Origin of the sequence: Pseudophaeobacter arcticus DSM 23566 (assembly GCF_000473205.1) — a bacterium.
Classification (GTDB): Bacteria; Pseudomonadota; Alphaproteobacteria; order Rhodobacterales; family Rhodobacteraceae; genus Pseudophaeobacter; species Pseudophaeobacter arcticus.
Genome location: NZ_KI421507.1, coordinates 633,837 through 691,507 on the forward strand (window position 1 = coordinate 633,837; position 57,671 = coordinate 691,507).

General features: G+C 59.9%; 44 protein-coding genes (2 of these 44 cut by a window edge). 25 read left to right on the forward strand and 19 right to left on the reverse strand.

Features of this window, described 5'->3' with window-relative positions; translation table 11 throughout:
- The 4 genes in view from ARCT_RS0107015 to lanM are tightly spaced (each overlapping or abutting the next) and all read left to right on the forward strand, a layout consistent with a single transcriptional unit that may run on beyond the window.
- Positions 1 to 454: the end of a GNAT family N-acetyltransferase gene (locus ARCT_RS0107015; protein WP_161631300.1), read on the forward strand. It extends 527 nt beyond the left edge of the window; 454 of the gene's 981 nt are visible here — the last part of the coding sequence; its start codon lies off the left edge, out of view; it ends in the stop codon at positions 452 to 454.
- Complete coding sequence (locus tag ARCT_RS0107020; RefSeq protein WP_027239425.1) at positions 448 to 1,419, forward strand: peptide arginase family protein; 972 nt, start codon at positions 448 to 450, stop codon at positions 1,417 to 1,419. Before ARCT_RS0107015 ends, ARCT_RS0107020 begins: the two co-directional genes overlap by 7 nt.
- Positions 1,416 to 2,273, forward strand: coding sequence for a cupin-like domain-containing protein (locus ARCT_RS0107025; protein WP_161631301.1), 858 nt, complete (start codon positions 1,416 to 1,418; stop codon positions 2,271 to 2,273). The genes ARCT_RS0107020 and ARCT_RS0107025 overlap by 4 nt, the downstream gene beginning before the upstream one ends.
- A complete protein-coding gene (lanM, locus tag ARCT_RS0107030) occupies positions 2,270 to 5,497 on the forward strand; it encodes a type 2 lanthipeptide synthetase LanM (protein ID WP_027239427.1) in 3,228 nt (1,075 codons plus the stop codon). Before ARCT_RS0107025 ends, lanM begins: the two co-directional genes overlap by 4 nt.
- A gap of 54 nt (positions 5,498 to 5,551) precedes the next feature.
- Here lanM and ARCT_RS0107035 read toward each other — a convergent pair whose 3' ends face one another.
- Positions 5,552 to 7,111: a long-chain-fatty-acid--CoA ligase gene (locus ARCT_RS0107035; protein WP_027239428.1), complete on the reverse strand. Its 1,560-nt coding sequence runs from the start codon at positions 7,109 to 7,111 to the stop codon at positions 5,552 to 5,554.
- 258 nt (positions 7,112 to 7,369) lie between these two features.
- Between ARCT_RS0107035 and ARCT_RS0107040 the strand changes: the two genes are divergently transcribed.
- Positions 7,370 to 9,145: a carboxyl transferase domain-containing protein gene (locus ARCT_RS0107040; RefSeq protein ID WP_027239429.1), complete on the forward strand. Its 1,776-nt coding sequence runs from the start codon at positions 7,370 to 7,372 to the stop codon at positions 9,143 to 9,145.
- Positions 9,146 to 9,163: 18 nt separating this feature from the next.
- Here ARCT_RS0107040 and ARCT_RS0107045 read toward each other — a convergent pair whose 3' ends face one another.
- Entirely contained in the window at positions 9,164 to 9,586 is a 423-nt protein-coding gene (locus ARCT_RS0107045; protein WP_027239430.1) for a MarR family winged helix-turn-helix transcriptional regulator, read from the reverse strand.
- 112 nt (positions 9,587 to 9,698) lie between these two features.
- On the opposite strand from ARCT_RS0107045, the gene ARCT_RS0107050 reads away from it, so the two are divergent.
- The 12 genes from ARCT_RS0107050 to ARCT_RS25600 all read left to right on the forward strand — a co-directional run bounded on the left by ARCT_RS0107050 (position 9,699) and on the right by ARCT_RS25600 (position 25,194).
- Positions 9,699 to 10,832 carry a substrate-binding domain-containing protein gene (locus tag ARCT_RS0107050; protein ID WP_051360586.1) on the forward strand — a complete coding sequence of 378 codons (1,134 nt, stop codon included), beginning with the start codon at positions 9,699 to 9,701 and terminating at the stop codon, positions 10,830 to 10,832.
- 124 nt (positions 10,833 to 10,956) lie between these two features.
- Positions 10,957 to 12,546: a flotillin family protein gene (locus tag ARCT_RS0107055; RefSeq protein ID WP_027239432.1), complete on the forward strand. Its 1,590-nt coding sequence runs from the start codon at positions 10,957 to 10,959 to the stop codon at positions 12,544 to 12,546.
- A gap of 94 nt (positions 12,547 to 12,640) precedes the next feature.
- A complete protein-coding gene (locus ARCT_RS0107060; RefSeq protein WP_240476274.1) occupies positions 12,641 to 13,819 on the forward strand; it encodes an urea ABC transporter substrate-binding protein in 1,179 nt (392 codons plus the stop codon).
- A 103-nt stretch (positions 13,820 to 13,922) separates the two neighbouring features.
- Entirely contained in the window at positions 13,923 to 14,789 is an 867-nt protein-coding gene (locus ARCT_RS0107065) for an ABC transporter permease subunit (RefSeq protein WP_027239434.1), read from the forward strand.
- The gene (locus ARCT_RS25595) at positions 14,789 to 15,823 is read left to right on the forward strand and encodes a branched-chain amino acid ABC transporter permease (RefSeq protein ID WP_036784552.1); all 1,035 of its coding nucleotides are present in this window, start codon (positions 14,789 to 14,791) and stop codon (positions 15,821 to 15,823) included. Before ARCT_RS0107065 ends, ARCT_RS25595 begins: the two co-directional genes overlap by 1 nt.
- Positions 15,823 to 16,539, forward strand: coding sequence for an ABC transporter ATP-binding protein (locus ARCT_RS0107075; protein ID WP_027239435.1), 717 nt, complete (start codon positions 15,823 to 15,825; stop codon positions 16,537 to 16,539). Before ARCT_RS25595 ends, ARCT_RS0107075 begins: the two co-directional genes overlap by 1 nt.
- 1 nt (position 16,540) lies before the next feature.
- Positions 16,541 to 18,898: an amidase gene (locus ARCT_RS27485; protein WP_084300773.1), complete on the forward strand. Its 2,358-nt coding sequence runs from the start codon at positions 16,541 to 16,543 to the stop codon at positions 18,896 to 18,898.
- Between the two features lie 14 nt (positions 18,899 to 18,912).
- Positions 18,913 to 20,673: an AMP-binding protein gene (locus ARCT_RS0107085; RefSeq protein WP_027239437.1), complete on the forward strand. Its 1,761-nt coding sequence runs from the start codon at positions 18,913 to 18,915 to the stop codon at positions 20,671 to 20,673.
- A gap of 261 nt (positions 20,674 to 20,934) precedes the next feature.
- Positions 20,935 to 22,719, forward strand: coding sequence for a ferritin-like domain-containing protein (locus ARCT_RS0107090; protein ID WP_027239438.1), 1,785 nt, complete (start codon positions 20,935 to 20,937; stop codon positions 22,717 to 22,719).
- A 98-nt stretch (positions 22,720 to 22,817) separates the two neighbouring features.
- Positions 22,818 to 23,429 (forward strand): hypothetical protein, encoded by a 612-nt coding sequence (locus ARCT_RS0107095; protein WP_051360588.1) that lies wholly within the window; start codon positions 22,818 to 22,820, stop codon positions 23,427 to 23,429.
- Positions 23,426 to 24,382 carry an MNIO family bufferin maturase gene (gene bufB, locus ARCT_RS0107100; RefSeq protein WP_240476275.1) on the forward strand — a complete coding sequence of 319 codons (957 nt, stop codon included), beginning with the start codon at positions 23,426 to 23,428 and terminating at the stop codon, positions 24,380 to 24,382. Before ARCT_RS0107095 ends, bufB begins: the two co-directional genes overlap by 4 nt.
- Positions 24,379 to 25,194, forward strand: a complete 816-nt coding sequence (locus ARCT_RS25600; RefSeq protein WP_051360590.1) for an HvfC/BufC N-terminal domain-containing protein — start codon at positions 24,379 to 24,381, stop codon at positions 25,192 to 25,194. Before bufB ends, ARCT_RS25600 begins: the two co-directional genes overlap by 4 nt.
- 38 nt (positions 25,195 to 25,232) lie before the next feature.
- Here ARCT_RS25600 and ARCT_RS0107110 read toward each other — a convergent pair whose 3' ends face one another.
- The 8 genes from ARCT_RS0107110 to mntR form a co-directional block, all read right to left on the reverse strand.
- On the reverse strand, positions 25,233 to 26,210 hold the full coding sequence (locus ARCT_RS0107110; RefSeq protein WP_027239441.1) for a C1 family peptidase: 978 nt from the start codon (positions 26,208 to 26,210) through the stop codon (positions 25,233 to 25,235).
- A 66-nt stretch (positions 26,211 to 26,276) separates the two neighbouring features.
- A complete protein-coding gene (locus ARCT_RS27015; protein WP_051360592.1) occupies positions 26,277 to 27,353 on the reverse strand; it encodes a phosphatase PAP2 family protein in 1,077 nt (358 codons plus the stop codon).
- Positions 27,354 to 27,453: 100 nt separating this feature from the next.
- A complete protein-coding gene (locus ARCT_RS0107120) occupies positions 27,454 to 29,463 on the reverse strand; it encodes a BTAD domain-containing putative transcriptional regulator (protein ID WP_027239442.1) in 2,010 nt (669 codons plus the stop codon).
- Positions 29,464 to 29,586: 123 nt separating this feature from the next.
- Positions 29,587 to 29,925 (reverse strand): carboxymuconolactone decarboxylase family protein, encoded by a 339-nt coding sequence (locus ARCT_RS0107125; RefSeq protein ID WP_027239443.1) that lies wholly within the window; start codon positions 29,923 to 29,925, stop codon positions 29,587 to 29,589.
- A gap of 115 nt (positions 29,926 to 30,040) precedes the next feature.
- Positions 30,041 to 30,700 carry a DUF938 domain-containing protein gene (locus tag ARCT_RS0107130; protein ID WP_027239444.1) on the reverse strand — a complete coding sequence of 220 codons (660 nt, stop codon included), beginning with the start codon at positions 30,698 to 30,700 and terminating at the stop codon, positions 30,041 to 30,043.
- Positions 30,700 to 31,779, reverse strand: coding sequence for an NAD(P)/FAD-dependent oxidoreductase (locus ARCT_RS0107135; protein WP_027239445.1), 1,080 nt, complete (start codon positions 31,777 to 31,779; stop codon positions 30,700 to 30,702). The genes ARCT_RS0107130 and ARCT_RS0107135 overlap by 1 nt, the downstream gene beginning before the upstream one ends.
- A complete protein-coding gene (locus ARCT_RS0107140) occupies positions 31,776 to 32,723 on the reverse strand; it encodes an aldo/keto reductase (protein ID WP_027239446.1) in 948 nt (315 codons plus the stop codon). Before ARCT_RS0107140 ends, ARCT_RS0107135 begins: the two co-directional genes overlap by 4 nt.
- Positions 32,724 to 33,055: 332 nt before the next feature.
- Positions 33,056 to 33,490, reverse strand: coding sequence for a manganese-binding transcriptional regulator MntR (gene mntR, locus ARCT_RS0107150; protein ID WP_027239447.1), 435 nt, complete (start codon positions 33,488 to 33,490; stop codon positions 33,056 to 33,058).
- 156 nt (positions 33,491 to 33,646) lie between these two features.
- On the opposite strand from mntR, the gene ARCT_RS0107155 reads away from it, so the two are divergent.
- Complete coding sequence (locus ARCT_RS0107155; RefSeq protein ID WP_027239448.1) at positions 33,647 to 34,933, forward strand: Nramp family divalent metal transporter; 1,287 nt, start codon at positions 33,647 to 33,649, stop codon at positions 34,931 to 34,933.
- 185 nt (positions 34,934 to 35,118) lie between these two features.
- Here ARCT_RS0107155 and ARCT_RS0107160 read toward each other — a convergent pair whose 3' ends face one another.
- The 7 genes from ARCT_RS0107160 to ARCT_RS0107190 all read right to left on the reverse strand — a co-directional run bounded on the left by ARCT_RS0107160 (position 35,119) and on the right by ARCT_RS0107190 (position 44,501).
- Positions 35,119 to 36,192, reverse strand: coding sequence for a BMP family ABC transporter substrate-binding protein (locus tag ARCT_RS0107160; protein WP_027239449.1), 1,074 nt, complete (start codon positions 36,190 to 36,192; stop codon positions 35,119 to 35,121).
- A 76-nt stretch (positions 36,193 to 36,268) separates the two neighbouring features.
- Complete coding sequence (locus ARCT_RS0107165; RefSeq protein WP_027239450.1) at positions 36,269 to 37,189, reverse strand: ABC transporter permease; 921 nt, start codon at positions 37,187 to 37,189, stop codon at positions 36,269 to 36,271.
- Positions 37,189 to 38,271, reverse strand: a complete 1,083-nt coding sequence (locus ARCT_RS0107170; RefSeq protein WP_027239451.1) for an ABC transporter permease — start codon at positions 38,269 to 38,271, stop codon at positions 37,189 to 37,191. The genes ARCT_RS0107165 and ARCT_RS0107170 overlap by 1 nt, the downstream gene beginning before the upstream one ends.
- 66 nt (positions 38,272 to 38,337) lie before the next feature.
- Complete coding sequence (locus ARCT_RS0107175) at positions 38,338 to 39,855, reverse strand: ABC transporter ATP-binding protein (protein ID WP_027239452.1); 1,518 nt, start codon at positions 39,853 to 39,855, stop codon at positions 38,338 to 38,340.
- Positions 39,852 to 40,796, reverse strand: a complete 945-nt coding sequence (xdhC, locus tag ARCT_RS0107180) for a xanthine dehydrogenase accessory protein XdhC (RefSeq protein WP_027239453.1) — start codon at positions 40,794 to 40,796, stop codon at positions 39,852 to 39,854. Before xdhC ends, ARCT_RS0107175 begins: the two co-directional genes overlap by 4 nt.
- Positions 40,786 to 43,143, reverse strand: coding sequence for a xanthine dehydrogenase molybdopterin binding subunit (xdhB, locus tag ARCT_RS0107185; protein WP_027239454.1), 2,358 nt, complete (start codon positions 43,141 to 43,143; stop codon positions 40,786 to 40,788). Before xdhB ends, xdhC begins: the two co-directional genes overlap by 11 nt.
- A complete protein-coding gene (locus ARCT_RS0107190; RefSeq protein ID WP_027239455.1) occupies positions 43,140 to 44,501 on the reverse strand; it encodes a xanthine dehydrogenase small subunit in 1,362 nt (453 codons plus the stop codon). The genes xdhB and ARCT_RS0107190 overlap by 4 nt, the downstream gene beginning before the upstream one ends.
- Before the next feature lie 437 nt (positions 44,502 to 44,938).
- On the opposite strand from ARCT_RS0107190, the gene dnaE reads away from it, so the two are divergent.
- On the forward strand, positions 44,939 to 48,451 hold the full coding sequence (dnaE, locus tag ARCT_RS0107195) for a DNA polymerase III subunit alpha (protein WP_027239456.1): 3,513 nt from the start codon (positions 44,939 to 44,941) through the stop codon (positions 48,449 to 48,451).
- A gap of 154 nt (positions 48,452 to 48,605) precedes the next feature.
- Here the strand turns inward: dnaE and ARCT_RS0107200 are convergent, their stop codons facing one another.
- Positions 48,606 to 48,800, reverse strand: a complete 195-nt coding sequence (locus ARCT_RS0107200) for a SlyX family protein (RefSeq protein ID WP_027239457.1) — start codon at positions 48,798 to 48,800, stop codon at positions 48,606 to 48,608.
- 113 nt (positions 48,801 to 48,913) lie between these two features.
- On the opposite strand from ARCT_RS0107200, the gene ARCT_RS0107205 reads away from it, so the two are divergent.
- The 4 genes from ARCT_RS0107205 (at position 48,914) to hisG (ending at position 53,210) form a co-directional block, all read left to right on the forward strand.
- Complete coding sequence (locus ARCT_RS0107205; protein WP_084300777.1) at positions 48,914 to 49,741, forward strand: crotonase/enoyl-CoA hydratase family protein; 828 nt, start codon at positions 48,914 to 48,916, stop codon at positions 49,739 to 49,741.
- Between the two features lie 188 nt (positions 49,742 to 49,929).
- Positions 49,930 to 51,429: a histidine--tRNA ligase gene (gene hisS / locus ARCT_RS0107210; protein ID WP_027239459.1), complete on the forward strand. Its 1,500-nt coding sequence runs from the start codon at positions 49,930 to 49,932 to the stop codon at positions 51,427 to 51,429.
- A gap of 3 nt (positions 51,430 to 51,432) precedes the next feature.
- Complete coding sequence (locus ARCT_RS0107215) at positions 51,433 to 52,521, forward strand: ATP phosphoribosyltransferase regulatory subunit (protein ID WP_027239460.1); 1,089 nt, start codon at positions 51,433 to 51,435, stop codon at positions 52,519 to 52,521.
- The gene (hisG, locus tag ARCT_RS0107220) at positions 52,518 to 53,210 is read left to right on the forward strand and encodes an ATP phosphoribosyltransferase (RefSeq protein ID WP_027239461.1); all 693 of its coding nucleotides are present in this window, start codon (positions 52,518 to 52,520) and stop codon (positions 53,208 to 53,210) included. Before ARCT_RS0107215 ends, hisG begins: the two co-directional genes overlap by 4 nt.
- 249 nt (positions 53,211 to 53,459) lie before the next feature.
- Here hisG and ARCT_RS0107225 read toward each other — a convergent pair whose 3' ends face one another.
- Positions 53,460 to 53,891, reverse strand: a complete 432-nt coding sequence (locus tag ARCT_RS0107225; RefSeq protein WP_027239462.1) for a DUF1489 family protein — start codon at positions 53,889 to 53,891, stop codon at positions 53,460 to 53,462.
- Positions 53,892 to 54,082: 191 nt separating this feature from the next.
- Here ARCT_RS0107225 and ARCT_RS0107230 point away from each other — a divergent pair, with 191 nt between their 5' ends.
- Both ARCT_RS0107230 and ARCT_RS0107235 read left to right on the forward strand, forming a co-directional pair.
- Complete coding sequence (locus ARCT_RS0107230; RefSeq protein ID WP_027239463.1) at positions 54,083 to 56,380, forward strand: adenosylcobalamin-dependent ribonucleoside-diphosphate reductase; 2,298 nt, start codon at positions 54,083 to 54,085, stop codon at positions 56,378 to 56,380.
- A 528-nt stretch (positions 56,381 to 56,908) separates the two neighbouring features.
- On the forward strand, positions 56,909 to 57,671 hold the 5' portion of the coding sequence (locus ARCT_RS0107235; protein WP_027239464.1) for a hypothetical protein. Its footprint extends 59 nt past the window's final position; the window shows 763 of its 822 coding nt (coding positions 1-763); it begins with the start codon at positions 56,909 to 56,911; its stop codon lies off the right edge, out of view.

Genomic DNA, 57,671 nt, shown 5'->3' on the forward strand with positions numbered 1-57,671 from the left:
GGGACCGCGCAATGCCACCGCCTTTGACTGGAGCGACCTGACGCCAGAAGACCGCAGCTATATTGAGGTTGAAACAGCAGCCGGGCGCTACCCGCAGGATGTGTCCCCTTTCTGGGATGAGGGCAATATCGCCCCGATCAGCCTGGGCCTGCGGGCTGCGGATGGGCGCGTGGTGGGCTGGCTGGCCTGCCATTTTGTACCGCAGCGGTCCGGCACCATCCGGTTTAGCCGCAGCTTTTGCCATGCGGATCCCGCCTTTCGCGGCAACGGCGCCTGGGTCATGGCAGCGGCGCTGGAGCGTCACGTAAACAGCAGCCTGCACCAAAGCCACCCGACTGTTCTTTTTGATGTGGATGCGCGCAACAAGGCGATGATGACTGTCTATAGACGCCGGATAGAGCCCTACATCGACACCTCATATCAAAGTTTTGTTGTGGCAAAGGATTTATGCTGACCATGGTGCACCAGCCCCCCCTTTCGCAGCAGACAGACAGGCCAAACCCCATCCCGGTGATCGGGTTTGAAGAGCACAACGAGGCCCTGATTGCGCTTGCCTGGGCGCGCGAGAATGCCCTGCTGGGCAAGCTGCCTGCGCGCCTTTTGCATGTAGATCAACATCAGGATCTGGTGGTGCCGCAGCTTAGCCGGACGATTGCCGATACGCCGCTGACGGTTGCGGCTATCAAGAACCTGGTGGAGACCGAGATCTCTATCGCGAGCTTCGTCTGGGCCGGGGTCTATCTGGGACTTCTGGATGAGATGTTCTGGCTTGCGCCCAAACCCGCCATTGCCGGCGCGCGGCCGCGCTCGGTCCTGCCCAGCAAGTACCTGTGGATTGCCACCACGGATACGCAGCGACGTGAGATGATTACGATGGTGCAGCGCCCCGAAGCCCGTGGCGTGGGCAATGACGACCGCAAATCTATGGCGTTGCATTTTGTCGATACCGAGACCCAGATCCCCGAACAGCCCGGCCCGGAGGCCGCTCCTTGGGTGCTGGGGATTGATCTGGATTATTTCTCCTGCAACAGCATGCCGGACAACGGGTTTCGCATCAGTGTCACCCAGGAAACCTACGAGCAGGTCTCAACCAACCGCCACCACCCGCTGCGCCTGTCGCCGTCGCACCGGATTGAGGCCCGTCACGATGAACAGGGCTACTGGCTGGAATATGACATGTTGCCCCCCCGCAGCGCTGATCCGCTTGTGCGCAGCACCACAGAGATCGAGGCCGAGGTCGACAGGCTGGCGGCGATGTTGTCGCGGCAAGCGCAGGCCCCCGCGTTGATCCTGATCGCCCGCTCACAGATCAGCGGATTTACCCCCCGCCACCAATGTGAATTCATCGAGGCGCGGGTCAAGGACATGCTGGCCTCGGTCTATCCCTGCACAATTCTGGAAGGATCCGACCTATGGTGAGTGCTACTTCACCCAACCCGCAGGCGTCAGAGGCCAGCGCGCAGGGGCAAAGCATCGCGCGTCGCAATCGCCTTTCGGCCTCTGATTTGAACCGCGCCTTCCTCAGCCGTGGCAGCTCTCAGCCTGTGGTACTGACGGGATTAACCGATGGCTGGCCCGCGATGGAGCGCTGGAGCTTTGACCATTTTGCCAAAACCTATGGGGATGAGCGGGTCATCGTGACCGATTTTCTGGGCTCAAAGAACCTCCACAAGGTCGGCTTTGGCCGCTATCTGGACTATGTGCGGGATCCTTCGCTGGATCTTCTGCCGGGCAAGCAGGCCAAGACCCCCTGGTATTCCCCCTATTGGTCACCTTTTGTGGATCACCCGGAGCTAGCAGCCGATTTTGATGTCTCTGAGGTGGTAGAGAACTGGATGCCGGATGCCAGCGCGATTGAGGCCTCTGACGGGTCCAGCGAGGCGCTGATGGCGCAGTGGGTGCTGCGCGGGTTTTCCTGGCTGTTCATCGGTCCGGCCGGGACCTATACGCCCCGGCATCTGGACACGCTGAACACCCATGCCTGGAACACCCAGATTTGCGGGCGCAAACGGTTTGATCTCTGGGCCCCAGGTCGCCCGGCACAGGACGAAACACCGGATCTTCAGGTGGTGCTTGAACCGGGCGAGACACTCATTATTCCAATGGGGTGGGCCCATGCCGTGGGGGCGCTTGAGGCGTCGATCAGTCTCACCGGGAATTTCTTCAACGCCACCAATAGCGCTGCGTTTTTCCGCACCATCTACACCCAGCCAGAGGTCTGGCAGGCCAAGGCGCGTCTTGTTCCGGCGCTAAAGGCGCAGCTGGCACCATGACTGCGGCCCAGCCTGCAGGGATCTGCGACGGGGCTGTGGGCCTTGTGCAGCAGGTGGCGGAAATAGTCGCCCGCGCCCAGACCCTGGAAGAGCGGCTGGCCAGATCTGGGCTGTCGGATCAACCCTGGCCACAGCATCAGCAGGCCGAAATGGTCCAAAGCTGGCGGCAGATCTGCGGCCAGGGAGATCCGGGGGATTTCCGTAAACGCCTGGCGTGGTCCGGTCTCACCCCAGCGCGGCTGGAGGCCTATCTGGGTGATCCACCAGCCATCCCGCGCAGCCAGTGGCCGGATTGGGCAGAGGTGCTGCTCGATGTGTTATCGACGCCCCGCGCTGATGCACGTGCCAGCGCAAATCCTGCCACCCATTCAGCCCATCCCTTTGCCGCGATTCTGGCAGGATTTTCCGGCTATGCCGCGCAGCATTTGCAAACCGTCTATGATGATATCTCCAAGGCGCTGGGCTGCGACAGCCGTGCCCGCCTGCAAGATGGGCTGCTCCGCCGCCTATGCGATGTGGCCGTGCAGGCATTGATGGCCGAGTTTCAGATCTTTCGCAGGGCGCGGCTTGCCGGGACCATGGTGCTGCCGGGCGCGCATCAGGCCTATGATGCCTTTGTTACATCCCTGCAGGATCGGGCGGGTTTGCTGGGGCTTTTTCAGAAATATCCTGTGCTTGCGCGGCTTCTGGCCACGGTCCTGCAACAATGGGTTGGATTTGTTCGCACATTCCGTGACCGACTGTTGGCCGATCTGCCGCTGCTGGAGCAGGCATTTGGCTTTGGCGGGTCTGCCCTGCTGGAACTGGCGGGCTCTGATCCGCATCAGGGGGGCCAAGTCTGTGTGAAACTGGTGCCGCAGGCCGGGCCTGCTGTGTTCTACAAACCAAAACCGCTGCAGCCGGAGCTGGTGTTTGAAGCGTTCCAAGCACATCTGGCCGCGCTGCTTGGCCGTCCTATGCGCTGCCGTGGGGAGACCCTGGATCGCGGTCTGTACGGCTGGAGCAAGCAGGTCGTGCCCGCCGCCTGTCGCGATGCGGCAGAAGTAGCCTCTTTCTTTCGCGCCAGCGGGCATCTTTTGTTTGGCCAGTACCTGTTGGGTGGCGCGGATATTCACTGTGACAACCTGATTGCGGCGGGGGCGGTGCCGGTCATCATTGATCAGGAATGTCTGATGACCAATTGGCCAGCACCCAGTGGTGATCAGGTCCCGGCAGGTGTTGCCGCTGTGCGTGCGATGGTTTTTGAAACCGTGGTGCGGACCTCTATGTTGCCGGAGTGGAATGACGCCATTGACGGGTGGCCGCTCGACATCAGCGCATTTGGCGGCACAGGTGGTCCCGAAAAACGAACGCCAGAGCTGATGGTTCTGCACATGAACTCGGACCTGATGCGGCTGGTGCGCAGGGTCACACCTGCTGAGCGGGGCATGGCCCATCTGCCCCGCTATGGCGGCAATATGATAGATCCGGCTGATCACGTTGATGATATTTTGCAAGGGTTTTCAGAAGCCTACCAAGCACTGCGCCGCGCGCCGGAATTGCCTGCCGGGCTGGTCAAAACCCTGCAGTCTGTGCGCGCCCGGGTGGTGTTGCGGCAGAGCCGCGCCTATGGCGAGCGGCTGACACGCCTGTGCGCGCCTGCCAATCTGCGCAATGGCTTTGCTGCGCAACTCTCCATGGAGAGCCTGTTTCAATCCCTTTTGCAGGACCCGGCCACGGCGGACAGCCTGGTGCCCGTTGTCAAAAGCGAGTTTGCCCAACTGATGAAGATGGACGTGCCGGTGCTGCACGCCCAGGCCAATGGCCGCGCCATCCAGCTGCCATGCAAAAGTGAGGTTCGGGAGGTATTTCCAGCCTCCGCCATGGAGACCCTCAAAGCGCGGATTGCCCGGTTGGGCGACAAGGACCTGGCGCTGCAAAGGCAAAAAATCCTCACCAGTTTTGCCTGTCACCAACGGTTGGGGGCGGATTGCTCGGCTTGGGTGCAACACAAAGGGCAACGCCCCCTGGCAAATGACATGCTGCCCGCCGCGGATCAGCCTTCAGCTGCAGTGCTTGAACGCATGGGGGATGATCTGCTGGCACAGGCCATTCGTGGCACGGAGGGCTCTCTTGCCTGGCATGCGCCAGTGTATAAGGAAAACATCGGCGCCTGGCGTATGTCCCCGCTGCGCGAGCGGGTGTTTGATGGCGCGCTTGGCATTGCCTTGTTCCTGGCGGCTCTGACGCGGCACAGCGGCAAGAAACACTATCTGCAAGCGGGGCTGAATGGGATTTCAAACCTGCTTGAGAGTGCAGATCGGGCCGCTACGGTGCGTATGCTGATGGCCCCGGGGCTGGGCTGTGGCACCGGAGTGGGGTCGGCGATCTACGGTCTGGTGCAGCTTGCGCGGATCAGCGGCCAAGATCACCTGGCCGATGTGGCACGGGATGTTTTCTACCGGGTTGAGGATCTCCGCAGCGACGACACTCCCCGCACCGCAAAACAGGACTACGGCCTGTCTACCGGCCTGTCCGGCTATCTGAATGCCTGTTTGGTGTTGGACCAGCATCAACCCGGCGATGCCCGGGTGCTGCGGGCACTGCAGGACTGTGTGGCGCAGATTGCCGGGGCGGCGGTCCCTGATCAGGCGGGAGGCACCCATTGGCCCTCGCCTCATAGCCTGTCGCCTCATGGCCCTGGGCCGCATGGTTTTGCCCATGGCAGCGCAGGGGTCGCAACGGTGCTGCTGCGCGCGGCACGACACCTGCAGGACGAGCGGCTTCTGGACCTTGGCCGCCGTGGCCTCCGCTTTGCTCTGCGTCAGGAGCAGGAGGGGGATCTCAGCTGGAAAACCGGTGGCATGGGGCTTTGTATCGCGGTGCAGGAGGCCCTGACTGTATCGGATGCACAGGATTTGGATTTGCAGAACTGGCATGAGCGGCAGATGGGGGCTCTCAGCCATCACTCTGGGCTCGTGCTGGATGATCTGAGTTTTGGGGAGGCCGCCCGGGCTTCGGTCCTGCAGCGCAGCGTCGATATGTGCGCCCGCCCTGATTTGGCTGCGGATGTCAGGCGGGCCTATCGTCGGCTATGGGGTCGTGCGGACAAAGGGGGCTTTGAGTTCGGCTGGCCCGCGGGGGTAGCACTCCCCGGCTTTTTCCAAGGCACCGCCGGGATCGGATATCAGTTGTTGCGTCGTGACTTTGATGTGACGCTGCCGGATGTCTTTGCCTTCTCATAAGGGGGGTGACGCCCTGAAATGATATGGCCTTCGGGATCTGTGCCAGAGTGCAGATCACGAGATCTGACGCTGCTTTCCTTGCCAGAAGGGTTTGCGCAACTCTGTTTTCAGCACTTTGTTTGCACCGGACAGGGGGAAGGGCTCGGTTCGGTATTCGATGCTGCGCGGGCATTTGTATCCGGCAATCAGCGTGTGACAGTGGGCTTGCAACTCTTCTGTGGTGACCTGTGCATCCGGGTGCAGGATGACAAGAGCATGCACGCTTTCCCCCCATTGATCGCTGGGAATGCCGATCACGGCACTGGTGGCGACGGCAGGATGCTGGCCCAAAGCATTCTCAACTTCGGCAGAATAGACGTTTTCGCCGCCTGAGACGATCATATCCTTCACCCGGTCCACCAAGAAGACAAATCCGTCGTCATCCATATAGCCGGCATCCCCTGTCATGACCCAGCCATCAATGATGGTCTCTGCGGTCACTTCTGGTTTGTTCCAGTAGCCAAGCATGGTGATCGGGCCTTTGACCGCAATTTGACCGACATCGCCGCGGGCGACCTCTTGGTTGTGGTCATCAACAATGCGGATCTCGCAAACCCGCGTGGCGCGGCCCGCAGAGCGCAGCTTGCCCGCTTTGGGGCCTTCCAGCACATGGTATTCGGCGGGCAAAATGGTCGCAACCGGGCTGAGTTCGGTTTGGCCAAAGGCCTGTAGAAACGAGACATTGGGGAACTTTACAAAGGCGTCTTTCAGAACCGCCTCGGTGATGGGAGAGGCACCATAGGCGATCTGGCGCAAAGAGGAGATATCCGTCTGCGCCAGCTTGTCGCTTTGCAACACCATCTGCAACATCACCGGCACCAGCAGGACCTGGTCGGGGCGGTACTGTTCAATCGCTGCAAGAGTGCCCTCGGGGGTGAACATGGGGATGATGACATGGGTGCCCGCCATCAGGGTGATGGCACTGAACCACAGCAGATCGGCAATGTGGAACATCGGGGCAGCATGCAGATAGACCGTCCTGTCGTGCATGTTGATGTCATGGGCGTTTGCAACTGCCGCCACATAGAAATTTGTATGGGACAGCATCACGCCTTTGGGGAAACCGGTTGTGCCGCCGGTGTAAAAAACACCGGCCAGATCATCACCGCTGCGTTCTGTATCAGCAGCAGGCGCGGCGGCTGCGATCAGGTCTTCGTAGTTTTCCATGCCCTCTGGCGTCGTGTCGTCTCCGGCATAGATCAGCGTCTTTAGCCCGGCCACTTGCGGTTTCACCTCGGCGGCGAGATCCTTGAAAGTTGCGTCGCAGATCAGGATTTCGGCCCCGGCGTCGTTCAGGGCATAGGCACATTCGGCGGCGCTCCAGCGAATGTTCATCGGCATCATGGCGCCGCCACCCCAGACCACGGCAAAATAATATTCGATGAACCGGTCCGAGTTCAGCGAGACCAAAGCCACCCGATCACCGGGCTTCATGCCAAGGCCCTGCAGGGCGCCAGCCAGGCGGGCAACGCGGTCCAGCATTTGGCTCCAGCTTTGCTGGCGGTCCTGGAATATTGTGGCAATCCCGTTGGGATTGATCTGGGCAGCGCGTTTGATCATCGAGGTGATCTGCATGTTGCGACCTCTCAGGTTGCTGTGAATTGAAAGGGCGGAACCCGGGGTTTCAGCCAGAGTTGATCATCAGATCCTCGCAAGTCAACGCTTTTGGCTGATTGGATAATCCTGATTTTGATGTGACGGAACGTCCTTTGCACAGGGCGTCGGAACTGGCGCATGCTGAGGCGGAACCCTGGCAAGGAGCAGTGAGGGGCAAAGCCGAAGCGGCCAATCTGAAGCGGCCAATTTAAAGAGGCCAATCTAAAGAGGACAGACGTGAAAACCATCAAAGCTGAAAACCCGGCCATCGTCTCTGAAATTCGCGTAGGGCTTGGGGATGAGATTGCCGCAGGCACTGTTTTGCTTGTGACGGAGCTGATGAAAATGCAGCACGAGATCCGCGCGGATGAAAGTGGCGTGGTCACGGCCCTGCATGTGTCACCGGGGGATGAGCTGCGCGGCGGGGAGCCGCTGGTGAGCCTTGAGCCGGGAGAGGTCTCTTTGCGGGTCGAGCAGGAGGAGCAGGGGCAGCGGCTGGAGTTTTCCGAATTTGAGGCGCGCATGGGGATGCTGACGGACAGCAGCAGACCACAGGCGGTTGCAAAGCGCCACCAAAGTGGAAGCCGGACCGCGCGCGAAAACATCGAGGATCTGTTCGATCCCGGCTCCTTTAGCGAATATGGTGCCCTGGCAGTGGCGGCTCAGCGCACAAAACGCCCGCTGGCCGAGCTGCAGTCACGTACCCAAGGCGATGGGATCATCTGTGGCACCGGCACAGTGAACGGGCGCGCTGTTGCGGCCATGGCTGTTGATTATATGGTGCTTGCGGGAACCCAGGGCTACAATCACCACCGAAAAATGGACCGTTTGATCGAACGCGCAGGGCGGGACAATCTGCCTATTGTGCTCTTTGCGGAAGGTGGCGGTGGGCGACCCAACGACTATGATATGGCGCCGATGATGGTGGCCGGGTTGAATGTGCCCTCGTTTCGCAATTTCGCCGCCCATAGGGGCCCCAAGATTGGCATCGTCTCGGGGCTGTGCTTTGCGGGGAATGCGGCACTGTTTGGCCTGTGCAATGTGCGAATTGCCACCCAGGACAGCTGGATCGGGATGGGCGGTCCGGCGATGATCGAAGGCGGCGGGTTGGGCAGTGTAACGCCACATGAGATTGGCCCCTCTGAGACGCAAAAGGCAAATGGTGTCATCGACCTGTTGCGCCAGAACGAGGCAGAGGCGGTTGCCGCCACCAAGGTGCTGTTGGGGCTGCCGTTTTTGCACAGCCCCCCGCAGGAGGAGGCGCCGGCCCTGGCCCTGCGCGACGTTGTTCCGGCTGACCGCACCCGGGCCTATGACATGCGCCAAGCGATCGAGGCTTTGACCGATGCGGGCAGTTTCCTGGAGCTGCGCCGGGATTTTGGCCAGGGCATGATCACCGGCTTTATGCGCATCAAGGGGCAGGCCTATGGGGTTCTGGCAAATAACCCGCTGCATATCGGCGGGGCTATTGATGCACCCGCAGGGGACAAGGGCGCGCGGTTTTTGCAACTTTGTGACGCCTGGGGGCTGCCGGTTGTGACCCTGTGCGACACGCCGGGCTTTATGGTGGGGCCTGCGATCGAGGAGACCGGGCAGGTGGCCCATATTTCGCGCCTGTTCCTTGCAGGAGCGCATTTTGCCCAGCCGTTGGTGACCGTCATTCTGCGCAAGGCCTATGGTCTGGGGGCGATGGCGATGGCGGGTGGTGGTTTTGACCGACCGCATTATTGTTGCGCCTGGCCAACAGGTGAGGTGGGTGCCATGGGGTTGGAAGGGGCTGTGAAGCTGGGCCACCGCGACCATCTGGCCGCGATCTCGGATCCGGTTGCGCGCGAGGCAGAATACCAGCGCCTGGTTGCGGAACTCTACCAAAACGGCTCAGCCTTGAACGCCGCGAGCCTGCTTGAATTTGATGCGGTTATTGACCCGGCCCTGACGCGTGAGGAAATCGCGCGGGTTATCGCGGCGGCGGGACCAGGCTCCCCCAGCGAGCGCTATGTCGATGCCTGGTAAGTCAGAAGGGAGACGCGCTCAGGCAATGTCACGCAGCAGCTGAACCAGTTGGGCGGTTTCGTCCTTGCCTAGCTGGTTCAGAATGGCGGCATCCTGTTGTTGAATTTCCTGCCGGATCTGCATCATGCGTTTGCGGCCCAAATCCGTGGGCAACACATTGATCTGACGGTGATCACCCTGGGCAACCTGGCGGTGCACCAACCCGTCTGACACCATGCGATCCACCAGTTTGGTGAGCGTAGGCGGATTCATCAAAACAATTTCGGCCAGCTGCCCCATGGTCAGCCGCGGGCCCTCATCCAGGGTTTCCAAAATACGCCAGGCTTCGATCTGAATCCCATGCCGACGCAGCCGTGCATTCAACGAGGTGGCGACCTTCCGGTGCGCCGCCGCCAAGGCATAGGACAGGTAGTTGTGAAGCGGGCTGATGCTGTTTTCCATAGGACTCACTTTGGTCTGACGGGGGTCTGACCTGGAGATTTTAGTTGACTTGGAAATTAAGTTCAAATGAAATGTGGCAGTCCTCAATCCCTGTGGAAAGGGCGCTGTCGCCATGACTTCCTTTACCAAGGCTCCAAAAATTCCAACGGAGTTGATTGAACTACAAGCCAACCCTTTGTCCCAAAACAAAGGCAGCTACCGAATTGCCCTGCTCATCCCCTTGTGCGGCTCTGCCGGGCTTTGGGCGCCCTCCTGTATCTCCAGTGCTCAGGTCGCGGTAGAAGAGCTGAACAAAAGCGGCGGTGTGGATGGGCGCAAGGTTCAGCTTATCATGATTGATGCGGCGATGGAGGCCAGCATTTCCATTGAAGAGATCGTCAATGATCTTATTGAACGGGGGTCGATAGATGCGATTGTTGGCATGCATATCAGTGCCATTCGCCAAAGGTTGAGCAAAGTGGTGCGACAGCGGATCCCCTATGTGTACACCCCGCTTTATGAAGGCGGCGAAAGCACCGCAGGTTTGTTTGCCATTGGGGAGACGCCAAAGGAACAGCTTGGGCCGTCGATGGAACTGATCCAAAACCAATACCGGCCCAAAAGCTGGGCGTTGATTGGCAATGATTACGTCTGGCCGCGGATTTCACATCTGTTTGCAAAGTCCAGACTGCGCGAGAACGCCATTGATCTCGCATATGAGAGATACGTGCCTTTTGGGTCACGCAACATGGCGCAATATGTGGCTGAAATTGCTGCCAGCTCAGCAGAGGCGGTGCTGATCTCATTGGTGGGCCAGGATGCGGTTGCCTTTAACCGGGCCTTTGGAAGCGCGGGTTTGCACAATCAAATGGTGCGGCTGTCCTGTGCGGTTGAGGAGAACGGCCTATTGGCCGCCGGGCCGCGCAACAGCAAACGTTTGTTTGTCGCTTCTTCCTATTTTGCAGCGCTGCCAACCGAGGCCAATGCGGCCTTTAAAGAGCTGTACTACGGGCTGCATGGGGATCAGGCTCCGGCGCTGAACGCCATTGGCCAGTCCACATATGAGGGCGTTCATTTTCTCGCCGGATTGATGCGGGGCCATGCCAATGTCTGGCGTGATCATTGTGTTACGGATGGCTTGCCGGTGATTCATCGCAGTGGCCGAAAAACCCTGTCTTCGAATAAAAGCCAGCGCCCGCCGGTCTATCTGGCGCGAGCGGATGGGCTCAAATTTGAGGTCATAAAAGATCTGAAATCAATAGCTTAAAGTTATTTGGTTTCCATTTCAAATTTAATGCTTGAATTGGAAACTAAAATCTCCCACGGTTTGAGCCATTCAAATCGTCGCCCCGTTTGGGGGCGGGACATGCGTAACGTCGGGGAGAACTACCGTGCTCTGGATTGCTTTGTTGGTGCCTGTGGCGCTGCTTGCCCTGGTTGGGATTTGGTTCCTGCATCGGTTCTACGCCAAGGCGACATTGGACAGCGCGCTGGTCAGAACCGGCTTTGGCGGTCGCCGGGTGATCACGGACGGTGGCTGTATTGCGCTGCCCATCCTGCACCAGATGCAGAAGGTGTCGATGGGGGCGCTGAATTTCTCGATCAGCCGCCAGGGGCGTGAGGCCGTGCTGACGCGGGATAGAATGCGGGCGGATGTGATCTTTGGCTTTGAGCTGCGGGTGTCGCCCACCGAAGAGGGGATTGCAACAGCAGCCCAGGCTCTGGGGCACCGGATTGCCCGCGGCGGCGACAGTATTCACGAGGTTCTGTCCGGGGCGCTGGTCAATGCCATTCAAAATGCGGCGGCTCTGCGCAGCCTGGAGCAGATACACCTGGATCGCGGCGGCTTTGCCGAAGATGTTGCCACAGCCATTGACACCCAGGCAAAACAACTGGGGCTGACGCTTGTCTCAACCGCGCTGATCTCGATTGACCAGAGCGATCAAAGCCAGCTGAACGAAAACAATGCCTTTAACGCGCAGGGGCTGCGACGGCTGGCCGAATTGGTCGCCGATCAGCGCAAAGAGCGCGTCCGTATCGAGACCGAAGCCGAAACCGCCGTGCGCGAAAGCCGTTTGGCGCAGCACCAGCGGCAGTTGCAGCTTCAGCGTCAGGAGCGCGAAGCCGAAATTGCCCAGCAAGAGCATTTCAGCAAGTTGGAGGCTGATGCCAAATCCCGCCAGATCCAGGCGCATGAGATTGCCAAACTGGCAAGCGAGACCGCACGGATTGAAAATGAGACCCGGGCCAAGGCGGCTCAGGTTGAACAGGATGAAATCCTTAGAAAATCTGAAATGGCGGCGATCCTCTCGCTGGAGGAAGCCAAGATTGCAAATGGCATTCATCTGGCCCGCAAACGCACCGAGGAGGCCGAGGCGAAAGCGGCGGAAGAACAGGCCCGGTCCTTGGTCATTCTTGCGGCGGAACAGGTGCAGGCGCAAAAAGAACGCGCCGTCGCCGAACGGGAACGCGATATTGCCCGCATCCATCAGGACAAAGAGCTTGAGCTGGAAGAGGCGCGGGTCAAGCGCGATGTGGATACCCTGCTGGCCCGCGCCCAGGCGGAAAGCACGGCTGCCATAGGGGCTGCTGAGGCGGAAAAGGCCCGGATGCAGGCCGAAGCTGCGGGGCATGTGGCGCTGAACTCAGCCGAAAACACCCTGAGCGAGGCGGTTATTCGCATGCGGCTTGAAGAGCGCAAGCTCGATCGCCTGCCAGAAATCATGACGCAGATGATGAAGCCGGTAGAGAAGATCGACTCGATCAGGATCAACCAGATTTCGGGTGCCCCGGGTGGCTCGGGCGGCGGCGCCGAGGGCGTCGATAGTGCCTTTGGTGCCGCCATGGATCAGATCCTGGGCATGGCTGTCCGCCTGCCGGCCATGAAGCAGATGGGGGAAGACATCGGGCTGGATTTTGACGCCAACCTGGCGGGGCGCACCGCCGATTATGCCAACCGGATCAAACCAAAAACAGAATAACGCCAGGAAAACTGCGCGAATGCTTAGCCAGACAACACAGAGGGAACGGAACATGCCATTGAACAGACGCAGCTTTTTATCCGCAACAGCCGCTATGACCGGGACTGCACTGCTGCCGCAGGCTGTCCTGGCCGCAGATAAGATCAAACTGGGCTCGATCCTCGATACCTCGGGCATTTTTGACGCCTATGGCAAGCCGATGGATATGGCGATGCGCCTGGCCGTGGCAGAGATCAATGCCGCGGGCGGATTGCTGGGGCGAGAGGTGGAAGTGGTGGCCTATGACACCCAGTCGGATATGGCGCTCTACTCGCAATATGGTCAGCAACTGACCCGGCAAGACCGGGTGGATGTGGTCCATGGCGGCATTCTGTCTGCCTCGCGTGAGGCGATCCGCCAGACCATGCGCAAGACCAAGACACTGTATTTCTACAATGTTCTGTATGAAGGTGGGGTCTGTGACGGCAATATCTTCATCAACGGCGTCACCCCGGCGCAGCAGGTTGCGGCGTTGGTGCCCTATGCCATGGAAAAATCCGGTCCCAAGGTCTATATCCTTGCCGCTGATTATAACTACGGCCAGATCACCGCCCGCTGGATCCAGAAATTTGTGGCTGACAACGGTGGCGAAACCGTTGGTGTTGATTTCTTCCCGCTGGATGTCAGCGATTTTGGCTCAACCATCGCCAAGATCCAGACGGTGGGCCCCGATCTGGTGATTGCGCCCCTGGTTGGCGGCGCGCATCTGTCCTTTTTCCGCCAATGGGCGGCGGCAGGGATGAAAGATCGCATTCCGCTGGCCTCCACCACCCTGGGGGTTGGCAACGAACATAAAGTTCTGACCCCGCAAGAGGGCGATGGCATTATGGTGGCGTATAACTACAGCCAGGAGCTGGCGACGCCTGCCAACACCGCCTTCAAGGAAAACTGGGCGGCGGCCTATGGCGACAGTGGCATGATCCACGAGATCGCAGTGTCCAACTATCAGGGGTTGTTGACCTGGGCCGCTGCGGTGCGGCAGGCGGGCTCGATTGAGCGGCAGGCGGTGATTGCCGCCCTGGAATCCGGGCTGTCGATCGAAGGACCGGCGGGCAAGATTACCATCGACCCCAAGACCCACCACGCGGTGCTGGATGTCCATATCATGGAGATTGAAAACCAGGGCATGCGGGTGGTCAAAACCCTGCCGCAGCGCCAGCCGATTGACACCCAGTTGGTCTGTGATCTGCAGGCCAATCCGGGGGACAACACCCAATACGAAATCCAGATCTGACCCATTCCCGGATTTGACACGGAGCGGCCAGGGTCGCTCCGCATCCCCACGCCGGGGAACGGCTGTGCTGTGCCATAGGAAGACTGAAGGAAGACTGGAGCCGATGGATCTCTCATTCGTCATTTTGATAGAAATGCTCTACGCGGTCTCTTCGCTGATCCTGATCAGCGCAGGCCTGGCCGTTGTGTTTGGCATGATGAAAGTGATCAACCTCGCGCATGGGGAATTCATGATGATGGGCGGCTATGCCACCATCACTGCGGTGAACCTGGGGGTGAACATCTTTGTCGCCATGCTGGTGATTGCGCCGCTGACGGTTGGGCTGATTGGGCTGATTGTCGAACGTCTGGTGATCCGCCACCTCTATGGGCGGCTGGTGGATACCATGCTGGCGACCTGGGGGTTGAGCCTGTTTTTCATTGGGTTGGCCACCATGATTTTTGGCAATACCACGACGGGAATTTCCACGCCAATTCCCGGCTTTACGGTCGGAAACTACCAGATCAACGGCTACAACTTCTTTATCATCGTGGTCTCTGTGCTGCTGTTGATTGCCATGCGTGTGGTGCTTAAATCCACCCGTGCCGGGCTGATCGCCCGCGGCGCGATGCAACAGGCGGATATGGCAGCGGCGCTTGGCTACAGCCCAAACCGCATCTACATGGCAACCTTCTTTTGCGGCTCGGCGCTCTCGGGTCTGGCCGGGGCGGTGCTGGCGCCGCTGGTTGGATTGGTGCCCACCTCGGGCGGCGCCTATATCGCCAAGGCCTTTATTACCGTCATCGCCGGAGGACCATCGCTTATTGCCGGGCTGTTTTCCGGTGCCGGCTTGTTTGGCGTGGTCAGCCAGGTCTTCACCTTCACCATCTCTCCGGTGATGGGCGAGGTTGCCCTGCTGGTGGCCGCTGTCATCCTGCTTCGCCTTTTGCCGCAGGGCATCACCGGAAAATTCTTCAAAGGAAAACTGTGATGTCCGCAAGTCTGCAAAAGGATCTTGCCTGCACGGTGGTCATCGCGGCGCTGTTGATCTGGCTGATGCCGATGCTGATCTCTCCCTATACGCTCACCGTGCTGATTATCTACGGGATGCTGGGGTTGAGCCTGGGGCTGATCTGGGGGTTTGGCGGCATCCTGTGCTTTGGCCAAGCCGCGTATTTTGGTCTTGGCGCCTATACCTATGCCATTGCTGCAATCAATCTTGGCGAGAGCACCCTGCCGATGCTTCTGGCGGTGCTGGTGCCGGCAGGGTTTGCGGCTCTGCTGGGGGGGCTGATGTTCTACGGTCGGCTGACGGATGTTTATCTGGGGGTCATCACCCTGGTGGTCACCTTGATCCTGTTCAAATTCATCAACTCGACAGCCGGGCCGCAGTATGTAATCGGCACCGCCCGGCTGGGGGGCTTTAACGGTATTCCCGGATTTCAAACCCTGAACATTCCGGGGCAGCCTGAGGCCTATATCTGGGGAGATGCCTACTTCTATGTCTGCGCGGTGCTGCTGGCACTGGTGTTTGTTCTGGTCACGCTGCTGCTGCGTTCCAGCTTTGGCAGGATTGCGGTTGGCATTCGCGAGAATGAGACCCGCATGTCGCTGATGGGCTATGATGTGCGGGCGCGCAAGACGATCCTGTTTGCCATCGGAGCCGCCATCGCCGGGCTGGCAGGCGCGCTGTTTGCCAATTGGGGCGAAATTGTCACCCCCAGCCTGTTTTCCCTTGGTCAATCGGCCGAGATCATCATCTGGTGCATCGTTGGCGGGCTTGGCACCCGGCTTGGCCCGATCCTTGGCGCCGCTGGGCTGGCCTATCTCAAATTCCTTTTGGGCCAGCAGAGCCTCGTTGATAACACGCTGATCACCGGCCTTATTCTGGTGCTGTTTGTCCTGTTCCTGCCCCGCGGCCTGGTGCCCGCCATTGCCGATTTGTGGCAGGCACAGAAGGCAGCCCGCCGAGGCGCGCGGGGCCGGGGGCGCAGGCGACAGGCCCCGCAGCGGGGAGCGGCTTAATGGCTGAAACAATTTTGGAAACTCACGGGCTGACCATGCGCTTTGGCGGGGTTGTTGCTGCCAATAACGTGGACTTCAAATTACAGGCCCGCGAGCTGCGCTGCCTGATTGGTCCCAACGGCGCCGGGAAATCGACATTCTTCAAATGTGTCTCTGGATTGCAAACCCCGACAGAGGGCCAGGTCTATATGCGTGGGTTGGAAACTACCCGCTGGATGCCACATGAGATCGCCGCATTGGGGGTGGGGATCAAAACCCAAACGCCCAATGTTCTGGACGCGCTGAGCGTGTTTGAAAACATCTGGCTGGCGGCGCGCCGGTTTCATGTGCCGACTGAGGCGACGCAAAAAACGCAAGAAATCATTGAACGCCTGGCGCTGGGCGCCATCGCGCGAAAAGACCTGGGCCAATTGGCCCATGGAGAGCGGCAGCGGGTTGAGCTGGGGCTGGTGGCGGTGGGCGACCCCTGGCTGGTGCTGCTGGATGAACCCGCCGCCGGCATGAGCGCCGAGGATGTCGAACGGATGACCGGTATCATCCACGAGCTGAACAAGACCGCCGCCATCGTCATCGTCGAACATGACATGCAGTTCATTCGCTCAATCGCTGAGACGGTGACGGTTTTCCATCAGGGAGCGGTCCTGATGGAGGACCATGTGGACCAGGTTCTGTCTGACCCAACTGTGCGCAATGTCTATCTTGGAAAGAAGGCCTGATATGGCGGATGAGCTTCCTGAAATTCTGTCCCTCAAAGGCCTGTCGGGCGGCTATGGCAAGGTGCCGATCCTGCATGGCATTGATGTCTCGGTTGCTGAAAATGAGGTGGTTGGCATCCTGGGCCACAACGGCATGGGCAAGACCACCCTGTTGAAAACCATCATGGGGTTTTTACCCGCCAGCGCCGGCTCCGCCCGGTTCCATGACACCGATATCACCCGCCTGTCACCCTATGAACGCGCCGGGCTTGGCATTGGCTATGTGCCGCAGGGGCGCGGGATTTTTCCGCAGCTTTCGGTGCGGGACAATCTGCGTTTTGCCTGGCATGAATATGCCGGCGCCAGCGAAGACGAGGTGATGCAGGCTGTGCTGTCAGACTTTCCGCGTCTGCGCCCGCTTTTGAACCGCGATGGCGGTGCGCTGTCCGGGGGGGAGCAGCAACTTCTGGCGCTGGCCCGCTGCCTGATGGGCGCGCCGGAATTTTTGCTGCTGGATGAACCCACCGAGGGTATTCAGCCCTCTATCATCGAAGAAATGGCCGAGACCCTGTTGCAGCTGCGCCAAAGCCGGGGGCTGTCGATTTTACTGGTTGAGCAGAATTTCGACTTTATCGCGGATCTGTCAGACCGGGTGCTGGTTCTTGAGCGGGGCCGGATTACTGCGGAGCTGACCCAGAATGATCTGCTGGATCAAGCCAAAGTTGATCAGTTTCTGGGTTTTGGCGCCGCCAGATCAACCCGAGCTCAAAGCACATCCCAGCCCGGGGTGGCGCTCTCAAAATCTTCTGAAATTCAGGGGTCTGCGCGGCAAATGCCTGAACCGATGCCTGCAAATGTGGTGACCAATATGACTGTGAAACGCCCCTCCTTGTCGCAGATGCGCGATATGGCCAACCGCTTTGATATGAGCCTGACGGATGCAGAACTGGCCGAGTACTCGCAGATTATGGAACCCTATATCCAGGCCTATGATCGTCTGGATGCGACGCCGGATCATCTGCCCGAAGTCAGATACCCGCGCGCGCCGGGGCATTTTCCCGATTTTGCAGAAAATCCGCTGAATGCCTGGTATGTCAAAACCGAGGTGCGTGGCGCCCCTGATGGACCCTTGCGGGGCAAGCGGGTCGCGCTCAAGGACACCATCTGCCTGGCTGGGGTGCCGATGATGAATGGCTCCTCGATCATGGAGGGCTATACGCCTGAGATCGACGCCACCATTGTTACCCGGATGCTGGACGCCGGCGCGGTGATCGCGGGCAAGGCCCATTGTGAAAACTTCTGCCTGTCCGGAGGATCGCATACCAATGCCAAGGGGCCGGTTCAAAACCCCTGGAAACACGGCTACATGGCAGGCGGCTCCTCCAGCGGCTCTGCGGCCCTGGTTGCATCCGGCGAAGTGGATATGGCCATCGCCGGGGATCAGGGCGGCTCAATTCGTATTCCGTCCTCCAACTGCGGTGTTTACGGGATGAAGCCCACCCATGGGCTTGTGCCCTATACCGGGGTGATGCCGGTCGAGCAGACCATCGACCATGTTGGCCCGGTGACCAACACGGTGGCAGATAATGCGCTGTTGCTGGAAGTCCTGGCCGGAGAGGACGGGCTGGACCCGCGCCAATATGCGCCGCAGACCTTTCGCTATACCGAGGCCCTGGGGCGCGGAGCGCAGGGGCTGCGGATTGGCATTCTTAAAGAAGGCATCCATCGCCCCGAAAGCGAGGCCGATGTTGACCAGAAAGTGCTCGCCGCAGCGGAGAGATTTCGCCAACTCGGGGCGCGGGTGGACGAAGTTTCCATTCCCGAACACCACCTGGCGGTAGATTGCTGGACCGCGATCACCGTCGAGGGGCTGCAGGATCACATGATGCGTGGCAATTCCGGCGGCACCAATTATCGCGGCTTGTTCCTGCCGTCGATGATGGACCACATGGCCCAATGGCGATCCCGCGCGGATGAGCTGTCGCATTCTCTCAAGGTCTGCATGTTCTTGGGCGAATTCTTTCAGGAACAATACCGGGGGCGGTTTTACGGCAAGGCACAGAACCTGATGCGCAAGGCGAACGAAAAATACGCCGAGGTGTTCAGGCAATATGACCTGTTGTTGATGCCCACAGTGCCGATGAAGCCACAGCAGATCCCCCCCGCCGATTGTTCGATCACGCTGTATGTTCAGCGCGCCTTTGAGATGATTGGGAATACCGCGCCGTTCAACGGCGGCCTGCCGGCGATGAATGTGCCCTGTGGGCTCAGCGAGGGCCTGCCCATCGGCATGATGCTGGTGGGGCCAAAATTTGGTGAGTTGAAAATCTACCAAGCGGCCGATGCCTTTGAGCAGAGCGGCGACTGGCGCGCAATGTAAAGGGGTCCAAAGCCATGTCTATCCTCAACGAAAGCCTTGCCAGTCAGATCTCGGGCTGGTCCAACCCTCGGGACCTAGCCGAGGACACCTCGGCGCCGCGCAATGGGCTGTCCTATGTGCGGGGGCCAAGCACACCCAGCCTGGCCTATGTCACCATTCCCCAGCTGCTGCGGGACGCGGTGTCGCGGTTTGGCCCGCGTGAGGCAGTTGTATTTTGTGACCAGAATATCAGGCTGAGCTACTATGATTTGGACCGGGCCGTGGATGCGCTTGCCTCGGGGTTTCTGGCGCTGGGGCTGAACAAGGGCGATCGGGTCGGCATCTGGTCGCCAAACCGCTACGAATGGGTTCTGACCCAGTTTGCAACAGCCCGGGCGGGGTTGGTCCTGGTGAATATCAATCCGGCCTACCGGTCGAGCGAGCTTGAATATGCCCTCAATACAGTGGGCTGCAAGGCGCTGGTGGCGGCCAGGTCCTTTAAAAGCTCTGACTATGACGGCATGATCCGCAGCCTGGCACCCGAGCTGGAACAGGCCTCCCCTGGGCGGCTACAGTCTGTCAGGCTGCCGCAGTTGCGCAGTGTGATCATTATGGAGGAGGCACCGGGCCCGGGCGTCTATTCGTTCAAGCAGTTGCAGGGCCTTGGCGGGCCTGCGCAGCACCTGCGCCTGATGCAGATAGATCAAACGCTCAACCCGGATGATGCCATCAATATCCAGTTCACCTCGGGCACCACCGGCAGCCCAAAGGGGGCAACGCTGTCGCATTACAACGTGGTCAACAATGCGCGCTTTGTGACCGACCGCATCACCCTGACCGAAACTGACCGACTGGCGATCCCGGTGCCGCTTTACCATTGTTTTGGCATGGTCATGGGGGTTCTTGGAGCTGTGAGCAAAGGTGCTACGATGGTGTTCCCGGGCGAAGCCTTTGAGGCAGAAAGCACCCTCAAGGCTGTGGCTGAGGAAAGATGCACTGCAGTCTACGGGGTGCCCACCATGTTTGCGGCCATGCTGGATAGGCTGGAGAGCTCCCCGCGCGATCTGTCCTCGCTGCGCACCGGCATCATGGCCGGGGCGCTGTGCCCGGTTGAGATCATGCAGCGGGTCACCTCCGAGATGAATATGAGCGAAGTCACGATCTGCTATGGCATGACGGAAACCTCGCCGGTGTCCTTTCAGAGCTTTGTTGACGACCCAATCGGGAAACGCTGTGAAACCGTTGGTCGGGTGCATCCGCATCTGGAGGTGAAATGCGTCGATCAGAATGGACAGATTACGCCCGTCGGTGTCCAGGGAGAGCTGTGCACCCGTGGCTATTCGGTGATGAAGGGCTATTGGGGCAATGCCGACAAAACGGCAGAGAGCATCCGTGATGGCTGGATGCACACAGGTGACCTTGCGATACTGGATGCGCAGGGGTTTTGCACCATCACCGGTCGACTAAAAGACATGATTATCCGTGGTGGGGAAAACATCTACCCGAGCGAGATCGAGGCGTTTCTGACCCGCCTGCCCATGGCCCGCGAGGTTCAGGTTTTTGGGATACCTGATGAAAAATTCGGGGAAGAGGTCTGTGCCTGGGTTGTGGCCAAGGCCGGAGAAACGGTGAGCGAAGACCAGGTGCGCGACTTTTGTCAGGGGCAAATTGCCCATTTCAAAGTGCCCCGCCATATCCGGATCGTCGAAGAAATTCCGATGACAATTACCGGCAAGCCGCAAAAATTTGTGATGCGGGAAAAAATGCTGGAATGGCTTGGCCAGTCCTCCCCTTGATTGCGGTCCGTGTTCAGACAGCCCCAAACCGTGAGCGTCTCTGCGGGGGGCGCCATGGCTGCCAGCCGACAGAGGGTTTGCACCAGGGGGAAGAGTATCACCCAAAAGTTGTGTAAAAATATTTGACTAACTCTACCTCAGGTGGAACTGTGCAGCCATTGTACGGCCCAAAGCGCGGTGCAGGAGCCAGGACCAACGCATTATTTGATACATTGGGGTAGCTATATGAACATAGAGACGAATTTGAAACACGTGCAGGACATGCGCGAAACGTTTGATTTGTCGCAGGCCGAGGTCCTGATGGTTGCGGTCATCAATGCAGGGGTGCTTGGGGACAAGGACACATTAAAGGCCCGGTTGATCGCGGATCTACAGGCGGCGATCCAGGTCGAACTGGCAACCATTCCGCTGTATTTGTATAGCTATTACTCGATCAATCGGACCAAACTGCAGGGCAAAGACCTGGAGGCTGCGCAGATTTTTGCCAATGAGGCGGGCGGCATCATCATGTCGGTTGCGGTTGAAGAGATGTTGCACATGTCTTTGTCCAGCAACATCTACTTTGCTTTGACAGGCCAGCCGCCGCAGCTCTACCAGGCGGCGCCACAAAGCTACCCGGCGCTCTTGCCGCATCATAATCCGGTGGTGCCGGAAGGCCCCGATCCACAGGCCAAGGGCGGGATCCCGCTGCGGCCCTTCTGTTCAGCTCAGCTGTGGCATTTCCTGCAGATTGAATATCCGCATAACCCTTATTTCAGTGAAATTCCTGTCGAGGCTTTGCCGGATCTGATAGGGAAACTGTCCCAGATGTCCGCCAAAGAGGCCCTGGCGTTTTTGAATGAACATGGCTGGCCGATGGATCAGAACTGGAATTCGATTGGCCAGTTCTATTCCTTTATTCGCTGCATTGTGGCCTCTGCCTATTTTGACGATGCGGACTTTCAGGCGGGAAATCCCAAGCAGCAAATCCAACCCTATAACTATGCTCCCAATAATATCGACACCATCTATCCCAAACAGGCCTTTGACCCCTCAAAACCGGCGCCGTCCTCTCCAGGTGCTGGCTCCGGCTGTCCTGCGGGGCTTCCCGGTGCGGCAGAGGTCACTGTTTATGGCGATGCGGCGGATAGCTCTGATGCGCCGCTGCGTCCGGTTGAGGATCACAAGGGGCATAGGGTTACGGGCGCTTTTGAGCTGATGACAGTTTCCAGCCGCGAGGATGTCATGCTGGCGCTGGAAACGATCTGTGAGCAGGGGGAGGGATATTCCGCCAAACCCGGCGGCAGCGAGGCAACCTGGGACGACCCTGACACAGAGGCGGAGCAGAGCCATTTTGACAAGTTCCTTGAGTTGCAGATGCAGTTTGAGGACTTTTCGCAGAGCCTGGAAAGCCTGCCGCCCTGGATGGAAGAACAGATCGACCTGCAGTGGCTGTCGGAAGCGGTGCAGGGCAAGGCGAACAAATGGAGCGCGGAGGGGCTCAAGGCCAAAGAGCTGCTGTTTGACTACCCGGACAATCCGACGCGCGCGGACTATGCCCATGATCCGGTGGCAACCGCGCTGAATGATTTTTGTAGCGGCTTGTTCCAGTACATGCTGATCCTGTCGGAAACCATCTACAAGATCGAGCCAAACTATGTCGCGCCGGACCAGCCGGGGGCGGACAAGGTTTCAAAGGACGGCACAGTCCCGCACCAAAAGTATTTTTTCAACATTGCTTTGCATCGCTCGATGATCTGGATCCTGGACAAATTCATCGCCCTGATGCGTGGTTACGAGGTGACCCTTGCGGATGGTCGGTCCGTCGCGTTGGCGCCCAGTTTTGACAACCTTGGCTTTGGACCGGCGGGGCAGGGGCTTGGCGCGCGCCAGGATGCCTTTGCCAATCTGGCGCAGCTTGGCGCCGAGGCGCTGCTTGCAACGGCGGGGAATAGTGCGCTCAACGGTGCTGTGGCGCCGCTTGTGGCGCTGACCATCAACAAAACATCCTCTGATGGCGAGGGCATGCACCTGCCTGATGTCAGCGCCTACTGGCCACAGCCCTAGCGCGCAAACTGCGCCTGCAGCACAGCCCGTTCTGACCTGGAAAAGGTGCAAATGAACTGGCCCTCACGCCACTTGAAGATGCCCGAAAGGACACAGCCATGTCTGAGACAAAGCACAGCAACACCAAGACATCAAAGGCAGATCTGCCCGCCGTGGTGCCGCCGCCCTTTAACTGGAAAGACACCCCCTATGGGAAGGCAGGCGCGCCGCTGGAATTGCCGGAAGGTGCTGAATTACATGCCTGTCTGGGGCTGAACTCCTGCAAGGGGCAGGATCGCTACGGCATTCATGGACCCAATGGCAACAATCCAAACAGCTGTGCCGGGCAGGGGTTTTGCGCCACCACCGAAATCCATTCCTGCCATACCAATAACAACTGCGCCAATCAGGGGGGCTGTGGGCTGTATGGCTGGGGGCCCGATATGGACCAGCCTGGCCAGAACGACTGCCGCTCGATGGGGTCATGTGCGGCCCCGATCAATGCCGAACGTTTTATCACCGAAGGTGACCACAAGGGGATGAGCGTCTGGACCCGCGCCCGCCAGGTGTTCGAGGCAGCCTACGAGCAAAAGCAATCGGGTGAAAAACTCGGGGCGGCGCCAGCGCCGTTTACCGATACCGGCCCGACGGAATCCTGGATCACGGAAAACTGCAACAGCTTTGCCGCCTGTGGCGCCAGTGGGCTCTCCGGGGGAGGCAGCTGTTCGTGACAACACCGCCGACAGAGAGATTGGAACTGCCCAAGCTCGGCCTGGGGCTGGGGCTGCGAAACACCCATTTTGACCATATCCTGACCACCTGGCCGGATGTGGACTGGTTCGAGGCCATCTCGGAGAACTTTATGGATTCCGGCGGGCGTCCGCGTCAGGTGATCCGCAAAGTGGCAGAGCGCTATCCGGTGGTGCTGCATGGGGTGTCGCTGTCAATTGGCAGCAGCGATCCTTTGAACATGGACTACCTGCAGCGGCTGAAACATCTGGCCCAAGAGCTGCAGCCGCAGTGGATCAGCGATCACCTGTGCTGGACCGGTGTCATGGGGCTGAACTCGCATGATCTGCTGCCGGTTCCGCTGACCGAGACAACGCTGGACCACATCGCCGCCCGTGTGCACCGGGTGCAAGAGGTGCTGGATCGTCCGCTGATCCTGGAAAACCCCTCTACCTATCTGGATTTTCGTGAAAATACTCTGTCAGAGCCTGAATTCCTGCGTGCCCTCTGTGACCGCACCGATTGTGGTTTGCTCCTGGACGTCAACAATGTCTTTGTGAGCTGCTTTAACACCGAAAGCGATCCGGTGGACTACTTTGACAGCTTCCCCTGGTCCCGCGTGGTGCAGATGCATCTGGCGGGGCATACGGATTGTGGCAGCCATTTGATTGACACCCATGACCAACCGGTGCGCCCAGAGGTCTGGGCGCTGTTTGCTCTGGCCTGGCAGCGCAGCAATGGGGCCTCTACCCTGTTGGAATGGGACGGGCATATCCCCACATTTGAGGTTTGCCATGCGGAATTGCTCAAGGCAAAATCCTATATGAAGGGCGGTTTTTCACCTCTGGTCGGCGGCTCGGCTCGGGTGCCATCAAAGGCCATGGCGGTGTCCAACCCGGTCAGTTTCCTTATGCCGGATGTCATGGCCGGGGCTGCAGAACTGGAAGAGGGGTGAGCGCGCCACCGGACCTGGTGGAGCTGCAAAAATGGATGCAGCAGGCCCTGGTCAAGCCGCAACAGACACAGCCGCAGGAGATCAACGATCGGGTGCGGTCGACATCCAGGCTGTCAGCTGCTGCGGCCTTGGCGATCTATCAGAACAGTTACAGCCTGCGCATTGCGGCCTGTATGCGCGATCAGTTCCCGGCGCTGTGCTATGCCTTGGGGGAGGGGTTGTTCAATGATTTTGTCGCAGAATACAGTCACCAAGCCCCGCCCGAAAGCTATACGCTTTATGACCTTGGCCGCCGGTTTGCAGGGTTTTTGCAGGCCAACCGCCCCGATCTTGGCGCCCCCGCGCCTGAGCTTTGGGTTGATTTTATTATCGACCTCGCCCGGTTTGAGCGGCAGATCTTTTCAACCTTTGACTGCGCCGGAGCGGAGGAGCTGCATCTGGCAGAGCCAACGACGCCAGACACAGAGCTTTTGGCGCAGCCCAGCCTGTCGGTTGCGGCATATGGCTTTCCTGTAGGGACCTATTATCACGCGGTTCGTCAGGGGCTGGCGCCCCAGCCGCCAGAGCGCGAGCAGGTCTATCTGGCCATTCTGCGCAAGGACTATGTCACCCATACCATCCCGGTGAGCTTTCCCCATTTTGTGTTCTTGCAAGAGATGTGCCAGGGCGGAACGGTGGCGACCGCCCTGGCCGCAGTGTCGCAACAGCTGATGCAACCGCTTGCCAAAGTAGGGCAGGCATGGAGCGACACGACAGAGATACGGGACAGATGGATCACAGCGGGTTTCTTTCTGGATCGCAGATGGGCCTAGGGGCAGTGATCGGCACTGGGGCGCGCTGCTCCCCTCTGTTAGGCCGCCGGGATCAGGCTCAGATATTCAACGGTATAGCCGTTCACATAGTCCAAACTGACCGCGCCATTGCCCCGCCGCCCAATCCCTGGATAGCCAGCCAGGGGCGCATCGGGGTATTTTCCAAAACCCCCGTTCCAGCTGTTGCGGAAGATGAACCAGCCGCCGCCTAGGTGCTCTGGTCCGGGTTGAAACCCTGTCACACAGACGCAATGGCCGGAAACCCGCATTTCCCGGTCCACCAGATCCGGGCGGGCAGCCGGGCCAAATACAATGCCCGAGTTCAAGGCGCCGTTATAGGTCCAGTTGTTTTTGTGGGAGTTTTTCAGCTTGAACACCGGCAGACCCAATGCGACGGGACGGCCCTGGCTCAGCTCTTGCAGGATGCTGTCCGCGGTGGTGTCCGGGACCGGCCCCTCGGCAAAATCCTCATATTTGATCTTGTGAAACCTCCGGGTTGCGGCATCGGCCTCGGCGGCGGCAGTGGGGGGGTGTTTGGCAAACAGCCCCCGATGGAGGTCGCTGGTCTGATAGGGGGCCAGGGTTTCGGTACATATCCCACGGCTGGCGAGCACCTCATGCGCCTGCTTCAACTTGGTGGCGCCCCGGGCGTAGTCCGGCAGAACGGCGGCCTCTTTGGCTGAAATGGCGGCGCGCATATGCCAATAGAGATATTCCGGCGCGTGCAATTTTGGCGGCTCGCCCCGGCGCGCCTGCAGGATATCGATGCAGGCCGCGACGGCAAAGGCGGTGCAGGTGCCGCGTGGACGCTGATCCCTGGGATCCCAGTGGCGCGACAGGCCCGCTTCGAGATCAATCGCCTGCGCGCGCAGGGGGCTGCCGCCGGTGCTGGACCTAAGGTGGGTGCAGCACCGGACCTGTTCGGCATATCCGGGCGCGCGAAAGAGCTGGTCCAGCCTCTCAGGGGGGGTGTACCCTGCAAAGAAGCTTCCCAAAGGCGTTGGCAGATCAGACATGACAGCCTCCATGTGCGGGGGGATAGGCGGGACGACAGGACAGGCCCGGTTGGACCATGACAGGGGTCAGGGGGATTTCTTGCTCCCGTCCTTGAACGGCTTATCCGGGCGTCCTGGTTTTTTCGGCCCGCTGTCGCTGTCGTCGTTCAGGGCAGCGGCGATCAAATCGGGCAGATCATTGGCCAGCCTGTCGGCTACAGCAGTGGATATTTTGCGGCTCAAGGAGGTGCCACCTTCCAGATCCGGAAGGGTCTCAGGGTCTGGGACAAAGCTGCAGGTGATGCCGGACCACTCGGCGCGGGCCTCGGCAAGCAGTGCTTTGACCTCGGGCATCTCTTTCAGGAAGCCGTGGAAGGTGTCCTTGGCCAACTGCTGCCCGGCCTGGGTGTCGCTGCGAAAATGCACCCCGGCGATTTCGCGGTTCTCGGCAATGCGCTGGGCCAGGGCTGCGGCATAGCGGGCCATGGCATGGGCTTCGCCTTCGTCGAACAGGGCCGCAATGAGGGTTGCGATCAGGGTCATCTGTGTGGCGTGGCCGCTGGGATAGGAGGCATGCGGCGGGGTTGGCACCAGGGGCATCAGCGCCGGGCAGACCTGCACCGGGCGGGCGCGGCCGATCTTATATTTGAAATGAAGGGCAACCATCTGTCCAACCTGCATCGCCAGCATGATCAATTTCTGCGTCGCGGGCCGGTTGCCTGCCCCCATCATCAGCAGGTTTGACCAATAGGCCTCGCAATTGCCGACCTGGGCCACAATCTCTGCCGCGCGATGGGGTCTGTCGTTGTTGCGCATGATGATCAGATCATGCACTTCGCGGCGCAGCGCCAGATCGCCGTCATCAGGGTTTTCCACCTGAATGGCCCGGTCACCTTCATCCCAGCCGGTTTTGGCAAACCGTTGCAGGATCAGCTTGATCTCCAGTTGCGGGGACCAGGCATCGGCAGGAAATTCCTGACCGCCGAGATAGGCAAAGGGGGCGCCGCCTTTGCGGCCCAAAGGCTCGTTGAAGGGCAGTCCGGCAGCGACCCCGGCAGAGCGAAAGGGGCTGTAAGAGCCGGCAGCAACGGCGCCATCCACAGCCCCGTCAACGGCCCCGTCCACTGCTCCGTCAACTGCGCCATCGCGATATCCATGTGTCATGCTATCCTCCACTCAGGCCTGCGGTGGGGCCTTTGGTTCCTGAACAGTTTAACTCTGTCGAGGGCGGCGTCAGCCGGGCGTGAAAGGGCCGTGAGATATGTTAGTCCTGCAGGCCAATTTCGCGCAGGCGGGCAGCGTATTTCTGGCCGGTGGCCCGATCTTGAAAAGGTTGCTTTTTCAGGAATTGGCTGATGCGAAAGCCAGGATCCAGCCGCTTGATTTCGGCGGCAATCTTGCTGGCTTCTGCCAGATCGCCGGTTTCGGCCAGGGCCACCGCGGTCATGCGCAGGTTGGAGGTATAATTGGGGTTCAGCCTTTGGGCACGGCGCCCTGCGGCCACGGCCTCGGTGTAGTTGCCGGCGGCAAAATAAGCGATGCTGAGAAAATGTTCTGATCTGAACAGATAGGGATCACAGGGCGACAGGCGAATGGCGGCGTGGGCGTTTTTGATGCCCTCTTCTGGCTGGCCAGAGAAGGTCAGCGTCGGGGAGGACCACAAGAGCGCCTCGGCATCGTTGGGGGCGTTGCGCAGCGCCTTGCTGCAGATCTCGATCGCCTGTTCCGCATAGCCAAACAGCACCGTCTGGTTATGGGCATAGCGGGCCAGGGCACGGCCACTTTCACCGCTGAGCCGCACCGCTTCTTCGGTGGTGTGTTGCAAAGCCTTGCCGTCGGCTGCGGGATCCCTGGACCACCCCTGACCAAGCAAAACAGAGTGCCAATCGGTCAGGGCCACCCGGCTAATACCATAGCGCGGATCGCGGGCGCAGGCCTCTTCCAGCAGGGATTTGGCGGTGATAAAGGTCGCCGGATCAAGGTGAAAGGCGATGTCACGCCCCCGGATCATCAGATGATAGGCCGAGAGATCTTCGGGCAGGCTGCCTTCGGTGCGCCGCAGTTCCGCCGCCGAGACCGAGGGCAGCAGTTGATGGGTCAGGTTGATGGCAATATCGGTCTGCATTTCAAACAGTTCCGAGGCATGGGCGGCATAGGTATTGGCCCATTCAACCAGCCCGGTGCGGGTATCTACCAGCTGCACCGTGATGCGAAACCGATCCCCCGCCCCCCGGACGCTGCCGGTCACCACATAGTCGGCGTCCAGTTCTGGGGGCTGGCTGCCGGGCGCGCCAGGCAGGCTGTGGAATTGGCGGGTGGTATTGCTGGAATAGACCTGCAACTCGCGCAGCTGCGCCAGCAGCGACACGGTATCCTCCAGGATCCCATTGAGAAAATAGCTTTCAACAGGCACAGGCCCCAGATCGACAAAGGGAAAGATCGCCAGTTTTGGTGGCCCCTCCCGGTTTGGCGCGATCATCGTAGCCGCAGAGCGCAGGGCATGCGGCTGGGCTGGCGGGGCCTTTGGCTTTGCCTGTTGCAGATCGCCGTTTTTGATCGCAACCGCCAGGGCCTGGGTCTCTGCCGAGGGTTCCATCGCCAGGGCCTCGTCGAGACGATCATAGAGCTGGCCATAGATCTGCAACGAGGCACCGATCTCGCCGCGCGCGGCCAGGCTGCGCATGGCAAAACGGCTGGCTTCCTCGTTCAGGGGATCCAGACGGCAGATGATACGGGCGGCACGCAGGGCTTCGGCAGCACGGGTCTGTGGCGCCTCCATCAGATCAAACAGGCGCGCAATCAATTGCGTCTCACAGCTTTGGCAGCACTCGCGCGCCCAGCTTTCAAAGCCCTGTCCAATATGACCAAACCCCATCAGGAAGAGGTCACAAAACTCAGCGCCACCTTCGAGATGCTGTCCCGGGATCTTCTGAGCCAGCGCAGCAAGCAGATCGCCAATATCTGACGAGACCCAGTCCGGCCGCAGGGCAATATCCGTTGTATTGACCTCGACTGCGTGCTCCATCAGGTCAGGCGCCTCGCGTCTGATCTCTGACAGGCATTGGCGCAGAGAGGAGCGCGCGCGGTCCTCATCGCTGCCTTCCCAGAGCAATTCGGCCAGTTTGGAGCGCAGGGCGCGCTGTTCGGGCTGCAGAGCCAGATAAACCAATAGCGCAGTTGCCTTTTTCTTTCCCCGAAACACCGGTTCACCAGCCCAGCTGACGCCGGGACTGCCAAGTGTCCTAATATAAAGGCCCGACTTGCTCTGCTGCATCGTGGTCTTTCCCCCAAGGGGAAAGTTAATCACAGGTTCTGTCAGCAGACAACACGGGGAAGGACAGCGCAACGGGAGCGGAAAAAGGACGGGAAAGGCGCTGTTTGGGCGCCTTTCGTTGATTTATGCGGCTGTCAGTTCATCAAAGCAGGTCAGCGCCTTGGCCGCATACATCATCGCGGGGCCTCCCCCCATCTGGATCGACATCGCCAGCACATCCGAGACTTCTTCGCGGCTGGCCCCGGCCTTGATCAGGGCTTCCACATGCAGGCCGATGCAATCGTCACAGCGCACCGCAACCGCGATCCCCAGGGCGACAAACTCTTTGTGTTTGTACTCTAGCACGCCGCCCTGTTTTACGGATTTCCCAAGCGCGCCAAAGGCCTGCGCAGTATCCGGGATGGATTTATTCAGATTGCGCAACCCTTGACGGGTGTTCTCCAGTTTGGTTGACCAGCTCATGGCATGTCCTTCTATAAACATTCAGCTTATCGAAGGTGTAGGTGGCTCTGGTCAGCGAAACCTTGATCTAGGTCATGCAAAAAAGCCGCAAAGACGGCTTGTTGAGGTGGCGATTTCAGGTGGTGCTTTTGGCAAAGACCAGCGCCAGATTATTGGCGGGCATTTCGATGACCTCAACCGGGTTCAACCAGACCTCCTGGGCCCAGTCCAAAACATCAAAATCATCCTTGTAACCGATCTCGGGGTCATGGGCCTTGAGCGCGCTGTGAAACTGCGCGTCACCGGGGCTGGTGAGCGCGCCCCCGCGTGAAAAGGGTCCGTAGATCACCAGACGGCCTTCGGGGGCCAGTGTGTTTGCGGCTTCGCGGAGCAGGCAGCGAGCCTCGGGCGTGCTGATCAGATGCAACAGGTTTGACAACACGATCAGGTCCTGTGGCTCCTGCGCAGAACTCCAGCCTGCGGCTGTGGCATCCAGCGTCTTGGCGGCACGCAGATTGTCCAGCCCGGCCTCTTTGATGTAGGCATCAATGCTGTGCAATCGGCTGGGATCGGCCTCGGTGGGTTGCCAGGTATACTGTGGCAGGCGGGTGGCATAGCCGACCACATGCTGGCCGGTGCCGCTGGCCAGTTCCAGGGCGTTGCGGCCTGTGGGCGGGGCGACCTGTTGCAGCAGATTGCTCAGCACATCCAGGTTGCGCGCAGCTGACGGGGCAAACAGCTTGCCGCCCTCGGGATTGGCAATCGAGGCAGTGCCGGGGACAGAACGTATCGGCATCAGCGTAGCCTTTCAGGGGAGAGCGCCGCGCGGGTGGCGGCGTCCAGTTCTGAGGTCTGGCCGCCCAGCAGGTCAGCCAGCAGGCGCGAGGCCGCAGGGGCGGTTTGGAAGCCATAGCCGCCCTGGGCTGCGCACCAGATGAAATCGGGGCGCTCCGGGTCTGGCCCCAGCACCAAAGAGCCATCGGGGGAAAAACTGCGTAGCCCGGCCCAGTTGCTTTCGACGCGGGTCACAGGCGTGGTGACCATTTCCTCATAGCGGGCCAGCCCTTCGGCCAACACCATGTCATCGGCATAGGCATCATGGGGGGTAACCAGATCTGCATCCGCCGGGGAGACCAGCAGTTTGCCCGCATCGGGTTTGGCATACCAGGTCTCACCGACGCCCATCAGCATCGGCCATTTGGTCACATCATGGCCACCAGGCGCGGGCAGCCGCGCCATCGAGCGGCGGCGTGGCGCAATGCCGATGGGGGCGACACCGGCCATGGCGGCGATCTCATCCACCCAGGCGCCTGCGGCATTGACCAGCTGTTTGGCCACATAGCTTTCGCCGCTTGCCTCGACCTGCCAGCCACCTGCGCTGTGGCGGATGCTGGTGACCTTGGCGCGGGTGACAACCTTGCCGCCATTGCTGCGGGCGACCTTGGCAAAGTCCTGGACCATGCGATCGGTGTCCAGATCCTGTGCCGCCTCGTGCAGGCCGGCATGGGTGACGGTCTTGGGGTTCAGGATCGGCACGCGGGCCTGTGCCTCGGCAAAGGTGATCTCGTCGAGGTGGAGGTCCCTAATGTCTGATGCAAACTGCTGCTCCTGATCGGGGCCAGAGATCAACATGAAGCCACGGGGGGTAAGATAGCCGCCATTGGCCGTATGGTGGTAGCTGGCGCTGGCCTTGTTCAAAGCCACAACAGAAGGGGGGCCATAGTTTTCTTCAAACATGGCCGCCGACCGCCCCGAGGCATGATAGCCCAGGGCCTCTTCCATCTCCAGCAGCACCACATGACCCAGCTCTGACAGACGGGCTGCGGCACTGGTGCCCGCGATCCCGCCGCCAATGATCAGAAAATCACATTTCATGCGCCCAGCTCCTGTTCTTCCAATCTGTCCGTTGCCGGGGCTGGGCGCGGGCTGAGCGCCTCGATCTGATCATAAAGCGCCGCGTCCATTTGAAAATCCAGTGCCGCAAGTGAAGGGGCGATTTGTTCGGCGCTGCGCCCCGAGATGATCGGCATTGGCGCCGCCGGATGCGCCGCCGCCCAGGCCACGGCCAATGTGGCCGGCGAGACATCAAGGCTGTCGGCCAGCGCGCTCAGCTCGCTGGCGGTCTCGTGCATCCAGGCCTGCCCATAGCGGCTGTTGTAGCGGGCATCTTCGCTCAGCCGACCCGTGCCCCCGGTGGTGTATTTCCCGGTCAGCAGCCCGCCGCCCAGGGGGGAATAGGGGGCAATGGCAATGTCTTGATCGGTGCACATCGGCAGGATCTCGACCTCTGCCTGGCGCTTGACCAGCGAATACATCGGTTGCAGGATATCCGTCGAAAATCCCAACTCTGCTCCCAGCATCTGCGCCTTCATCACCTGCCAGGCGGCAAAATTCGACAGGCCGATATAACGGATATCCCCGGCCTCTTTGCGGGCAGCAAACCAGCCAAGGGTTTCGCGCAGATCGGTCTGGGCGTCAAAGCGGTGCAGATAGAGAATGTCGATGCAATCAAGCTGAAGCCGGGCGCGACTGGTGTCAAACTGCGCCTGCATGTTCTGCGCCCCGGCGCCGCCAGTATAGCCGACCTTGCTGGCGATGATGAGCTGATCGCGCTCACCCTTGATCAAGCGCCCCAGGATCTCTTCGCTGTGGCCTTGGGTATAGACCCAGGCGGTGTCAAAATGGGTGATGCCAGCCGTGCGGCAGGCAGCAAAAATTTCGGCAGATTGTGCCGCATCCGCACGGCCGCCAAACTGCATGGTACCAAAGGCAAAACGGCTGGCGGGGGTCCCATCGGGAGAGGTCAGAATATGTGTCATGCGGGCAACCTGCCACGTCCATGGAACGGGGAAAAGGGCCAAGGTTATGTGACACTGTCGATTGGCGCGAAATAGCTTTTGGCGCGAAATACGCCGCATAGCGGTTCGGAGGGCGGGCAGGTACCACACATGGAGATATTTTCTGATGCGGCTTGGTGGCCAAGACCTGAGAAAAGTCACCACTGGATGGCATGGTCGGGATGGCCGCTAAGATCCAAAAACGACTGATGCTGCATGGGCCCATCGACGTTGGCAAAGCGCGTGAAGCGGTTTTGGCACAGGTGTGACTGAAACTGAGCGGCGTGGTCCTGTGGTCCTGTGGCCCGTTGTTCTTAGTTGCCGTTTTGGCCCGCAACGACTTTCTCGAACACGGACAGGGTAACCTGTGAAACGTGGTGCTCGATCCCTTCGGCATCCAGTTCGGCGGTGTCTTCCGGGACCCCCATCTTGATCAGAAACGCGACCACGGTTCTGTGCCGTGCCCGTACGCGGTTGGCCAGCGTTGCCCCGTCTTCTGTCAGGAAGACCCCCCGATACGGGCGCGAGGTCGCCAGCCCCTCGCGTTTCAAACGGGCGATGGACTTGGTCGCCGTGGGTTGTGACACGCACATGCGCCGGGCAATGTCCGCAACGCGCGCTTCGCCAAATTCCTCGATAAGATCGCCAATCATCTCGACATAGTCTTCGAGCAAGGCCGCCGATTGCGCCTCTCTGGCGCGGGCAAAGCGGTTGGCGGGTTTGTCTTGGTCCAGGAAGGTATCAGGCACGGCATTGATCTTTCATTCGGAGATCATCGTATAGCAGAGGCTATGAATCTTTCCAATGCCCCGCTCCGGGTGGCGAGTGTCTTTGCTACAAAGTATTGTTTCTTGTGAAAAGTATAGCTATGGCTATGATGAGCCCAAACTCCCGGAGCCCGTCCGATGCCAACACTGTCAGATCGCACCCAAACCGGAATTTCTGCCGTTTTGCGCGGCGATGCGCGTGGATGGCGTAGTCGCCTGCTGTTTGCGGGCCCAGCGATCATCGCTTCAATCGCCTATATGGACCCGGGCAACTACGCGACCAACATCCAGGCAGGCGCGGGTTATGGCTACAAGCTGCTCTGGATCGTCCTGTTGGCCAACCTGATCGCGATGCTGTTTCAGGCGCTGTCGGCCCGGCTGGGTATCGTGACCGGTAAGAACCTTGCGGAAATTTCGCGCGATCATCTCCCACGGACTTTGGTCTGGGTGATGTGGGCGATATCCGAAGTTGCGGCCATGGCCACCGATCTGGCCGAGTTTCTGGGCGGGGCCATTGGCCTGGCGCTGCTGTTTGACCTGCCTCTGATCGTTGGCATGGCGATCACCGCGATCGTGACCTACGGCATTTTGATCTTTGAAAGCCGGGGCTTTCGCCCGATGGAGCTGATCATTGCCGCCTTTGTCGGCGTTATCGGCCTGTGCTACCTGGCCGAAGTGCTGATCGCACCAGTCGATTGGGCGGCAGCCGGGATTGGGATGATGACACCGGCCTTGCCCGACAGTATGGCCTTGACCATTGCGGTTGGGATCATCGGGGCCACGGTCATGCCCCATGCGATCTATCTGCATTCCGGCCTGACGCAATCGCGTGCGGTGGTGCGCCATGATGCGGATCGTCGCAAGCTGCTGCGCTTTTCGAATATCGAGGTGGTATTGGCCCTTGCTGTAGCCGGGATGATCAATATGGCCATGGTCATGATGGCAGCAAGCGCGTTCCATCAGGGGCATGCCGACGTGGCCGAGATCGAGACGGCCTACCATACTCTGACACCGCTTTTGGGGGCGGCGGCAGCGGTATTTTTTCTGACATCGTTGATTGCTTCGGGGATCTCCAGTTCGGTTGTCGGCACCATGGCGGGGCAGATGATCATGCAGGGGTTCCTGCACTTTCATGTGCCGATTTGGCTGCGCCGCCTGGTGACCATGGTGCCGGCCTTCGCGGTTGTCGCGGCGGGGGTGAACGCAACCCAGGCACTTGTGATGTCGCAGGTTGTTCTGTCGATAGCCTTGCCCGTGCCGATGCTGGCGCTGCTCTATTTCTCATCGCGCAGCGACGTCATGGGCGCGTTTCGGATCAATCGGCTGTTGCGAATCCTTGCCACACTTGGGGCCTGCGTGGTGCTGGGGCTGAACTTTGTGCTTCTTGCGGATACCTTTGGCATGCCGATCCCGTTTCTGGACTGAGCCTCTGCATTGGCAGCGGATCTGCGCGGCTCCCCTTTGGGGGGGCGTTGGGTTTTTGCTCTTCAGACCGTGGCGTGCGGCGCAACGGGGGGCCTTACCTGAGGCGGGTCAATAGGCGAGTTGACGCCTTAACAAAAAGGCCCGCCTGTTGGGGCGGGCCGTCTTGGTCGTGATGCTGCAAAGGCTTACTGCGGGATGTCGCCTTCGATGCCTTCAACGTAGAAGTTCATACCCGCAAGGGTGCCGTCATCGGCGGTTTCACCCTCTGCCAACCAGGCAGAACCGTCCTGTTTGTTGAGCGGGCCGGTGAAGGCGTGGTAGGAACCATCCGCCAGGGAGGCTTTCACTGCCAGTGCGGCGTCTTTTACCTCAGCAGGAACCGCGTCGGAGATCTCGCCGATGCCAACCATGCCGGCGCCGATACCATCCCAGGTGCTCTTGCTTTCCCAGGTGCCATCCATAACGGCCTGTGTCCGGGCGATGTAATAGGGCGCCCAGTTGTCGATGATCGAGGAAACCCGTGGCTTGGGACCGTATTCGGCCATATCTGACGCCTGACCAAAGGTGATGACGTTGCCGGCAGCCTGGGCCGCCGCCTGAGGCGCGGTGGAATCCGTATGCTGCAGGATCACGTCGGCGCCCTGTTCGATCAGAACCTTGGCGGCGTCTGCCTCTTTGGCGGGATCAAACCAGGTAAAGGCCCAGACGATTTTGAACTCGACGTCGGGGTTCACTTTCTTTGCGTGAATATAGGCAGAGTTGATGCCACGAATGACTTCGGGGATCGGGTAGGAGCCAATATAGCCGACGATGTTGCTCTCGGTCATCATGCCCGCAATGGTGCCCTGTACGGCGCGGCCTTCATAAAAACGGGCCGAATAGGTCGAGACGTTGTCAGCGTTTTTGTAGCCGGTGGCATGTTCAAAACGAACATTGGGGAATTTGGCCGCCACGTTGATGGTGGGATCCATGTAGCCAAAGGAGGTGGTGAAGATCAGGTCAGCTCCCTGCAGCGCCATCTGCGTGATCACGCGCTCGGCGTCGGGGCCTTCGGCAACGTTTTCAACATAAACAGTTTCGACCTTGTCGCCAAACTCGGCCTCAACCGCCTTGCGGCCCTGGTTGTGCTCATAGGTCCAGCCGCCGTCGCCGACGGGGCCGACGTAGACAAAGCCAACCTTGGTCGGGTCGTCAGCCAGGGCGGCGGTTGCAAGACCAAAGGCCACAGCGGCGCTGGTCATGAGATTTGTCAGTTTCATCAAAGGGATCCCCCGTTTTGGTTTTAGTTGTGCCCGAGGGTATTCCCCGGACAAGTCGTGGACCGCCGCCGTTTGATCAGCGGGCAGCGTGGAAGTTGCGACCCAAGGCAGCAGGCGCGCTGCTCTTATCGGCCGATAGGATGACGAGCACCAGAATGGTGATCAGATAGGGCGACATTGCCAGATACTCTACCGGGATGGCAACGCCGGCAGCCTGAAGATTAAGCTGAACAACGGTGACACCGCCAAAAAGATAGGCACCCAACAGCACACGCCAGGGTTTCCAGCTGGCAAAGACCACCAGCGCCAGGGCAATCCAGCCAATTCCAGCCGTCATGCCTTCGGTCCATTGTGGCACCCGGATCAGGCTGATGTAGGCGCCACCCAGCCCGGCGCAGGCGCCGCCAAACAGGATCGCCATGATGCGGATGCGCACCACCTTGTATCCCAGCGCATGGGCGGCGTCGTGGTTTTCACCCACCGCGCGCAGCACCAGACCAATCCGGCTGAATTTGATCACGGCCCAGACGGCGACAATCAGTGCAATCGCCACATAAAGCATCGGATCATGGCCAAACAGGATCGGGCCGACAACGGGCAGGTCGCTCAGGAGAGGCAGGTCGATTTTCTGCATCTGAGGCGGCTTTATCCCCACATAGGACTGCCCCAACAGCGCCGACATCCCAAGGCCAAACAGCGTCAGCGACAGGCCAGAGGCCACCTGATTGGCCTGGGCGTATTGAGTGAGAATAGCAAACAGGACAGACAGGGTCGCGCCAGCCCCAGCAGCGGCGACAAACCCCAGCAGCGGTGAACCTGTTTCCACAGCCGTGGCAAAGCCCGCCACCGCGCCGATGATCATCATCCCCTCGACGCCGAGGTTCAGCACCCCGGATTTCTCCACCACCAGTTCGCCGATGGCAGCAAACAACAGTGGCGTTGCCGCCACCATCAGCGAGGCAATGAGCAGGACGGGGTTAATTGCAGAAAGATCCATCACGCGACCTCCGGTTTGCCAAGCGAGAGGCGGAAATTGGTCAACAGATCAAAGGCCAGCAGGAAAAACAGCAACATGCCCTGGAACACCTGAATGGCAGCAGAGGGCAGCTGCAGATTGGATTGGGCAATATCGCCGCCAATATAGGTCAGCGCCATGAGCCCCCCTGCCAGCAGAATGCCCACTGGATGCAACCGCCCCAGAAAGGCGACGATAATGGCGGTAAAGCCGTAGCCGACGTTAAAATCAATACTGACCTGACCTGACGGACCGGAAACCTCAAACATCCCGGCAAGACCTGCCAGCATGCCCGATGTGCCAAGGCAGAACAGGATCAGCCGGGTTGGATTGACGCCGGCAAACCGCGCCGCGCGCGGCGCCTCACCGGTCAGCCGGATGTGGTAGCCGGTGATATGGCGGTTCAGCAGCACGTAGGCAAAGATCACCGCAATCAGCGCTGCCACCACGCCCCAGTGCATGCCAGAGCCCGCAATCAGATCAGCGTTATGGGCGCTGTCATATTGCTGCAGGTTGCGCGATCCGGGAAAGCCATGGCCCTCGGGGTTTTTCAGCAAACCCAGTGACATAGAGGCCAGGAACTGTTCGGCCACATAGACCAGCATCAAGGAGACGAGGATCTCATTGGTGCCAAAGCGCACCTTCAGAAAGGCCGGGATCATCGCCCAGATCCATCCACCAAGGCCCCCTGCGATGACCATCAATGGGAAAATATACCAGGCCTCTGCCGGATAAAAAGCCAGTCCAACCCCGGCACCAAACAGCGCGCCGATGATATATTGCCCCTCGGCACCGATGTTCCAGATCCCCGCCTTAAAGCCCAGCGACAGGCCGATGGCGATCAGTACCAAAGGCGCGCCTTTCACCAAAAGCTGCGGGCGGTAATAAAAGGCAAACTCGCCAAACAGCGGCTCCCAGAAAATGGTGCGAATGGCCTCAACCGGGTCTTTGCCAAGTGCGGCAAAGAGCAGCCCCCCTGCAATCATGGTGGCCAGCACCGCCAATAGTGGCGTAGCCAGTGACCAGGCGCGCGACGGCTGCGGTCGTTTCTCTAGCCGGATCATTGAGCGGCCCCCTGTTTCATCTTTCCCCAAATATTCTCGCCAAAGGCGAAATCACTGCCTGCGGCGTCAGACATGCGCCACCTCCATGCCATGGGCCCCACCCATCATCAGGCCGATTTCTTCCACTGTCAGGCCGACCGCAGGGCGCGGCGCTGACAGGCGGCCCTCATTCAGGGCGGCAAAGCTGTCAGAGATCTCCATCAGCTCATCCAGATCCTGGCTGATGCAGATCACCGCAGCGCCGCCCGCGGCCAGATCCAGCAGCGATTGGCGAATGGCAGCCGCCGCCGAGGCATCAACCCCCCAGGTGGGCTGGTTCACCACCAGAACTTCGGGGCGTTGCAGCACCTCACGGCCAATGACAAATTTCTGCAGGTTGCCGCCAGACAGCGAGCGCGCGGCGTTTTCCGGCCCCGGTGTGCGCACGTCAAAGTCCTTGATCACCCGCTCGGCAAATTCTTTGGCGGCGGCCCATTTGAGAAAACCGTTCTTCACCAACCCTTCGCGGGTGGCCCCGGTGAGCATGGCATTTTCAGTCAGGCTCATATCCGGCGCTGCGGCATGGCCCAGACGTTCTTCGGGGGCGGTCAACAGGCCAAGGGCGCGCCGCGCAACCGGCCCAAGCTGCCCAATGGGGGCGGTGCCCAGTTTGACCGCATCTGCCTCGGTCAGGACCTCGCCAGAGAGCACCGATAACAACTCATCCTGGCCATTGCCAGCCACACCGCCAATGCCAAGAATCTCTCCACGGCGCACGGTCAGATGCACATTGCGCAGTGCGGTGCCAAAGGCCGTAGGCGATGGCACCGACAGCCCGGAGATGTCCAGCGCCACAGCCCCAAAACCGCGTTTCCCGCGCTCTGGCGGGGTCAGCGCCGTTCCCACCATCAGTTCCGCCATTTCACTGGCCGAGGTCTCGGCAGGGATGCATTCGCCGACGTTTTTGCCCAGCCGCAAAATTGTGGCGTGATCACACAGCCTGCGGATCTCCTCCAGCTTGTGGCTGATATAGAGAATAGAGGTGCCCTCAGCCCGCAGTTTTTCCAGCGTCTGAAACAGGATCTCGACTTCTTGTGGAGTCAAAACGCTGGTGGGTTCATCCATGATCAACAGCTTTGGATCCTGCAACAGGCAGCGAATGATCTCGACCCGCTGGCGTTCCCCGGCGGACAGATCGCCAACGGTGCGATAGGGGTCCAGCGGCAGACCGTAGGCCTCAGAGACCTGGCGGATCTTTGTGGCCAGATCGCGCAAGGCTGGCGGGTTTTCCATGCCTAAGGCAATGTTTTCCGACACGTTGAGCGCATCAAACAATGAGAAATGCTGAAACACCATGGCAATACCATCCGCGCGGGCCTGACGCGGCTCGCTGGGGGCAAAGGGCGCACCACGCAGGGTCATCTCGCCGCTGTCGGGTTTCACCAGCCCATAGATCATTTTGACCAGCGTGGATTTCCCCGCGCCATTTTCGCCCAGCAAGGCATGGACTTCGCCGGCGCCAATATCAAAGGAAACAGCATCATTGGCCACCACGCCGGGGTAGGCCTTGGTCAGGCCTTTCAGGCTCAAGAGTACCTCAGTCACGCGCGCCGCTCCTCTTCCATCTCTTTGCGTGCCGCCAGCGCCAGCAGCTCCGTGGCGACGCCGACCGCAATCATCTGCGGGTGTTTGCCCAGGGCAGGGACGCCGATTGGGCAGGTGATGCGGGCGATCTCTGCCGGGCGATGGCCCAGGGCTGCCAAGCGGCTGCGAAACCGCGCCCATTTGGTGGCCGAGCCGATAAGTCCCGCAAAGGAAAACCCATGCAATAGCAGCCCGTGGCATAGCGCCAGATCCAGCTCATGGGAATAGGTGAGAACCAGATGTTGTGCATTTGCCGGCGCGTGACGCAGCAGGAGCGTTGGATCCTGTCCAGGAAGCATGGTCACGCCGGCCGGAATATGGGCGGGGAAACGCGTCGGCACAGTATCCACCCAGGTGATCGCCAGATCGGGCAGGGGCGCCAGCACATCAACCAATGCGCGCCCCACATGACCGGCGCCCCAGATCCACAGATCTCTTTGGGGCCGGTGCACCGGCTCCAGCATCCAGTGGTCAATCAGTTGCGGCTCGGGCCTTTGCCCCTGCGCCCGCAGCTGCGCCAGCTGGCGGGTCGCGGCCAGTGGCGGGCTTGCGGCGGCCTGCGGCGTGACGGGGCGCAAAATGACCTCCGAATCCAGCTGGACAAAATCCTCCATGTGGTAGATCTCGCTCACCAGGGTGACAGATCCGCCGCAGCACTGGCCCAGATCCGGTCCTAAGGCATGGGTGCTGAGATGGGTCTTCTGGTCTTGTTTGCGGGCCGCCTCTGCCGCTTCAAACTCCAGCGCGCCGCCGCCGATTGTGCCGCTTTGCCCTTGATCCCAAACCAGCATGGCCGCCCCGACTTCCCGCGGCGAGGAGCCACGAATGGCTGCAATCACCACACGGCACACCCGGCCATGTTCCCTAAGGGCCGCGCCAAGCGCCTCCAGATCAAACCCCATCGTGTTGCCTCCGGACCCGGCGCCAGACTTCTTCTGCCGTAGCTGGTGCGGCAAGCGCCGGGTAGCTATTGCCAAACTGCGCCACCGCGTTGCTGATCGCCAGCCAGGCCGAAATCCCCAACATAAAGGGCGGCTCTCCAACCGCCTTGGACCGGTAAATGCTGTCCTCACGGTTCTCTCCGGCAAACAGCGCCACATTAAAAACATCGGGCCGGTCGGAACAGGCCGGGATCTTGTAGGTTGACGGCGCATGGGTGCGCAAGGCCCCCCGGTGGTCCCAGATCAGCTCTTCTGTGGTCAGCCAGCCCGCGCCCTGCACATAGCCGCCTTCCACCTGACCAATATCCAGATCCGGGTTCAGCGAGGCGCCTGCATCATGCAGGATATCGCAGCGCAGGATACGGTTTTCGCCACTGCGACGATCCACGACCACCTCTGTCAGCGAGGCCCCATAGGCAAAGTAGAAAAACGGTCGGCCCTGGCCCTTGATCCGGTCCCATTTCAGGCTTGGTGTTTTGTAAAACCCGGTTGCCGAGAGGCTGATCCGCCCCTCATAGCAGTACTTAGCGGCCTCATCAAAGGTGATCGCTTCGCTGCCGATGCGAACCAGATTGCCTGAGAATATGACGTCTTCGACTGGGGCCTGATGTCTTTCAGCCAAAAACGCGGCCATGCGGGTGCGGATGCTATCACAGGCGGCTTTCACCGCCATGCCATTCAGGTCGGACCCGGAAGAGGCCGCCGTCGCCGAGGTATTGGGCACCTTGGCGGTATCTGTTGCGGTGATCTTTACCTTATCCATCGTGATGCCAAAGCGGCTGGCAGCCACCTGAGCCACTTTCTGGAACAGGCCCTGGCCCATTTCGGTGCCCCCGTGGTTCAGATGGACCGAGCCATCCTGATAGACATGCACCAAGGCCCCCGCCTGATTGAGATGGGTCAGGGTAAAGGAAATGCCAAATTTCACCGGCACAAAGGCCAGCCCGCGCTTGAGATTTGTCTGCGTGGCGTTCCAGGCGGCGATCTCTGCCTTGCGGGCAGAGTAGTTGGCGCTGTCCAGCAATTGATCGGTCAGGGCATGCAGCTCAAAATCCGTCACCTCCATGCCATAAGGCGTGGTGTTGTCAGCCGTTTTCACCTTATCTGAAATACCTCGGGGGGCGGCCGCAGGCCGGGGGGCAGAGCCCCCATCTTGGCGGTTTACTGGCGCGGCATAGTAGTTGCGGCGGCGCAGCTTCACGGGGTCGACAGCAAGCTCATAGGCGATGTGATCCATCAGCCGTTCGATCCCGACCATGCCCTGCGGCCCGCCAAAGCCGCGATAGGCGGTGGCGCTTTGCAGGTTGGTTTTCAACCGATGGCTCTCGATGCGAATGGCCGGAATGGCATAGGCATTGTCACTGTGCAGCATGGCGCGGTCTGCCACTGGTAGCGACAGATCCTGGGCCCAGCCGCAGTTGACCAGATGGGTGAACTCCACCCCATGCAGGCGGCCCGTCTGATCATAGCCAGCCCGATAGCTGATCCGAAAGGCATGGCGCTTGCCGGTGATCACCATATCGTCATCGCGGTCATAGCGCATCTTGCAGGGCTTACCGGTCTGGCGCGCGGCGACAGCGCAGGCCACGGCCAAGGCATTGCCCTGGCTTTCCTTGCCGCCAAAACCACCGCCCATCCGGCGGATCTCGACCCGCACCGCATGCATCGGCAGGCCGATGGCCTCAGCCACCTTATGCTGGATCTCGGTTGGATGCTGGGTCGAGGAATTCACCAGCATGCCGCCATCTTCCTGCGGCAGCGCCAGGGCGGCCTGACCTTCCAGATAAAAATGCTCCTGCCCGCCCAGCTCAAATGTGCCCTCAACCTGATGCGGCGCCTGAGCAATGGCGGCTGCGGCATCGCCTTTTTGATAGATCCGCGGGCCTTCCTCAAAGCGGCTGTTGGCGGCAAGGGCTGCGTCCAGGGTCAGCAGCGCCTCTTCTTCGGTATAAGAGACCGCGCCTTTGCGCGCCGCCACGCGGGCGGCGCGATGGCTTTTGGCCACCACCAAAAACAGCGGCTGGCCCAGATAGTGTACTGTGCCATCCGACAGCAGCGGCTCGTCATGGATCGAGGGGGACACATCATTGGTAAAAGGCAGATCCTGAGCCGTCAGGACAGCCATCACACCGGGGCTGGATTTGACCGCTGCCAGATCCATTTTGTCGATACGTCCCTTGGCAATTGTCGACAGGCCAAAGGCCAGATGCAGCGCATCGCGCGGCAGGGGCGTGTCATCCACATAGCGGGCCTTGCCGGTGACATGCAGTTTTGCCGCATCATGGGGCAGGGGTTTTGCAACGCTCATGCCTGCACCTCCAGAACCGAGCGGCTGTTGCCATTGAGGTCATCAAAATAGCGGGACAGCATATTTTTTGCGGTCTCCAGCCTATACTCCGCCGAGGCCCGCATATCGCTGAGCGGGGTGAAATCCTGTTCCTGCGCTGCCATGGCCGTTGTGACGCTGGCCTCACTCCAGGGCTGTCCAGTCAGCGCCGCCTCCAGATGTGTGGCGCGTTTGGGGATGCCGGCAAGCCCACCAAAGGCGATGCGGGCCGTGGTCACCAGACCCTCGGCCAGTGTGACATTAAAGGCCCCCAGCACCGCCGAGATATCCTGATCAAAACGTTTGGAGAGCTTGTAGACTCGCAGATGGTCTGCCTGACGCGGGATGCTAATGGCTTCGACAAACTCACCGGGGCGGCGATCCTGTTTGCCATAGCCGATAAAGAAGTCCTCAATGGCGATGTCGCGGCGGCTGTCGCCCTGACGCAGATGCAGGCGCGCGGCCAATGCGATCAGCGCGGGCGGGTTGTCCCCAATGGGGGAGCCATTGGCGATATTGCCGCCAATGGTGGCGGCTGCGCGCACCTGTTGGCTGGCAAACCGGCGGATCATTTCCCCATAGGAGGGATGCAGCGGCGCAATAGCCTCGCGCATACGGTTCATGTCCACCATGGCGCCAAAGCGGATCTCCTGGGCGGTCAGCGCGATCTGTTTCAGGTCGTCGCAGCCTTCCAGAAAGATCATCTCGCCCAGATCGCGCAGCCCCTTGGTGACCCAAAGGCCCAGATCGGTGGCACCAGCCACCAGCCGGGCCTCGGGCCTGGCCGCGTAAAGCTGCGCCAGATCATCCGACGATTGCGGAATATTGGCCACCTTGGTGGCTTGGGGCAGGGGCTCCTTGGTGATCCACTGGGGCACGGGCTGGGTCTCGACAGCCTCGGCGGCGCGGATGATCGGCGCATAGCCGGTGCAGCGACACAGGTTCCCGGCCAGTTGTACATCATGATCGGTCGCGCCGTTTTTGTGCGCCGTGACCATCGACATGACAAAACCGGGGGTGCAGAACCCGCATTGGCTGCCGTGATGGCTGATCATCGCCTCCTGTACCGGGTGCAGAGTGCCATCGGCATTCGCCACGCCTTCCACAGTGCGGATGGATTTACCATTGAGTTGCGGCAGGAACAGGATGCAGGAATTCAGCGGTTTGGAGCCTGAGGTATCTGTTACCATCACGGTGCAGGCGCCGCAGTCGCCCTCATTGCAGCCCTCTTTGGTGCCCGTCAGCCCGCAGTCTTCGCGTAGAAAATCAAGCAGTGTGGCCGAAGGATCAAGATCCTCGAGCACAACCTCTTCACCGTTCAAATGAAAGGTGATTGTCATCGTGTGAAACCCGTCGCCTTACGTGAACCACCCCAAATGCCATACTTTCGATGCGACGTAGAAAGTCTGGCGGGCCTTTGCATATGCTTGCTGCGAATAGCCTACGAAGCAGAGCCTTGTTCTGGCAAGAAAAAGCGACTCTGCTATGTCACATTTAGTCGCGCAAGATTATTACCATATACAGGGGGTATGCTGTTATTTTTATAGCAATTCCCACAGCCAGCCCCTTGAGAAATGGCCTCACGGAATAGGACTTTCAAACCTGATTTGATAATACCCCTGATTTTTCAGGCGGTTTACGACGCGATAAGCATCGCAATGCGTCCCGTCTGCCCAATTACACGCCGCTTTGATAACGCGGCATTCGCGGCAGACCCAGAGCTTTTGCGCAAGATCAGCTCTTATCCTTGCGCGGGGGATCGGATAGCTTGGCGGTCATGACAAATGCTCCTCGATTCATTCACCTGCGTAGCCATACGGAATATTCCCTGCTTGAAGGTGCCCTGCGCCTGAAAAAGCTGCCGGATCTGTGCAAAAAGCACGAGATGCCGGCCATTGCGGTGACCGATAGCAACAACCTGTTCTCGGCGCTGGAGTTTTCTGTCTCCGCCAGCAATGCGGGGGTGCAGCCGATCATTGGCTGCCAGATGGATCTGCGCTTTGTCGAACCTGCGCCGGGGGAACGCCCGCAGCCGCCTGCGCCGCTGGTTCTGCTGGCCCAGAGCGAGACCGGCTATGAACATCTGATGAAGTTGAATTCCTGTCTCTACCTGCGTCAGGGCAGCGAGCTGCCCTATGTGACACTGGAGGATCTGGCGACATACGCGGGCGATGTGATCTGCCTGAGCGGCGGGCCGGATGGGCCGGTGGGGCGGCTGCTGCGCCAGGGGCAGCGCCCGGCTGCCGAAGAACTGATGCAGAGGCTCAAGGCGATCTTTGCAGACCGGCTCTATGTGGAGCTGCAACGCCATCCCGGTGAAGACGGCCAGCCCGAGGCAGAAAAGCTGAGCGAGCGCGGCCATGTGGAAATGGCCTATGCCATGGATTTGCCGCTGGTTGCCACCAATGACGTCTATTTCCCCAATACGGAAATGTACGAGGCCCATGACGCGATGATCTGCATCGCCGAAGGCGCCTATGTGGACCAATCCGAACCCCGGCGCCGCTTGACCGCGCAGCATTACTTCAAAAGCCAGGAGGAAATGGTCGCGCTTTTTGCGGATCTGCCTGAGGCCATTGAAAACACCGTGGAAATTGCCAAACGCTGTGCGTTCAAGGCCTATCTGCGGGATCCGATCCTGCCCAAGTTTGCGGATGACGAGGTGGCTGAGTTGCGCCGCATCGCCAATGAAGGCCTGCAACAACGCCTGTCGGTGATCCCCCATGCGGTCACCGTCGAGGAATATCAGGCACGGCTCGATTTTGAGCTCAATATCATCGAAGGCATGGGCTTCCCCGGCTACTTCCTGATTGTTGCCGACTTTATCCAATGGGCCAAGGATCACAATATCCCGGTGGGACCGGGGCGGGGCTCTGGTGCGGGCTCCTTGGTGGCCTATGCGCTGACAATTACCGACCTTGACCCGCTGCGCTATTCGCTGCTGTTTGAGCGGTTTTTGAACCCGGAACGGGTGTCGATGCCTGACTTCGATATCGACTTTTGCATGGATCGCCGCGAAGAGGTGATCAAATACGTGCAAGAAAAATATGGCCGCGACAAGGTTGGCCAGATCATCACCTTTGGCGCGCTTCTGTCCAAGGCGGCGGTGCGCGACATGGGGCGGGTGTTGCAGATGCCCTATGGCCAGGTCGACCGTCTGTCCAAGCTGATCCCGGTCGAAGGCGTCAAGCCGATGTCCATCGTTGACAGTCTCAAGGAAGAGCCGCGCCTGCAGGAAGAGGCCAAGAACGAACCGGTGGTGGACCGGCTGCTGAAATACGGCATGCAGGTCGAGGGGCTGTTGCGCTCGGCCGGTACCCACGCGGCGGGGGTGGTGATTGGCGACCGGCCTCTGGATGCGCTGGTGCCGCTCTACCGCGATCCGCGCTCAGATATGCCTGCCACCCAGTTCAACATGAAATGGGTGGAACAAGCCGGGCTGGTGAAATTCGACTTTCTGGGCCTGAAAACCCTGACGGTTATCCAAAACGCGGTAGATCTGATCAAACAGTCGGGGCGCGATCTGCACACCGCAGCCGACGGCACCCAGCTTTATGAGCCGCCCGAAGGCGCGGTGAACGAGATCAACGCCATCCCGCTGGATGATGAACCAACCTACAAACTTTATTCCTCGGCCAAGACCGTGGCGGTGTTCCAGGTGGAATCCACCGGCATGATGGATGCGCTGAAACGGATGAAGCCAACCTGTATCGAAGACATCGTGGCGCTGGTGGCGCTGTATCGTCCCGGCCCGATGGAGAACATCCCCACCTATTGCGAGGTGAAAAACGGCCTCAAGAAGATCGAATCCGTACACCCGCTGATCGACCATATTCTGGAAGAAACCCAAGGCATTATCGTTTATCAGGAACAGGTTATGCAGATTGCCCAGGTGATGGCAGGCTATAGTCTGGGGGGTGCGGATCTGTTGCGCCGGGCCATGGGTAAGAAGATCAAGGAGGCGATGGACGCCGAACGGCCCAAATTTGAAAAAGGTGCCGGCGAAAACGGCGTGCCTGCAAAAAAGGCCTCCGAGGTTTTTGACCTTCTGGAGAAATTCGCCAACTACGGTTTCAACAAATCCCACGCGGCGGCCTATGCGGTGGTTTCGTATCAGACCGGCTGGCTCAAGGCGAACCACCCGGTTGAATTCATGGCTGGCGTGATGAACTGCGATATCCATCTGACGGATAAGCTGGCGATCTATTTTGAAGAGGTCAAAAAGGGCCTAGGCCTGGCCTATGTGCCACCCTGTGTGAACCGCTCGCTGGCGACGTTCAATGTGGTCAACGGCGAGCTGGTCTATGCGCTGGGCGCGCTGAAAAACGTTGGCATGGATGTGATGCGGCTGGTTGCGGAGGCCCGGAACGAGGACGGGTTTGAGCGCCCCTTTGTCAATCTGTTTGATTTTGCCCGTCGGGTGAACCTGAAAAAGATCGGCAAACGCCCGCTGGAGATGCTGGCCCGCGCCGGTGCCTTTGATCAGCTGGACCGTAACCGCCGCCGGGTGTTCGACAGTCTTGAGGGATTGGTGAACTATTCTAATGCGATCCACGAACAGAAGACCTCCAACCAGGTGTCCCTGTTTGGTGAGGCCGGCGATGACCTGCCAGAGCCGCGTCTGGCCAACACCCCCGATTGGCTGCCAGCTGAGCGGCTGTCTGAAGAATTCAAGGCGATTGGCTTTTATCTGTCTGGTCACCCGCTGGACGACTATATGCCAGCCCTGAAACGCAAGGATGTGATGACCCTGGATGAGGTCATGATCAAGGCCGAGCGCGGGCCGTTCATGGCCAAAATGGCCGGGGTGGTCGCCGGGCGGCAAGAGCGCAAATCGGCCCGCGGCAATCGTTTTGCCTTTGCCCAGCTGTCGGATACCACCGGCGGCTATGAGGTGACGATTTTCTCGGATGTGCTGGAAAAGGCACGGGAATTCCTCGACACCGGCTCCAAGGTGGTGATCACCGCCGAGGCCACGATGGAGAGCGACCAGCTGAAACTGCTGATGCGCTCTGCCGGGCCGGTGGATGCGGCCATTGCCGATGCGGGGCGGTCCTCGCTGCGGGTCTATCTGGATGACGTCGCGGCCATCAGCACCGTGGCCACCGTGCTGGAGGACGCCAAATCCGCCGCCCGCAACGCCAGTCCGGGTGCGATTTACTTGTATCTGCAAGACCCCGGCCTGCCCGGGGATGTAGAGATGGACCTGGGCCAGCCCTTCCCGATCAACCCGCAGATCAAGGGCGCGTTGAAATCGCTGGAAGGGGTGATGGAGGTTGAGGAGATTTGACGCGGCCAGCTTCCGCCGATTGCTCGAAAAGGGATGAGCAAACCGTCAAAGACATGGTCTGAGCGCCTGTAAAGCCAAGGGCCGGCCGGGAATCAGGGGCACGCCAGAAACCAAGGCAAAGCCGGGCTGGTCAGGATCAGCACCAGAATCAGTATCAGTAGTGCGGCGGACGTTCGTCGCCGAACACATGGGCGCCGCCGCTGCCCTGTTCGCGGGTGGCTTCGCGTTCCATCAGCATCCTTACCCGTTTGGACAGGCGATCCATCTCGTTTTGCTGGCTGGCGACCACGTCGCTCAGCTCTTCGACGGTGCGGGTCAGGTGGGCGATCTTTTCTTCCAAGGCTTGCATGTTCATCTCCATAGCTGCGCAACGTCATAAGCACCTTCCCCTTGCCGGTCCATGGGCAAGACGCGCAGGCTCAGTTCAAATAGGGATGCCAATGAGCTGCGAGGGAAACAACCATGCCTGCGACCGAAGTTGAAATGCCACCGGTAGAGATCAGCCAGCGCGACGGCGTGATGACAATTGCCATCTGCCGTCCGGAAATCCGCAATGCGGTGGGGCCTGCCACGGCGCGCGCCCTTTATGCGGCGTTTCTGCGCTTTGAGGCCGAGGAGACGGCAAAAGTCGCAGTCCTGACCGGACGGGGCGGTTACTTCTGTGCCGGCTTTGATCTCAAATCCGCAGGGCAGGGCGCCTCGGATGAGTGGCTGGGCTCGCTGGATATCGAGGCCGATTGGCGCGATCCCATTGTTGATCCCCGTCCCGGACCAATGGGGCCGTCGCGGCTGATGCTGTCAAAGCCGGTGATTGCCGCGATTGAAGGCCCGGCTGTTGCGGGCGGCATGGAGCTGGCCGCCTGGTGCGATATGCGGGTCATGGCGGAGGATGCCTTTGCCGGTGTGTATTGCCGCCGCTGGGGGGTGCCGCTGATTGATGGTGGCACCGTTCGCTTGCCGCGTCTTCTGGGGCAGGGCCGCGCCAATGATCTCATCCTGACCGGCCGCACCTTGCCAGCCGAGGAAGCCCACCGGATTGGCTTTGCCGATCGGCTGTCTCCAACTGGGGAAGCCCTGGATATGGCGCAGGCCCTGGCGCAGGAGCTCACCCGGTTTCCGCAGGCCTGCATGCGGGCGGATCATCTGTCGGCGCGGATCCCCTCGCAGGAGCTGGCGGCGGCGCTGCGGCGCGAGTGGCGCTCGGCCAAGACCTTTCTGGCTGAGGGGCGCACCGGGGCGCAGCGCTTTGCCTCTGGGTTGGGGCGGTCCGGCGATTTCTCGCAGATCTGATCGCTGTTCAGGGCGCCCGACAAGGCGCAAGGCCTGTCGCATTCCTGTCATGCTTAATAGCTAGGCAGCGCCAGATCGCGTGTCTTTGTACAGGCGCCGTCGAACCTGTTGCCTTGCTCACGGGCACGGCTTGGGCTAGACCCCGCGGCGAGTAAATGACCTAAACCCACCCGTGAGGAGGCCTTTTCATGGCCAAGATCAAGAAACAGCCCCGTCCCAAGGCGGTAACGCCCAAGGGATTTCGTGACTATTTCGGCGAAGAGGTGACACAGCGTTCTGAAATGCTGCGTGCCATCGCGGGTGTCTATCATCATTACGGGTTCGAGGCGCTGGAGAGCGCGGCGGTGGAAACCGTCGAAGCGCTGGGCAAGTTTCTGCCCGATGTTGAACGCCCCAACGCCGGTGTCTTTGCCTGGCAGGAGGTCGATGAACACGACCCCGACAGCAACAAGGGCGACTGGATGGCGCTGCGCTATGACCTCACTGCGCCGCTGGCGCGGGTCTATGCCCAGCACCGCAATGATCTGCCCAGCCCCTATCGCCGCTACGCGATGGGGCCGGTCTGGCGCAATGAAAAGCCGGGCCCGGGCCGCTATCGTCAGTTCTATCAGTGCGATGCCGATACCGTGGGCACAGCGTCAATGGCGGCAGATGCCGAGATCTGCATGATGCTGTCTGATACGCTGGAAACCGTGGGTATTCCTCGTGGTGACTATCTGGTGCGCGTCAACAACCGCAAGGTGATGAACGGCGTGTTGGAGGTCATGGGGCTGGGCGATGACCCGCTGGCGCGCGACAACGTGCTGCGCACCATCGACAAGTTTGACAAGGTGGGCGAGGCTGGCGTCCGTGAGCTGCTGACCAAGGGCCGTCTGGATGCCTCTGGTGCCTATATTGATGGGGTTGGCCTCAGCGCCGATCAGGCAGAGCCGGTGATTGCCTTCCTGACCTCCAAGGCCGACACCGCCGCCAAGACCTTTGAGAACCTGCGCGCTGCCGTGGGCGCCTCAAAAGTTGGGGCCGAAGGCATTGGCGAGCTGGAACAGATTGCTGATCTGATGGCGGCCGGCGGCTATGGCTCTGACCGGATCGAGATTGATCCTTCGATTGTGCGGGGCCTTGGCTATTACACCGGCCCGGTTTACGAGGCAGAGCTGACCTTTGAGATCTTTGATGACAAGGGGCGCAAACGGCAGTTTGGCTCTGTTGCCGGTGGTGGACGCTACGATGATCTGGTGAAACGCTTCACCGGTCAGGAAGTGCCTGCAACTGGCATGTCCATTGGCGTTGATCGTCTGTTGGCGGCTTTGCGCGAAAAGGGTCGCCTTAGTGCCACGCCCACGGGGCCGGTTGTGGTCACGGTGATGGATAAGGCGCGAATGGCGGATTATCAGACCATGGTGGCCGAGCTGCGAAACGCAGGCATCCGCGCCGAAGTCTATCTGGGCAACCCGAAAAACTTTGGCAACCAGCTGAAATACGCAGACCGGCGCAACTCGCCAGTTGCAGTGATTGAAGGCGGCGATGAGAAGGCCAATGGCGTCATTCAGATCAAGGATCTAATCCTGGGTGCCAAGATTGCCGAAAGCGCGACGCTGGAAGAATGGAAAGAGCGTCCCAGCCAGTTTGAAGTGCCGCGCGGCGATCTCGTCGCCAAGGTGCGCGAAATTCTAGAGAGCCAGGGCTAGACCATGATGGAACGCTCCAAAACACTGGCGCGGGCCGCACGGCTGCGCATGAATTTTGAGGCCGCAGGCGCGCAGGTGGTGGAGCCACCTCTGTTGCAGCCAGCCGGGACTTTGCTGGATCTCTATGGTGAGGATATTCGGGCACGGGCCTATGTGACATCGGATGCGGTGCGTGGCGAGCAGATGTTGCGCCCGGATTTCACCCTGCCGGTGGTACAGATGCATATGCGCCAAGGCGCCGATCCCGCGCGCTATACCTACGCGGGGGAAGTCTTTCGCCGCCAGGAACATGACCCGGATCGCGCCAATGAATATCTGCAGGTGGGTTACGAGGTCTTTGACCGCGATGATCCGGCTGGCGCCGATGCCGAGGTCTTTGCGCTGATTGCTTTGCAGCTGCGTGGCCTGCCACTGCGGGCGGCAACCGGGGATATTGGTCTGCTGATGGCTGCGGTTGAAGGGTTGAACACCACGGCGATGCGCAAAGCGGCCCTGATGCGCCATATCTGGCGTCCCCGGCGGTTCCGCTCATTGCTGGAGCGTTATGCCGGCCGCAGCGCGGTGCCTGAAACGCGGTTGAAACTGCTGTCCTCGGAAGGGGTGCTGACAGGATCTGCAACGGTGCTGGGCAAGCGCAGCGAGGCCGAAGTGGACGCACGGATTGCGCTGCTGCGGGCAGATGCTGCAGCGCCGCCGCTGGCCGAAAACGAATTGCTGGCGCTGGAGGCACTGATGGCGGTGCGCGAAACCGTGCCCTTTGCCATTGAGCAGATGCGCGATATCGCGGTGGACCTGCCTGCCATCACCCCGGCGCTGGATCGTCTGGACGGGCGGATTGCGGCGCTCAAGGCGCGTGGCATTGATATTGACAGCCTGGATTTCGAGGCCTCCTACGGGCGCACCTCGATGGAATATTACGACGGGTTTGTCTTTGGGTTCTATGCCGAAGCGCGGCCTGATTTGCCCGCTATTGCCAGCGGCGGGCGCTATGATGCGCTGACGCGTCAATTGGGGCAGGGGGGGGAAATTCCTGCTGTCGGCGGCGTGTTGCGCCCTGATTTGATGCTGATGCTCGAGGAGGGTCAGTCATGAGCCTGAAACTGGGTGTGCCGTCCAAGGGGCGGCTGATGGAAAAGACCTTTGACTGGTTTGCCAAGCGGGGGCTGACCCTGGCGCGGACCGGATCTGAACGGGAATATGCCGGCGCCATCGAAGGGGTCGAAGACATGGAGCTGGTGCTGCTCTCGGCTGGGGAAATCCCGCGGGAACTGGCCGCAGGTCGCATTCACCTGGGCGTGACCGGCACCGATCTGGTGCAGGAAAAACTGCCGCTCTGGGAGCAACAGCTGGAAGAGCTGGAGCCACTTGGCTTTGGCCATGCGGATTTGATCCTGGCGGTGCCGCAATGCTGGATTGATGTGGATACGCTGGATGACCTGGATGCGGTTGCGGCTGACTTTCGCAATGCCCATGGCCACCGGCTGCGGATCGCTACCAAATACCACCGCCTGGTGCGTGAGTTCCTGACCGAGGCCGGGGTGGCGGATTACCAGCTGGTCGACAGCCAGGGCGCCACCGAAGGCACGGTGAAGAATGAAACCGCCGAGATGGTGGCGGATATTACCTCCACCGGGGAGACCCTGCGGGCCAATCACCTCAAGCTGCTGTCGGATGGATTGGTGCTGCAAAGTCAGGCAACCCTGTGGCGCAGCCGTGTTGCCTCTTATTCGGAAGCGGAACGGCTGGCGCTGAAGGCGCTGGCAGAGTTGATCCACGACTGACTTGGGGACTCTGAGTTAGAAGGCCGAAAGGGGGGGCTCCCGCCCGTCGCCCATGCACTAAAGTGCACGCGGCTCCCGTTGGGCCCGGCGCCGCGCTGTCGCGCGGCGCTTTCTCGTACTGAGACACGTTTTGCGCAGATCGAGAGCGATGGATACCCTGTTGCCTCGCGGCGAAACCCGTTGCGCAGGGCCGTGCTGCAGTGCTTGACCCATAATGAGGGCAAGAGGGCAATAGGGGGGGGCGCCCGGCTAGATCACGCCGATTTCGGCCAGGGCCTGGGAAAGCTCCAGGGGCAAGGGCTCTTCTGTGCTGCGCCCCGCTGGCAGGTCGGCGGGGCTGTCTTCGGGCTTGAGATAGCGCCAGCCCTGAAAGGGGCGTTTGGTGGCGGTATGGGTGCGGTGTATCTGTGGATCAAGGATAATGGCGCAGCGGCGAATGCCATCTTCGCCGATCACCTCATCCATGCGCAGAATGCGCTGGCGGCATTGGATCTGTCCCTTGATGACCCAATAGATTGATCCACCTGCGAGAATCTCCGCCTCGCGTTTAGGCCACATGCGGGTGACGTGACGGGGCAGGCCCTCGGGCAGCCGCAGCGCGGTCATATCCTGCCAGTCCTGCAGGCCTTCGACGCTTTCGGTGCCAACAGAAAGCTTCACCAGATTGACGTAGTTATCCACAGTTTCCCCACAGAGTCGTCCAGAGCGCGACCCTTATATAGTGTTTCGTCATTTGGCGCGAGCAAGATATTGTGGTAGAGTCAGTAATTATTTATCAATAAACCGCGATTTCACCGTTGAGAATTTCTATCTGACTGTAGTATCGAAGCCGCCACTTAACCTCCGATGCAAGACCAATAGGGAATCACTATATGAGCCGCTTTGCTGCCCCCATCGCCGCACAAATCTGGGATATGAAGTATCGTTTCAAAGAAGCGGACGGCACCCCAATCGATGTGACCGTGGAGGATAGCTGGCGCCGGATTGCCCGTGATCTGGCCCGCGCCGAGGACAAGCCCGATGTCTGGGAAGAGAAGTTCTACCAGGCGCTGGAAGATTTCAAATATCTGCCCGCAGGCCGCATTACCGCCGGGGCCGGAACCGCGCGTCAGGTGACCCTGTTCAACTGCTTTGTCATGGGCACCGTGCCGGATAGCATGGCGGGTATTTTTGACATGTTGAAAGAGGCCGCGCTGACCATGCAGCAGGGCGGCGGCATCGGCTATGATTTTTCGACCATTCGCCCGCGCGGCGCGGATGTCAAAGGCGTGGCGGCGGATGCTTCGGGGCCCTTGTCCTTTATGGATGTCTGGGATGCGATGTGCCGCACCATCATGTCCGCAGGCTCGCGCCGCGGCGCGATGATGGCCACCATGCGCTGCGATCACCCGGATGTTGAGGCCTTTATTACTGCCAAATCCGATTCCGCCCGTCTGCGGATGTTTAACATGTCGGTGCTGATCACGGATGATTTCATGGAAGCCGTCAAGGCGGATGGCCCCTGGGAGCTGCAGTTTGATGGCAAGATCTATCACACTGTGCAGGCACGGGATCTGTGGAACAAGATCATGCAGGCGACCTATGAATATGCTGAGCCCGGCGTGATCTTTATTGACCGCATCAACAAGGCCAATAACCTCAGCTATATTGAGAACATCTGCGCCACCAACCCCTGCGGCGAGCAGCCACTGCCGCCCTATGGTGCCTGCCTGCTGGGCTCTATCAATCTGGCGCGCCTGGTTTCCAACCCTTTTGAGACCACTGCAGAGCTGAACCAAAGCGCGATGCAGGAGCTGGTCGCCACCGCTGTGCGTATGATGGACAATGTGGTGGATGTGTCGAAGTTTCCATTGGAGGCCCAGGCCGCCGAGGCCCAGGCCAAGCGCCGCATTGGCCTGGGCGTGACGGGGCTGGCCGATGCGCTGTTGATGCTGGGTCTGGAATATGGCTCGGACGAGGCGGCGCGTCAGACCGACCGCTGGCTGCATGCGATCGCCCGCGCCGCTTATCTGGCCTCGGTGGATTTGGCCAAGGAAAAGGGCGCCTTCCCGCTGTTCGATGCCGAAGCCTATCTGGCCTCTGGCAACATGATGAACATGGATGAGGATGTGCGCGAGGCCATCCGCGAACACGGTATCCGCAATGCGCTGCTGACCTCAATTGCACCCACCGGTACCATCAGCCTCTATGCGGGCAATGTCTCTTCGGGGATCGAGCCAGTCTTCGCCTATGCCTATACCCGCAAGGTTTTGCAAAAGGACGGGAGCCGCACCGAGGAAGAAGTTGTCGATTACGCGGTGCAGATGTACCGGGAAAAATTTGGTGCCGATGCCGCACTGCCTGACTATTTTGTCAACGCTCAGACATTGCCACCTGCGGCCCATGTCAAGATGCAGGCTGCGGCGCAGAAATGGATCGACAGTTCGATCTCCAAGACCATCAACTGTCCGGAAGACATCAGTTTTGATGATTTCAAGGATGTTTACATGCAGGCCTGGGATCAGGGCTGCAAGGGCTGCACCACCTATCGCCCCAACGACGTGACCGGATCGGTTCTGTCTGTCTCCGAGAGCGCCGATGCCGCCCCGGGCGAAGCCGCAGATGCACCGCATGACAGCGCGCAGGGGGAGAACGGTGCCGAAGTGGTCTACATGTCGGAGCCCCTGGATCGTCCACAGTCACTGGAAGGCCATACCTACAAGCTGAAATGGCCGGACTCGGAACATGCGATTTATCTGACCATTAACGATGTTATCATCAGCGATCACCGTCGCCCGTTTGAAGTCTTCATCAACTCCAAGAACATGGAACACTATGCCTGGACCCTGGCGCTGACCCGGATGATCTCGGCTGTGTTCCGCCGTGGCGGGGATGTGTCCTTTGTGGTGGAAGAGCTGAAGGCAGTCTTTGATCCGCGTGGTGGGGCCTGGGTACAGGGGAAATATATTCCCTCCATTCTGGCGGCTATTGGCGGGGTGATCGAGACCCATATGGTCAAGACTGGTTTTCTTGAGGGCGAAGGCATGGGGTTGAAATCCGATCCACAGGCGGAGGTGGTGAACCTGAACGCTCCACGCGGCAAGGCCTGCCCCAGCTGTGGTCAATTCGACATGCAGATGATCGAAGGCTGCATGACCTGCCGCAGTTGCGGTCATTCAAAATGTGGCTGAAGGAGATGAAAGTTTCTTGTGGGGGTGTGGCGTGCCACGCGACATGACCTAACCGTCTCGCAAGGTCATTTTGGCTGAGATGACATGCAAACGGCCTCGGGGAGTACCCGAGGCCGTTTGCATGTCTGGCTGTGGCGATGCTTAGTAATGTGTTGAGGGGGCAGCAGTCAGATGCGGACTGCCGACTTTCATACAGAGGCGTGAGGTCGTACGAGCGAATGCAGGCGTAGTAAGCGGATACGGCTCCTCACCTATCCGGTCTTAGATTGTCAGGCACTTTCGGCCTTTAGCTGACTGATTGTCTGGTAAGAACGTTTCTTCGCCGTGTCCTCTAAGGCCGTTTTTGGTCTGGCAAAGCAGAAAGAAACCGGCCACTATCGCTGCGAACGAGAAGAGCATACATTCATTGTTTCACTTACTCGTCCGGAAACTGACATGCGGGAAGTCGGCCTTTGGATAGAATCATAATTCTCGAGAATACGATCAACCAATCATCGTCACGAGTTCCTGTTCCGGCGTAAAATTACGATGGACCAGGAAAACGAGTTTCTCGCCACGCAGTATATCGAGTATCGAAAGGCCCTCAGTGAAATTAGGGCATTTGCGCCATTCATGCCCTATGGCTGGTTTAAGTCACCCCAGACGATTCGGCTGGATACGGAATTCGGCCTCCAGCAAATGATCTATCGCGATCTTGCGGATGATGCTGCACGCGACCTCGCAAACGGGATCAATCATCTGATCAACCTTACCATGCGTCTGGAAGCATGGCGCATCGTATTCGATGGGCTTGACGTCCAGCAAACAAACCAATTGCTGCATGAGTTCGTGCAGGATGTAGCTTCAACGGCGTTGCTCGGCCCATACACTCTTAAGGCTAGATTCTACTTTGCGATCGCACACCTGTCCCATCAGGTGAACCGTGTTTTCCTAAGAGATAATTGGGCGGACGATCTTGCGGCGCTGCCGGAGGATTGGGCTATCAAGGAAGAAACGGCTATCAAGGTCGCAAAGCCTTGGCGCTCTTGGACGAAGCTGAACAGGCTGCTCAACACCGTCGACATGGGCGACTACAAGACTGCCACGAATGATTTCCGGAGCAAGCACACCCACAGGTTCACGCCACGGGTCGAACTTGGACTATCCCAGTCGATCAAGCGTGTTTGGTCGAAAGGCGCGAAAGCGCCTTCTTATGGAGTAGGCGGCACGCCGCCGCTCAAGCTGGAAGCGGTTATTCCAGAATTGGAAGCTCAATGCCTTCGTCTGTCAGCATGCTACGCCCAGTTTCAGA

Bases quoted from the DNA above. Each gene is read 5' to 3' on its own strand.
- ARCT_RS25595 (WP_036784552.1), top strand. From the start codon at position 14,789: ATGTCCGCAAGTCTGCAAAAGGATCTTGCCTGCACGGTGGTCATCGCG.
- ARCT_RS0107165 (WP_027239450.1), bottom strand. From the start codon at position 37,189: ATGGATCTTTCTGCAATTAACCCCGTCCTGCTCATTGCCTCGCTGATG.
- ARCT_RS0107170 (WP_027239451.1), bottom strand. From the start codon at position 38,271: ATGATCCGGCTAGAGAAACGACCGCAGCCGTCGCGCGCCTGGTCACTG.
- ARCT_RS0107160 (WP_027239449.1), bottom strand. From the start codon at position 36,192: ATGAAACTGACAAATCTCATGACCAGCGCCGCTGTGGCCTTTGGTCTT.
- ARCT_RS0107060 (WP_240476274.1), top strand. From the start codon at position 12,641: ATGACCGGGACTGCACTGCTGCCGCAGGCTGTCCTGGCCGCAGATAAG.
- ARCT_RS0107075 (WP_027239435.1), top strand. From the start codon at position 15,823: ATGGCTGAAACAATTTTGGAAACTCACGGGCTGACCATGCGCTTTGGC.
- ARCT_RS0107200 (WP_027239457.1), bottom strand. From the start codon at position 48,800: ATGCAAGCCTTGGAAGAAAAGATCGCCCACCTGACCCGCACCGTCGAA.
- ARCT_RS0107130 (WP_027239444.1), bottom strand. From the start codon at position 30,700: ATGCCGATACGTTCTGTCCCCGGCACTGCCTCGATTGCCAATCCCGAG.
- ARCT_RS0107230 (WP_027239463.1), top strand. From the start codon at position 54,083: ATGAGCCGCTTTGCTGCCCCCATCGCCGCACAAATCTGGGATATGAAG.
- ARCT_RS0107120 (WP_027239442.1), bottom strand. From the start codon at position 29,463: ATGCAGCAGAGCAAGTCGGGCCTTTATATTAGGACACTTGGCAGTCCC.
- ARCT_RS27485 (WP_084300773.1), top strand. From the start codon at position 16,541: ATGGCGGATGAGCTTCCTGAAATTCTGTCCCTCAAAGGCCTGTCGGGC.
- ARCT_RS0107110 (WP_027239441.1), bottom strand. From the start codon at position 26,210: ATGTCTGATCTGCCAACGCCTTTGGGAAGCTTCTTTGCAGGGTACACC.
- ARCT_RS0107135 (WP_027239445.1), bottom strand. From the start codon at position 31,779: ATGAAATGTGATTTTCTGATCATTGGCGGCGGGATCGCGGGCACCAGT.
- ARCT_RS0107065 (WP_027239434.1), top strand. From the start codon at position 13,923: ATGGATCTCTCATTCGTCATTTTGATAGAAATGCTCTACGCGGTCTCT.
- xdhC (WP_027239453.1), bottom strand. From the start codon at position 40,796: ATGGGGTTTGATCTGGAGGCGCTTGGCGCGGCCCTTAGGGAACATGGC.
- ARCT_RS0107085 (WP_027239437.1), top strand. From the start codon at position 18,913: ATGTCTATCCTCAACGAAAGCCTTGCCAGTCAGATCTCGGGCTGGTCC.
- ARCT_RS0107125 (WP_027239443.1), bottom strand. From the start codon at position 29,925: ATGAGCTGGTCAACCAAACTGGAGAACACCCGTCAAGGGTTGCGCAAT.
- ARCT_RS0107090 (WP_027239438.1), top strand. From the start codon at position 20,935: ATGCGCGAAACGTTTGATTTGTCGCAGGCCGAGGTCCTGATGGTTGCG.
- ARCT_RS0107215 (WP_027239460.1), top strand. From the start codon at position 51,433: ATGATGGAACGCTCCAAAACACTGGCGCGGGCCGCACGGCTGCGCATG.
- hisG (WP_027239461.1), top strand. From the start codon at position 52,518: ATGAGCCTGAAACTGGGTGTGCCGTCCAAGGGGCGGCTGATGGAAAAG.
- dnaE (WP_027239456.1), top strand. From the start codon at position 44,939: ATGACAAATGCTCCTCGATTCATTCACCTGCGTAGCCATACGGAATAT.
- ARCT_RS0107095 (WP_051360588.1), top strand. From the start codon at position 22,818: ATGTCTGAGACAAAGCACAGCAACACCAAGACATCAAAGGCAGATCTG.
- ARCT_RS0107045 (WP_027239430.1), bottom strand. From the start codon at position 9,586: ATGGAAAACAGCATCAGCCCGCTTCACAACTACCTGTCCTATGCCTTG.
- lanM (WP_027239427.1), top strand. From the start codon at position 2,270: ATGACTGCGGCCCAGCCTGCAGGGATCTGCGACGGGGCTGTGGGCCTT.
- ARCT_RS0107050 (WP_051360586.1), top strand. From the start codon at position 9,699: ATGACTTCCTTTACCAAGGCTCCAAAAATTCCAACGGAGTTGATTGAA.
- ARCT_RS27015 (WP_051360592.1), bottom strand. From the start codon at position 27,353: ATGACACATGGATATCGCGATGGCGCAGTTGACGGAGCAGTGGACGGG.
- hisS (WP_027239459.1), top strand. From the start codon at position 49,930: ATGGCCAAGATCAAGAAACAGCCCCGTCCCAAGGCGGTAACGCCCAAG.
- ARCT_RS0107190 (WP_027239455.1), bottom strand. From the start codon at position 44,501: ATGACAATCACCTTTCATTTGAACGGTGAAGAGGTTGTGCTCGAGGAT.
- ARCT_RS0107155 (WP_027239448.1), top strand. From the start codon at position 33,647: ATGCCAACACTGTCAGATCGCACCCAAACCGGAATTTCTGCCGTTTTG.
- ARCT_RS0107205 (WP_084300777.1), top strand. From the start codon at position 48,914: ATGCCTGCGACCGAAGTTGAAATGCCACCGGTAGAGATCAGCCAGCGC.
- ARCT_RS0107140 (WP_027239446.1), bottom strand. From the start codon at position 32,723: ATGACACATATTCTGACCTCTCCCGATGGGACCCCCGCCAGCCGTTTT.
- ARCT_RS0107035 (WP_027239428.1), bottom strand. From the start codon at position 7,111: ATGCAGATCACCTCGATGATCAAACGCGCTGCCCAGATCAATCCCAAC.
- ARCT_RS0107020 (WP_027239425.1), top strand. From the start codon at position 448: ATGCTGACCATGGTGCACCAGCCCCCCCTTTCGCAGCAGACAGACAGG.
- xdhB (WP_027239454.1), bottom strand. From the start codon at position 43,143: ATGAGCGTTGCAAAACCCCTGCCCCATGATGCGGCAAAACTGCATGTC.